Consider the following 57,671-nt stretch of genomic DNA (forward strand, 5'->3'; position numbering starts at 1 on the left):
TTTTCTTGCCGTCAACACCTTGTTGCCGAGGTGATTGACGCCGCTTCGTTTCGACCCGAAGGTTTTCTGCGAAGCGAGCAGGCCATATTAGCAGGCTTTTCATCCTCGTCAACCCCTCGTGAAGAGGAAGTTGCCGCCGCTGCACCTCAATCCGCCGTAGCGTCTTTCCGTGTAGCGAGCCGCCCATCATAGCCGGCTTTTCCGTTTCGTCAACACCATGTGATGTTTCCGATTCGCCGCGCTCGTTATTGCGATGCTTCAAGAAGCGCCGCCGTCCTGAGCGAGGTCGCGCAGTTTATCGAGACTACGCAGAAGTGCAAGTACTTTTTGACAGCGGCATGACATCGACCTGCAGCCGCCTTTGTGCTGCAGGCGATTGCGCGCTCTGGTCACTCCCGCATGCGGGCTGGCACTCTTACAGCGATCGACAGCCGTACACGTATCACCCAGCTATCGATCGCCGGTGGGCTCGGCGAAGATGCATGCATTAGATAGAGCGACTCTCATGCCCGCTTCCCGCAACCTGCTCCGCGATCTGTCCCTGCCTGCGATTGCCGCCGGCTTTGTCACCGTGCTGGTGGGGTTTGCCAGTTCTGCGGTGATCGTGTTCGAGGCCGCGCGTCATCTGGGCGCCGATCAGGCGGAGATTGCGTCGTGGATGTGGGCGCTGGGCATCGGCATGGGCGTGACCTGTATTGGGTTGTCGCTGTGCTACCGGGTGCCTGTGGTCACGGCTTGGTCCACGCCAGGTGCAGCGATGTTGATCGGCAGCGCGGCCGGGGTGCCGTTGCGCGAGGCCATCGGTGCGTTTGTGGTGGCTGCGGTCTTGGGAATGGTGGCCGGGTTTTCGGGATTGTTTGAGCGAGCGATCCGCCGCATTCCGATCTCTCTTGCCTCGGGCATGTTGGCCGGAGTGCTATTGCGCTTCGGCCTGGACATCTTTTGGCGATGCAAAGCCAGGTGCTGCTGGCGCTGGCGATGCTGGCCACCTATCTATGCGGACGGCGCTGGTTTGCGCGCTATGCAGTGATTGCGACCTAGTTGGTGGGCATTGGGATTGCCGCAAGCCGCAGGCTGCTGCAGTTGGGGACAGTGCAATTGGAATTGGCCCACCCGGTGCTGGTGGTGCCTTCGCTGTCGTGGTCGGCGCTGTTTGGTCTGGCGATTCCGTTGTTTGTGGTGACCATGGCTTCGCAGAACGTGCCGGGTGTGGCGGTGATCCGGGCATCCGGCTATGCGGTACCGATCTCGCCAACGATCGGCTGGATCGGCGCGGTCAATACGGTGCTGGCGCCGTTCGGTGGCTTTGCGTTGAACCTGGCAGCGATTACCGCGGCGATCTGCATGGGCCGGGAAGCGCACGAAGATCCGGCACGGCGCTACACCGCGGCGGTGAGCGCAGGCGTGTTCTACGTGCTGATCGGCTTCTTCGGGGCAACCGTGGCGGCGGTGTTTGCGGCCTTCCCGCGCGAACTGGTGATGGCGATCGCCGGGATCGCGCTGTTGGGGACCATTGGCAATAGCCTGGCGGCGGCACTGCGCGAGGACAGCGAACGCGAAGCGGCGTTGATCACTTTTCTGGTCACTGCCTCCGAGCTGACGCTGGGCGGGATCGGCGCGGCGTTCTGGGGTTTGGTCGCCGGAACGATCACGTTGCTGGCCTTGCGACCGAAGACGGCGCCGTAGCACGAGGCATCGCGTCAACACGCCCTGCACGTCGGCTCGAGGCATCCCGTCGACGCGATGCCTCGCCTGCAACAAAGGCAAGGCAGGCAGTGCGCCGGCACCCAGCGTCCTCACCATATAGGAAGCAGCGCTAAGAGCGGCTAACAAAACGTAGCGAGCACCTGTCAGGTGAGCGCGGACGGCGCACTCACAATTGCAGTGTACGCGTGGTACATGCCGAGTCCGAGCACCGGCCGCGCCCGCCTGGCGGCTGCGCAGTCGTCTTTGTCAGCTGCTCTTATTCAGGATCACGTAATTGCAGTAGCCAGTGCGCGGTGACGCCGCTGGGGCTGGGCAAGGGTTCGAGATGGAATTGGCGATATGCCGGCTCACCATCCTGGGTGCTCAGCGGCAGGGTGACGTAGGCAGCGCGGCCCAGGCGCAGCGCATCCTCCAGCAGTTCGACCTTGCCCCGCGCAGCATCGTCGGCCAGCAGGGCGAGGATGTCGCAGCCGATCAAGTCGGCCACTTCGGTCTGACTGAGTTCGGCGAACGCCGGGTTGACGAACATCAGCCGGTGCGCAGCGGCGTTGGCACCGCGTTCGATGATGGCCACCCCGTCGCGCAGTCGCGACAGCGAGGCTTCGAGCAGGGTGAAGTCCTGCTGGAAGCGCTTGCGCTCCATCAGTTCGATCAGCACGCGCAGGCTGCGTGCCGATTCCAGGTGCAGCGGCGACCAGCGCCGCGCGCGGCCGCGCACGGTCTGCTGCCACAGGTCGAAACTCTTGCGCGGCGACAGCCGCGAGTTGGGAATGTCCTGCAGCTTGGCCAGCTGCGGGTTGCCGGCCCATTTGACCTGCTGCACCTGTTCGCGGCGGGTCCACAGCAGAGCGCTGCGCGATTGCGGCATCAGCGGCACGAAGATGAAACCGGCTGCCAGTGGGGCGAGGTCGGCCAAGTCCGGGAACACCTCGCCGATGGCGTCCACATGCAGGGCGCCGACCGCATCCTCGCGCAGGGCGTCGTGGTGTTCGGATTCGAGATGTTCGCGGATGCGGCGCAACGCCTCTGCATCCGGCACGCTGCCATGACGGCTGATCTCATTGCCATGGAAGATTGCCACGCCATCGGCGTCGACCACGTCCATCAGGTCCGGGGCCATGTCGGCGAGCATGTCCACGGTCAGGTGCTCGGCGTCGTTGAAGTCGGTGATCAGTTTTTCGCGGATGGTGAGCAGCACCGATTCCAATCGCGCCCGCCCAACCGCCTGCAGCGCGCCGATGCGCCCGGCCAGCGCGCGGGTCACCGCATCGGTGGCATCGCGCATGGCATGGCTGGTGAAGTGCGGGCTGTAGTGGTGGCAGGAAATCAGCCCCCAGAGCGCATCGTTGACCACGATCGAGGACACCAGGGTGGCGCTGACGCCCATGTTGGCCAGGTATTCCAGATGCACCGGCGAGACGCTGCGCAGGCTGACATCGCTCAGATCCACCGGCGTGCCCAGGCGCGGATGCAGGGTGGGTTGAATTGGCGAGGGCTGATAGCGCACATCGGCGATCTGGCGCACGCGGTTACGCAGGTACAGTGCGCGCGCCTGTGCGGGGATGTCGCTGGCCGGGTAGTGCAGACCGAGATAGGCCTCCAGTTCGGGCTGGCGCGCTTCGGCGATGACATCGCCGTTCCACTCTTCGTCGAAGCGGTACACCATCACCCGGTCGAAGCCGATCATGCTGCGCAGGCCCTTGGCCGCACGCACTGCCGCTTCTTCGATTACCGAATCACGCTCGATGCTGCGCAACAGCGGCAGCGCTTCGCGCAGGGTGACATCCATCAGGCGCGCATCGCGCGGCTCGATCTCGATCAGCCATTGCTCCGGATACAAATGCCAGGCGGCGACCCAGGGGTGATCGGTGGGCGCACTGCGTTGCGGGAAGTGCACATCGGCATGCAGCAGATGCTGCGGTTGATCGTCCACCGCATAAGGTTGTGCGTCCGGCAGTTCCAGCACCCGGGTATAGGCCATGCCCAGCAGCGCGTCCATCGGCACGCCGAGCAACTCGGCGGCGGTGCTGCTGGCCTGCACGATGCGGCCATCGGCCGGTTCGATCACCAGCAACACGCCGTAGGGCTGGATCAGGCCGGGAATATGGATCGGCTCGCGCGCGCAGACATCCATGTCCAGGGGTTCGATGGGCTGATTCACGGGTGCGGCTCCGCTGCGAGGCAGGTATGGAAGTGGGCGAACATGGCCTGCGCGCCGTCGATGGCGGCGTCGCGCGCAGATGGAGTGTCGAGGCGTCGCTCCAGCGCTGCCTGGAAGCGGCGCCAGCCGGCCGGGTCGTCGTCGGCCAGCTCGAAATAGCGCAGGGCGCCAGCCAGCGCGGGCTGCTGCTTGCGCACGCTGCGCGCGATCATCCGCCCGCCCAGTTGCGAGCCTTCGATGACATACAACATGCCCCAGCGCGCGGCATCGTCGGCGACGCTGGGCAATGCCACCGGCAAGTCCGGTTGCTGGCCGAGCGCGCGCAGGTCCTCGCGCAATGCCGGTACGCGGCGGCGGTAATGCCAGCCATTGCCGACCAGGGTGGTGAGCCAGTCGCTGAGTTGCGCTTCGAAGCCGGCCAGCAAGCCATGGTGGCGACGCAGGATCTGCGCATAGGCCGCCGAATCAATCTGCCCCTGCCCCAGCGCCTGCATCAGCGGGACCGCCTCGACCAGGCGATGGGCATCCTGGGTGGCGTGGCGCAGCGCGAGCGCGGCCGATGGCGGAACTGCCAGGGCGTGGGAAGGCATAAGAGCTCAAGGCAGTGCCGCGGCACGAAGAACACCAGCCTAGCAGCGCGCGCGCAAATCAGAAAAAGCGGACGCGAGCGCAAGCTGAATAGGTTGGCGTTATGCCTGCGCGGCGGGCGCGGTGCCAGCGCCCCGCCCTGCCCGTCTCCAGGCCATGGCCCAGCCTGCTGCGAGCAACACACCGGCCAGCAACCACGGTGCGCCGGGCAGATGCAGCGGCGCACCGCTGCCGATAAACCAGGCGAACACATTGGCGAACAGCAACGGTCCAGCGATGCCGGCCAGGCTGACCAGACCGGTGAGCGCGCCTTGCACGCGGCCTTGCGCATCGGCGCCGACCTCGCGGGTGATCAGTGCCTGCGCGGAAGGGGCGGCAAGCGCCCACAACGCGCTGATCGGCACCCCGATCAGGAACGCGGCGCCGCTATCGGCCAACCCATAGATGACAAAGCCGATCACCCCGCAGCCCAGCCCCAGCAACAAGGCGCGGCGCTCGCCCAGCCAACGCACCAGGCGGCCGACCAGCAATACGTTGACGATGATGCTGCACACGCCAACCCCGGCCAGCACCCAGCTCACTTCGCGCGGGCCCCAGTGATATTGGTAGCCGGCAAACAGCACAAAGATGCTGGGATAGACGTAGTGCGCCAGGTTGGCCAGGAACACCACCGAGGCCAGGCCGAACACTTGCGGATAGCGGCGCAGCAGCTTGAGTGCGCCAAGCGGATTGGCGTGCGACCACTCCAACCGTGCGGTGCGGCGTTCAACCGGCAGCGATTCGGGAAGCACGAACCAGCCGTACAGCACATTCAACAAAGCCAGGCCGGCCGCAAACCAGAACGGCCAGCGCAACCCCATGCTGCCCAGCCAACCGCCGATCAACGGGCCAGCGACAAAGCCAATACCGAACGCGGCACCGAGCATGCCGAACGCGCCGGCGCGTTTGTCGGCGGGGGTGACGTCGGCGATGTAGGCGTTGGCGGTGGAGAAGCTGGCCGAGCACACGCCGGAGATCACCCGCGCCAGCAGCAGCATCGGCAGGCTGTGGGCGATGGCCATCAGGATGAAGTCCAGGCCCAGACCCAGGCACGAGAGCAGGATCACCGGGCGGCGGCCGAAGCGGTCGGAGAGCGCGCCTTGCAACGGCGAGCAGACGAACTGGATGGCAGCGAACAGGAAGCCGAACCAGCCGATCCAGCCGGCGGCCACCACATAGTCGCCGCCGGTGAAGTGACGCACCAGATCCGGTAGCACCGGAATGATCACCCCGAAGGACAACACGTCGATCAAGACGGTGATGAAGATGAAGATCAGCGCGGCGCGGCGGCGCCCCGGGATGGGAGCGGAATCAGGAGAGAGAGACATCGCGCGGCGCAGTTGGGCGAAGCGGCGAGTGTAGCGAGGGAAACGCTGGGTCTGTTGGGTGAAGCAGGATCAACGTGATGGAGTTGGAGCTCCTCTAACTTACGTGAGATGCGTTGGCGGTGAGATTCCGCGCAAGGCGTTCGGGTTGGTCAACTGCACGTGGCTACGCCCGTACCCTCATCCGCCCCTGCGGGGCACCTTCTCCCGATGGGAGAAGGATTGGTTTTGTTCCTGCTGCATGAGGCTGCGCCCGTAGCCTCATGCGCCCCTTTGGGCACCTTCTCCCGATGGGAGAAGGGTTGAGGCTGATGTTCGTGCTCTGCTGTGCCGTTCGTGTCGGCGGCCGGTGTTGCGGTTACTCGACGCTGATGGTCTGGCTCAGGGTGTGGCTGGCGCCGGGGGCGAGTTCGATGACGTCCGGGCCGGCGTTGGCTGCTTCCAGGCAGACATAGTCGCGCCAGCCGTCGCCCACGTCGGCCATCTTCTTGCCGGCCTCTTCGCCCGGGTTCCAGACCACCAGGGAGCGGCTGCCTTCGGTGGCGATGACGATGCGGCGGCCAAGCACCGGGTCGGTGAGCGTGTAGCGGCCCCCAGCGTTGGTGTAGATGCGGTCGCTGCGGCCAGGGTCGCGTGGGTCGCGCAGGCTCCAGTCGCCTTGCTGACGGTGAGCGGTAGCGTAGTTCTCGTATTTATCGAGATAGTCCAGGCCGTCCAGGCCCTGCACGCTGACATTGAGCGCGTCGCCGACGTGGAAGTAGTTGTGCAGCGCCTGGGTGAAACGCACCGAGGCGCCGCTAATGTTTTCGGTGATCAGGCGTTGCTCCAGCGTGCGGCCGATGCGCAGTGTCATGCGCAGGCGCAGCGCCAGGTCGTCCAAGCGCGGCGGGGTGAGCGTGAGCACCACGGTGCCGTCGTCTTCGCGGCGGCTTTCGGTGAGCTGCCACGCCACGGTGCGCACGAAGCCGTGTGCGGGCACGTCGCCGGTCTGGTCCTGGCGGCCGAAGTACGGCCAGCACACCGGCGCGCCGCCGCGGATCGGAGTGGGCGGTTGCTGGGCGCTGGGCGACAGCCACATCACGTCCTGCCCGCCCTTGGGAACGAACGACACGAGCTGGCCGCCGAACAGGCTGATGGCGGCGGTGGAGAACGGCGTATCGATCAGCAGCGACGGAAAGCCGTGGAAATCGCCTGTGGTCAGGCCGGTGATGTCGGACATGGGGGATGCCTTGTGGACGATGGGGGATTGGGCGAAGGCGGGGTATGCGGCCGGCAGCTTGAAAGCGGTGGCGCGGATGGCGGCAGCGCCGGCGACCGGCGGGGCGGCGCGCAGGGCGGTGAGGATGCGTTGGCCGGGGCGGCCGTCGGCCGGTTGCAGGCCCAGGCGGGTTTGCTCGACCTGGATGGCGCGGCGGGTGGCGCTGCCGACCATGCCGTCGGCCTCGCCGATCTGGTGGCCACGAGCGAGCAGCAACTGCTGCAATTCGCGCCGTTCGGGCCGGCCCAGGCCGGGGTCGTCGGTGGGCCAGGCCGCCACCAGGCCAGGGCCTCCGCGCAGGCGGTCGGCGAGCAGGGCGATGGACAGCGCGTAACTTTCGGCGGCGTTGTAGGCGTAGATCGCGTCGTAGTTGCGAAACACCAGGAACGCCGGGCCGGTGGCGCCGGCCGGCAGCAGCAAGGCGGCAGGTGTCTCTGCCGGCAACCCGGTGGGCGCCAGCGGTTTACCATCCGTGCCGAGCAGGCCAGCGGTTTGCCAGGCCTGCAGCGGTTGCCGGCGGGTGCGCCCGGCCTTGCTGGCATCGAAGCCGCGCGGCAGGGTGACTTCCATGCCCCACGGGCGGGCGCGTTCCCAGCCGGCTTTGACCAGGTAATTGGCGGTGGAGGCCAGTGCGTCGGGAATGCTGGCAACCAGATCGCGGCGCCCGTCGCCGTCGCCATCCACCGCGATGCGGGCGTAGGTCGAAGGCATGAACTGGGTCTGCCCGAAGGCGCCGGCCCAGGAGCCGGTGAGTCCATCGGCAGACAGATCGCCTTGCTGCAGCAAGCTGAGCAAGGCGAGGAATTCGCCACGAAAGAACGGCTGGCGGCGGCCTGCACACGACAGCGTGGCCAGCGACACCAACAACGGGCGCTTACCGGTGACGCGGCCGTAGTCGCTCTCCACGCCCCACACCGCCACGATGGTGGCCGGGTCCACGCCAGTCTGTTCGGACAGGCGGCTCAGCAGCTCGCGGTGGGTGACCAGCATGGCCTGGCCATCGGTGACGCGCTGGCTGTCGACCAGGCTGGCCAGGTAATCCCAGATCGGCGTGGTGAACTCGGGCTGCGCATCCAGCAGCGGTAACACGCTGGGGTCGGGCACCAGCCCGGCGGTAAAGCGCTGAAAGCTGGCAGCGTCCACGCCCTTGGCAGCTGCCTGGCTCTGCAGGCCAGCCAGGCAGCGGTCGAAGGCCGGATCGGCGCAAGCGGCCAGCGGAAGCAGTCCCAGCACTAACGGCAATGCGCACCGGGGCAGCGTCATGGCGCGGTGGCCGGCGGGTGGACGGACGTCATGCGGTGGAGTGCTCCTGCGCGGCAAGTCGAGCCGCCGAGCATAGCCAACCTGGCTGGCGACAGGGGTGCAGGATGGCGATGGGTAATGCGTCTTCGGGGAGGCCTGCGGCTCAGTGCGGGCGATGTTGCCGCCGGCCTGGTGGCTTAGCTGCTCTCGCCCGCGATCCCGGTCAGCAGCGACAGGGCCGGCGCGGAGGGAGCGCTTTCGGCCAGTCGGCGCGTGCGAGCACGGCGCGGTGCATCGTGGCGCGGGCCGAACCGAATCAATGCGGTGGCCACGCACGCGGGCAGCACGATCGCAAACACGACCGCCGCCAAAATCGCCCATTGCCAGAGATTCAAGGTTGCCATGCTCCGAGTCCCACCGCCCGCGGCGGAGTTCGCCTGCGCGGCAAGCTTCGGGGATCGGCTGCGAACGTGGCGTCGACAAACCGCGGTCCTGGAGACCGTTCGTCGGGCTGAACGGGTTTGCTGGGCTGTGTATTGAACGGGGCGTGTGTTGGTGAGCCGCATGCGGTTGCGGCGGTGGTTGTGTTGCTGGCCGCGGTGACGACTGGTCGGCGTGATGCTCAGCGGGCGTCGAGGTAGTACCAGTGGCCGCCTTCGCGCACGAACCGGCTGTGCTCGGTCATGCGCACCGCGCTGCCGCCACCGATGCGATAGCGCGCCAGAAAGACCACCTCGGCCGTGTCGGGACCAGTGTCTAGCGTGCGCTGCACGGTCAGGCCGAGCCAGGTGGTGCGCCCGCCCTCGTCCAGCGACAGCTCAGCCGGGCGCGTGGACGGATGCCAGCTTGCCAGCAGGTACGCGGCGTCGCGACGCACATAGGCGCTGTAGCGCGCGCGCATCAGGGTTTGGGCATCGGGCGCGGCGGTACCGGAGTGGTACGGACCGCAACAGCGTGCGTAATCGGCGGGGCGGCCGCAGGGACAGGGGTCGGGCGGTGTGGAGGTTGGCATGCGGGGATTGTGCGGGATGGGATTGGGGATTGGGGATTGGGGATTGGGGATTGGGGATGCGAATGCGGAATGCGGAATGCGGAATGCGGAATGCGGATGTGTACGCGTTGCTGAAGAGTTGCGGGAGGTTGAGTGATTGATTGACGAGTTGGTTTGCAAGAACGCTCTCATGCAAGCGGCTTGAGGCTTTGGTTAGGAGAATGCTTCTTGCAGGGTTCAGGGCGACGGATAACAGCCTCTTGCAATCGCACGGCGCGAGGGCTTCGCCCCCTACCCTCACCCCAACCCGTATCCCGCTGGGAGACGGGCTGCTGTCGCGGTGTTGGGGCTCTGACTCTGGGCGGGCCTGCGAGTGCGCTGCGTCTATGCTGGCGGCCCCGTCTTGCGGAGCGTGACCTTGCTGGAATTGATTCCCACCGAATTGCCGTGGCTGCTGTGCATCGCGTTCGTGGCCGGGCTGGTGGATGCGGCGGTCGGCGGCGGTGGGTTGATCCAGTTGCCGGGCTTGTTTGCGACGCTGCCGCAACAGGCGCCATCGCTGATTTTAGGCACCAACAAGTTCAGTGCGATGTTCGGCACCGGTGCGTCGGCGTGGCGGTATGCGCGTAACGTGCGCTTTCCGTGGCGGCCGGTGCTGTATGCAACGGCGGCAGCGTTTACGTTTTCATTCTTGGGCGCGACCGCCGTCAGCCTGATGCCCAAGCAAGCGGTGCGGCCGCTGATTTTGCTGCTGCTGATCGCGATGCTGATCTACACGTTGATCAAGAAGGACTTCGGCGCACTGCATCGGCCACGCGACATCGGCCGGCGCGAGCTGGCGACCGCATTGGCGATGGGCGCGGCGATTGGTTTCTACGACGGGTTCTTCGGCCCAGGCACGGGCAGCTTTCTGATCTTTCTGTTTATCCGCTTTTTCGGGCTGGATTTCCTGCGTGCCTCGGCGGCGGCCAAGGTGGTCAACCTGGCCACCAACCTTGCAGCGTTGTCGTTCTTTTTGCCCAGCGGGCAGGTGATGTTGGCGATCGGTATTCCGATGGCGGCGGCGAACGTGGCCGGCGCGGTGGCCGGCACGCGGATGGCGTTACGCGGTGGCACCCCGTTGATCCGCAAATTGTTCCTGGTACTGGTGATCGTGCTGATCGGCAAGATGGGCTGGGATTTACTGCACTGAACCTGCGCGCTGCTGCGTGGTATCGCGCATGCGCTGGGATGGCATGCGCGCAGCGTCGTGCATGACCGCACACCGCAGGCCGGTAACAGCGTGCGGCGATGGGGCAGCACTCAGTCGGCCAATGCCGCCTGGATGCGCGGCCAGGCATAGTCCCAGGCGATACGCTCCTGCTCCAGGCGCGGCGACGGACCGAACCGGCCGCCACGCAGGTCTGCATAGAGACGCTGCTCCTGGATGCTGAGCGCGTCCAGGTGTTGGGCGCGGTGCTGCCTGCGTTCGTGCCCCCACAACGCGCGCGGGGTGGCATGCAGGGTGGCCTCATCCATCAACACCGCAGTGGTGTGCGGCGCGTGCGTGCGCAGGCGGTGCAGGATCGCTAGGCCGTGGGTGTCGATGTCGCCCCAATAGTACAGCGGCAACCCGCGCAGCCACTCGATACTGCTCACGTATTCGATGGCGTACCCGCGCGCCATCAGCACCAGCGTACCCGGCAGCGATTCGCAGGCCAGGCCGGTTTCGCGGTTTTCCACGATCAGGACGCGGCGCGCAGGCAGACGCAGCGCGGCGATCTGCGTGATCGGTGCATTGATGTCCTCCAGGCCGCCGAGGTGGTGGCGCAGGGCCGGGTCGAGCAATCGCAAACGCACCCGATCCGGCGCGCTGCGCAGGCCGGACAGGCTGGCAAAGCTGCGCGGCTCGGCGATGCCGCGCAGGGCGGCGAGCCAGTCGGCAATGACGCCGCGATGCGGTTCGATCCATTTGCTGTCGATGCCGGCAATGGGAAGCTGGCGCAGGAACAGCCCACTGTCGCGGTGCTGGTGCAGCCACTCCACCACCGCCACCAAGCGCGCGAAGTCGGCCTCCGGCCAGTCGGCCAGCAGATCGAATTGACGGCGTAGCCGCGCCGCCAGCGCGACCGCCTGCGGCCAGCGCGCCTGCAAGGCAGCGCTGCGTTGGCGGGCACGCGCCCAGCGCTCGCCCTCGCCAAGCGCGGCGGCGGCCTGACTTGCATCGTCCAGCATCCAGGCCTGCGGCAGGCGTTGCGGCCCCAATTGCGTCCAGCTCACCGCGCGATACTCCACCCGCCCCGGCAAGCCGGTGCGGCTCCACTGCTGCAACCACGCACCGAAGGCATCGAACCGCGCGATGGCCTGTGCCTGGGTCGGCGCCCGCAACCCAATCGCTTGCGGTGCGCCCTCGCCGATCAGCCACTGCCCGCGTGCGCGCTGCCACTGCCCGCGCAAGGCCCGCAGCGCGGCCTCAGGCAACAGCATGGGCGCGGCGGCGGTCATCAATCAGTGCGGCGCCAAGGCCGCGTGGCGACGAGCGACGCGCATGACGTCTGCACTTCGCGCCTGCTGCGGCACTGCAGCGGTGCGGTGCGTGCGGTCAGTGCAGTCCATCGGCGCTCGCTGCGCCGATAGCATCGGCGGACGGCTCGGTCGCGCGCGCCGCACCGGCGGCCGCCGCCGCGCTGCGCGAGCGCTCGGGCAACTTGAGCCGGCGTGCCTGTTCGTCGTATTCGATCAGCAACACGCCAGAGTCGTGACGGCCGCTGATTTCGACAAAGCAGGCGCCGCCGATAAACGGCTCCAGCGTCATCACCGACTTGAGCGGCGTGGCCACCACCATCTGGAAGCCGAAATTTTCGAAGATGTTCATCGCCAACGCGGTGAATTCGTTGTCAGCCTTGTCGAAGGCTTCGTCCAGCACCACGGCCGCGTAGCGCGGCAGTTCGCCGTCTTCGCCGCCAAGTTGATACCGCAGCGCGGCGGCCAGGCAGGTGGTTGCCAGTTTCTGCCGCTGGCCGCCGGACTTGCCGGCGCCGCTGCGGTAGATCTCCACCTGCTGGCGGGTGGCCGCATCCAGTTCGACGCCGACGAACTCCACATGCAGACGCACATCCAGCACCAGCTCACGCCAGCGCTTGTCATCGCCATCGGCCGAGCCGAGCTTGCGCACCAGTTCGCGCAGCACCGCAAATTGCTGTTCGGCCACGTCGCGCTGTTCGGTCTGGTGGTGACCGAGCACATCCCGCAGACGTTGATGGAAGTCGATCACCTCCGGCAGACGGCGATCGCTGAGTTCGATGGTCAGCAAGGTGCCATGGTTGAACGGCACCTGCTCCAGGCTGGCGTTGACCTCGTCCAGGCGTTGGGCAATCGATTTGCGCGCTTCGGCGGTATGGCGCTGCAAGGCGAGCAGATTGTTCTTGCTCTGGCTTTGCAACAGCTCGAAAAAGCGTGCTTCGTGCTGCGGCAGGCCATCGCGTTCCAGACGCTGCAGGCGGGCGAGAAAATCCTCGGCGCCGGCCAGGCTGATGATGAAGTCGCCACTGTCTTCGGGCCACTGCTGGCTATACCGGCGGAAGCAGCCGAGCAGCAACTGTTCGAGCCGATTGTGCTCGCTGTCGCTGGCGCTGGTCTGCTCGGCGATGGCGTTGCCGATCTGGCGAAAATGCGCTTCGAGATTGTCCAGGCTGAGCGCGCCCAGGTTGGCCAGGCGCTCCTCCAGCCCCTCGCGCTGCAGCGGCGTGACCACACGGGTATCGGCGTCGGCGCATTGCAGGCGCTGCTTTTCCAGACGCGTGCGCTCGACCCCCAGCGCGATCCGTTCCTCGCGCACACCGTCGAACGTGCGCTTGGCCTGTTCCAGATCGCCGCGCGTGCGCTCGATCGCCTCGCCCAGCGCACGCAGGTTGGCATCGCCTTCGCGCAGCTTGCGCAAGGCGCTGGCGATATCGTCGCCGCGCTGCAGTTGCGCGGCGACGTCGATTTCCTCCCAGCCCAGGTTGGCCAGGGTGTGCTGGGCCAGGCGCCGGCTGGCATCGCGTTCGCGGCGGGCACGCAGCGCGGCCACGTCGGCATCGCAGGCGGCGATGCGTTGCGCCAGTTCGATGGCTTCGCGTTCGTACAGCGCCAACTTGTCGCGGTTGTCGAAGCCCAGCAGCCAGCGCCGACGGTCGCCGACCGCATGACGGTCGTCTTTTTCGTAGCGTTCGCCGGGATGCTTGACCTGGCCTTCGCGGGTGATCGCGCGCTCTGCCGTGCGCAAGGCCTTGGCGCTCTCCAGGCAGTCGTAGTCGAAACGCTTGCCCAGTTCGCGCCGCAGCCAGCCAGCAAAGGGATGCTCGCGCAACTGCAGCTTGTGCAGCAGCGAGGCGCTGCCGGGTTCGCGGCCGGCAAACGCTTGTTCGTTGTTGCGCACCCGGTAATAGACCAGGCGCGAGCCGAGATGCGTGCGGTTGACCCACTCGGCCAGCTCGGCGTAATGGCGCTCGTCCACCAGCAGCGATTGCGCAAAGCCATGCAGCACGCGCTCGATGGCACCGCGCCAGGCGACATCTCCCTCACGCACCTGGATCAGTTCGCCGACAAAGGGCAGCGCGGCCTCGGGAATGCCGGTTTCTTCGCTCAGGCGTGCACGCAGGGCCTGCATCGGCGCAGCAATGTTGGAGGGATTGCGGGTGAGCGCCTCGATCTCGGCGCGCACCTGCGCAAAGCGCTGGCTGTCCTCGCGCTTGCCGGCGATACGCTCGCCGATCACCTCGTCCTGTTCGGCGGCCAGCCGCTGCCCGTCCTCGAGCGCGGCACGCGCCTGCGCGGACTGCTCGGCAAATCCATGCGCGTTGTCGGCCAGGCTCTGGTCGAGCTGGCGGCAGGCCTGTTCGGCCCTGACGCGTTTGTCGCTGCGGCGTGCAAGTTCGCCCTGGACCTGGAGCTGCTCGCGTTCCAGCGCGTCGATCCGCTCGCCGCCCTGGCTGCGGCGCTGGGCCTCCAGATCGGACAAGCGTTGTTGGTGGTTATCCACTGCAGCGCGGCGTTGGCCCTCCTCGCCGGCCAGGCCCTGGTCGTTGACGTCCAGTGCGTGCAGTCGCGCATCCAGCAACGCAAGCCGGCGTTGCTCGCGATAGGGGTCCAGGCCGAGCTTGAGTTCCTGCAAGCGGCCGCGCTGGCGCTGCACCGACTGCAAGTCGTCGTAATGCGCACGCGCCGGCAACAGCGTTTCGACCTGCCGCCGTGCGGTGACCACCGCCCGATGCGCTCCATCGAGTTCGGCGAAGTCGCCCACCAGCCGCTCGCTGGCGTCGAAGGTCTTGGGCGCTTCGAGCATGAAGCCGCGCAGAAACACATTGAGATCGCCAAGATTCTTCGCCGACTGGGTTTTGTGCAGCAGCCGTAGCGCCATCTCGTTGGCGATGCCCAGCTGATGGCGGAAGCGCTCGGCATAGCCGGAGAAATTGTCGAAGTGGGCGATGTCGTCGCCCAGGCGCGCCTTCAGCTTGCGCAGATCCAGATCAAAACCGACTAGTTCGCTGGCGATATCGAAACTGCGCTCGGCCACCATGTAATGCTTGCGCACATCGGCTGCCGCCGCACCGCTGCCGGCGATCCAGAACAGCCGTATCAGGCTGATCACCCGTCCCTCGCCGTTGCGGTATTCCAGCACCAGCGCGGTCCAGGTGCTGCCCTTGCGCAAATATTGCGTGGCGATTTCGCCGGAGGCGCTGTCCTGCTGGTCGGCCCAGGCGCCGCGCACATACGACACCAGGTTGCGATCGCGGCCACTGCGCTCGGCCTCGCGCGCGGCGGCATTGAAGTCGACCAGATTGGGCGGGGTCAACAGAGCAGACATGGCATCCAGCAGCGTGGATTTGCCCGAACCGGAGCGGCCGACGAACAAGAAGCCCTTCGCGGCGATCGGCACGTCGGTCAGACCGTTGAACGTGCCCCAGTTGTGGACCTGCAGGCGGCGCATGCGGAACTGCTGCACGCGCGGGTCGGGCAGATCGTCGGCAAACAGGCTGGAGGAAGAAGATTTCATTGCGTCAGTGTAGAGCGTGTCGCGCGGCGCGGCGCGGCCGCGATGGCGGCCGGCTGGGCCGATGCCAGGAAGGGACAGTCAGATGAAGCAGCGCTGTTGCGCCCGCGCGCTGCCGGACAGTGCCAGCGCGCGATGCGCTCAGGCGTGCTCTGCATCGCCGACGGTGCCGGGCTGCTCACGCAGCTGGCGATAGATTTGCGCCAGCGCGGACACATCCTCGGCCGAGAACAGCAGCTTGAGCGTGGGCGAAACCTCATAGCGGTTGTCGTCGCCACGCAGGCGGGTGAGCACGTGGTTGTCCTTCATCTTCTGAATGGCGTTGCCAATCCGCCGCATGAAGCCGGCGCGGTCGGTGGACAGATTCTTCTCGTAGACGGCCAGGGCCTCGCTCAACGGCGCATCTTCGACCACCGCGCGCACGCCGCGCGCATCGGCTTCGGCCAGTTGCTGACGCAGATGCAGCAGCAACACCGAGTCGATGAAGGTCAGCGGCAAGGAGCGCAGCAGCACCGGCGCTTCGAGCTCGCCGGTGTCGGCCTGGCGGGTGAAGGCGACGCCGGCGTCGCGGTCGAGCACCAATTCGAGGAACAGTTCGGCCAGGCGGCTGCGCACGGCCGCTTCATGGCGCAGCAACGCCGGCCACAACTTGCTGTGGCGCTGCACGTCCACGCTGGGGCCGGCGAGCAGTTGGCACAGCACGCGCCGCGCATCCACCGGCAACGCACCGCTATCGCCGGGAAACAGACCTGTCGCGGCATCCGCCTCAGGCGCAGCCGCATCGGCGTGCGCGCTCGGCGCCGGTTCGTCGGTTTCGACGTTGTCAGCCTGCCAATTCATTGCGTTTCTCCTGGCTGAACCAGACTAACGGGATACGTGCGCCGCGCCACTGGCCGTCGCCGCCAAGCCAACGCGCGATCTCGCTGCGTTGTACATCGACCTGCCCATGCCGCGTGCCCAGCGACAGGTAGCCGATCACGCTGCCGAGCCCCTGCTCTGCCTGCCGCTGCGCCAGCACCTGCGCGATCGACAGCTGTGCGTGTTCGCCCAGTAGCTCGTACAGATCGCGGCGCAGGCTACGGAAGTCGATTTCCGACTGCGCGACCAGATCGCCGACGCTGTCCAGCGAGATCGCCGCTGCGTCGTTGCGCTGGATGCTGCTATCGACCTGGGTCTGACGCGGATCGTGCAGACGCCATTGCGACAGCGAGCGTAAGCGGCTGGTGGTCAGGTTGAGGTCGTGCCCGACCGAGCGCTGCGCACGCAGATGCTCGCGCAGCCCCAACGCCTCGGCCTGCGCCTGCTTCAGCAATTGATTGAGCCGGCGTTGTTCCAGATAGCCACGGCTTTGGACGAAGCCGCGCAGGCTGCGGGCGAAATGCTGCATCACATCGTGCACCTGACCGCCGCGTTCGAGCATGGTGCCGGTCAAGCCGCGCAGGAAGCTGCGCTCGCGGCGATCGAGCTTGCGTGCGAACGCCCGCGCCAACACCGTCTCCAGCGCCGCATCCAGCTGCGCGCTTTGTTCGGCATCGTTGAGCAGCGCCCAGAACGCTTGAAAACTGCGTCCGGCCTCGCTGTCGCCGATCACGTCCACGCCCTCGAACAGCCGCGTCAACACCTCGCCACGCTCGCCTTCGTCGTCAATGATGCGCTCACGGAACTGGCGATTGAGCTGCTCGAAATCGTCGCGTACCCGGCGAAAATCCTCGGTCAGCTCGTCGGCCAGCGCGATCACCTGCCGCGCACGTTCCAGCGCGCGTTTGCCATCCAACGAGGCGACCTTGCCGGCAGCCACCCGCGCGATCTCCGCATCGATGCGATCACGCTCGTCGCGCAGCGCCGACAGCCGCGCATCGGGATTGGTTTCGGTCAACGCGGCCAACTGCGACAACTGCTGCATCACCAGCGCAAGCCGGCTTTCGGTAGCGGCACCACGCGCCTGCTCCAGACCATCGGCAAAGCGAATCGCCTGCATCGCCTGGGTAGACAACTCGTACTGCTCCTGCTGCGCGCCCTCGGGCAGGCGCCGTTCCAGCCAGCCCTGCGCCAGCCAGTGCGCTACATAGTCCTGCGCAGTGCGCGGCAGCTCGCGCGAGAGCTGATCGACATTGAGATCGTCAAGCATGCGCTGCAGGCGTTCATGCAGGACCGCCGCAGGCAAACCGCGCTCGCTGTCGAGCAACAACGTCTGCAGCAGGCCGATCACTTCCGGCGACTGATCGGCCGCCAGCAGTTTCCACAGCGGCTGCTCGCGCAGGGCGCGATAGCGGGCGATGCGGGCACGGTGTTTCATGCAGGCGCTTGGTAGCCCAGTTCGTGTGCCAGCCGTCGCACTCCGTTAACGAAGGCGCGAAAACTTGGCGAGCGGCTGTCTTCTTCGCGCAAGTGATCAGCCATCAGGCGCGCTCCACTGCGTTTCTGAAACACGGGGATGAGCCGCTCGAGCTCTGCCGAGGGCTTATTCCAGTTGTCTGGCTGGGCGAATCGCTTACGTAGCGCCGGGGTATCGATCCTGCACTCGGGAAATGCCAATGCCAATGCGTTGAGATCTGCGATGTACCAACTTTCCAGCTCTTGGCAGACGAGGCGCACCAAAGCATCCGGTCGTCCATGCTGGCTGCATAGTTGCAAAAGACGGGCTTTCAGGGACAGGCAATCAGCACTGTCAGTGTCACGCACCACAACAAACCGATCTCCCGGCACACGCCAGGCGTTTAACTTTCTGCGCACGCTGCGCTCAAGATCGCTCTTTCCATCGTGAGGAATACATTGAAAGTCGCGGCTCTCCTGCCATCCAGGAAACAAGCGTGGCAGTAATCCATCCAGCAGAACCTTCATTGATGGCTCTTCCAGCAAGAAAATGATGCGCCCATGCATTAGGCCACCTCCCGGTTCAGACCCTCGAACAGGCCTTGCTTCCAAAGGTATCTGGGCAGATCGCCTGCTTCGAACAATGCTCGTAGATTTTCCGAGTCACTGGCACGCGTGATCGTGGTGAAACCCTTCTCCTTGCGCAAGCAGTAAATCTCCCCCAGCGTCAAAGCGTTGAGGAAATCGGGTGAATGGGTGGAGATGAAAACCTGGCCGCCACGCCTGGCATAGCCGCGGAACTCTTCCGCCAGCTCCGGCAGCAATTCCGGATAGAGCTGATTTTCTGGCTCTTCCACCGCCAGCAACGGGTATGGCTTGGGGTCGTTGAGAAGCACCAGATACGCAAACATCTTGATCGTCCCATCGGAAACGTATCTGGCGATGAACGGGTCCTTGAAGCTGCCATCCTGAAACCGCAGGATCAAACGCCCATCCAGGGTCTGCGTTGGTTGCACAACCGAAACACCGGGCACGCGGCGATTCATCGCCTGCAACACGCGATCGAAACGATCGCGATGGTTTTCGTAAAGGAAATTGGCGACCAGCGGTAGGTTGTCACCGCGCGTGGACAAATGCTCGGCAAAGCCTTCTTCCTGGCTTGGCCTTGCTTCGGAGACATGGAAATCGGAGACGTGCCAATTTTCAATCATCAGGCGAAAGGCGCTGGCCGCCTTGAAGCGTTCGAACTGGCCTAGGCCCTTGATCGCCAGGATATCCGGGGCATCGAGTTCCTGCTCCTCGCGTGTGAGCTCTTCGTCTTTCTTGGAGAACTCTTCTTCGTTGGTGATTGCATAGCCTTTGCCGTGCGCGAAATCCAGGAAGCGGAACGGCGCGCCATAACTGCCGCGCTTGTAGCGCAACAGTTCACGCTCAATCTCCACCCGCGTGCCAGTGGCGGGCGCGATTTTCAGCACGTAGGTCACCAGACGCTCTCTGCCAGTGATCTCCAGTCGAAATTGCAGGGTGAATTCGATGGGTTCGTGCGCGAACCCTCTGCTTGCGACTTCCTTGTAACCGCCGCGCTTTGCGATCGCCTTGCCGACATTCATCGACAAGGCGTCCTTGAGAAAGGAGAACACGTCGAACAGTGTGGATTTGCCGGTTCCGTTCGCTCCAACCAAAACGCAGAGCCTGGGCACGTGGGTTAGCTTGGCGTTGCGGAACAGCCTGAAATTCTTGATTTCTATAGATTCAATCTGCATGCGATTCCTTAGCGACGGTGTCCCGCCAGCTTGTAGCGCATCAATCTACCAGCCATCAACGCCAAGCTCGACCTCAACGCTTGCCGCCCACGTCGATGAATTGCAGGAATTCGGCGCGGGTGCGCGCGTCTTCGCGGAAGCTGCCCAGCATCTTGGAGGTCACCATGCTGACGTCGCGCTTGTGGATGCCGCGGGTGGTCATGCACTCGTGTGCGCCTTCCACCACCACGCCCACGCCGAGCGGTTGCAGCACGTCCTGGATGCACTGGGCGATTTGCGCAGTCATCTTTTCCTGCACCTGGAAGCGGCGCGCGTAGCTTTCCACCACGCGGGCCAGCTTGCTGATGCCGACGACCTTGCCGCGCGGCAGATAGCCCACGTGCACCTTGCCGATGATCGGCGCCATGTGGTGCTCGCAATGGCTTTCATACGAGATGTCGCGCAGCACGATCAGTTCGTCATAGCCGGCCACTTCTTCGAAGGTGCGTTCCAGGTATTCGCGCGGTTCTATGCGGTAGCCGCTGAACCAGTCGCCATAGGCCTCTGCCACCCGGCGTGGGGTGTCCAGCAGGCCTTCGCGCGTCGGATCTTCGCCCGCCCAGCGCAACAAGGTGCGCACGGCCTCTTCGGCCTGGGCTTGGGTCACGGAGGAATCGGGCTGGTCGGACTGGCTCATGCAAGTGCACCCAAAGGGGGCGAGCATGGTACCTGAGGACTGAGCGGCTGCCTCAGGTGCGGGTTTGCCATCTTGCAAATATTCATTGATTGTTGATTCATTTATGAATTGATAGCATACTATCTATTATGAAAGCTCCTCTTTCTCCACGCGCCCAGCTCAGCTCCGGCCTGCTGGTCGCTGCCCGCCAATGGCAACGGCTGGCCGACCAGGCATTTGCCACATTCAGCCTGTCCAGCGCCTGCACCGGCCCGTTGCTGATGATCGGCCGCTCCGGTGGCGGCATCCGCCAGGTGGCGCTGGCCCAGCAACTGGGCATGGAAGGCCCCTCACTGGTGCGTTTGCTGGACAAATTGGCAGGCCAGGGCCTGCTGCGCCGCGAAGCCGACAGCAGCGACCGCCGTGCCAACCAGCTGTGGCTCACCGAGGAAGGCCAGGCGCTGGCCGGCCGTATCGAGATCCGCCTGGATGCGCTGCGCGCCGAGGTGTTCGGCACGCTCAGCGATGCCGACGTGCAGGTGGTGCTGACCTTGTGGGAGCAGATCGCGCAGGCGCATGCGCGGCTGAGCCAGGCCGACTGAGTCGGCTGTCGGCGTCGGGTGCGACGCCCGTTGTGACCTGTTCGATGCCCTGGCGCGCTGCGCCGGGCGTTGCTGTTTCTTTCCCCAGGATGTGCCCGATGTACGGCGAATTCAGTCTCTACGGTGTGTTCGTGCCCACCTTGCTGGCGTTGATGACGCTGGCCTACCTGCTCAACAGCACGGTTGCCGCGCTGCTGACCCGCGCCGGTGCGTATCGCTACATCTGGCACCCGGCGCTGTTCAACCTTGCGCTGTACATCGCGCTGCTGGGCGGCCTTTTTTTCCTTACCCGTTGGATGCAATCGTGAAAAAGCTGATCAAGACCGCGGGGCCGGCACTGCTGACCCTGGCAATGGTGGTGGTGGCCGCGTTGGTGTTGCAGCACCTGTGGCGCTATTACATGCAGGCGCCGTGGACGCGCGATGCGCACGTGGGCGCCGATCTGGTGCAGGTGGCGCCGGATGTCTCCGGGTTGGTGGAGTCGGTGGCGGTGGCAGACAACCAGCCGGTCACGCGCGGGCAGTTGCTGTTCGTGGTGGACCGCGCGCGCTACGCGATTGCCCTGGAACAGGCGCGCGCCGCATTGGCCGAGCGCCAGGCCACGTTGACCCAGTTGCGCCGCGAGATTGCGCGCGATCGCAGCCTGCAGGATCTGGTCGCCGCCGAAGATGCCGAAGTGCGCCGCTCCAATGTGCAAAAGGCGCAGGCGGCGGTGGCCACCGCGCAATCGGCGGTAGACCTGGCCCAGCTCAACCTGGACCGCACTCAAGTGCGCAGCCCAGCCGATGGCCATGTCAGCGACCGCACCGTGCGCGTGGGCGATTACGTCACTGCCGGGCGCCCGGTGGTGGCGGTGTTGGACACCGGTTCGTTCCGTGTCGACGGCTATTTCGAAGAAACCCGCCTGCAGGGCGTGCACCCCGGCCAGCGCGTGGACGTGCAGCTGATGGGCGAGCCGGTCACGCTGCACGGACATGTGCAGAGCATCGCCGCCGGTATCGAAGACCGCTACCGCAGCGGCAGCGCTGGCGCATTGCCCAATGTCACCCCGGCGTTCGATTGGGTGCGGCTGGCGCAGCGCATCCCGGTGCGCATCGCACTGAATCAGGTGCCGGCGCATGTGCACTTGATCGCCGGGCGCACCGCCACGGTAAGCATCCTGCCCGACACGGCCAACGCAACCCCGGCCGCCGCGCCTGCCCGTGCGCAGGCCAAGGCGGCACCATGAACCGCACTGTGCTTCGTCCGCTGGGATTGGCCGCACTGCTGACCACGCTAAGTGCCTGCAGCACGGTCGGCCCTAACTACGCCGTGCCGGCGGAGTCGGCCTACCAGCGGCCGGCCGCTAATGCTGCGTTCCTTGATACCGGCAACGACCAGGTACAACCCGGCGCGGCGCTGCCGGCGCGCTGGTGGGCGCTGTATCAGGATCCGATGCTGGATGGCCTGATCGAGCAAGCACTGCGCGACAACGTTGAGCTCAAGGTCGCTGGCGCCAACCTGCGCCGCGCCGCTGCGGTCTACGAGCAGGCCATGGATGCCGGCGGCTTCGATTACGAGGTGGAGGCCGGCGTCAGCCGCGCACAGGTCTCGGCCGAAGCGTTTTTGCAGGAAGAAAAGCTGCCGGTGTTCAACCTGGCCGATGGCAAGTTCGGTGTGTCGTATCAGTTCGATCTATTCGGCAAGCTGCAACGCGGCGCCGAGGCCGCGCATGCCGATACCCAGGTGGCGCAGGCGGCGATCGATCTGGCGCGCGTCAGCGTGGCCGCGCAGGTGGCCGGCAGTTATGTGGAAATTTGCAACGCCAACCATGAGCTGCAGGTGGCCGAGCATTCGCTGCAATTGCAGCAGCACAGCCGCGAGATCACCCAACGCCTGATCGCTGCCGGCCGCGGCACGCCGCCCGATCTGGCGCGCGCCACCGCGCAGGTGGCGATGCTGGAAGCGTCGCTGCCGCCGTTGCGCGCGCGCCGCCAGGCCGCCGGTTACCAATTGGCCGCGCTGCTGGGCAAGACGCCCGGCGAGGTACCGACCGGTGTGGACAGCTGCGCGCACGCGCCTGCAGTGCAGCAACCGATTCCCATCGGCGATGGCCGCGCGCTGTTGGCGCGCCGCCCGGATGTGCGCCAGGCCGAGCGCCGGCTCGCAGCCGCCACTGCGCGCATCGGCGTGGCCACGGCCGAGTTGTATCCGGATATCCGCCTGGGTGGTTCGATCGGCGCCACCGGCCTGCTGGCGGACTTCGGCGAGCCGGCCACGCATGCGTGGTCGTTCGGCCCGCTGATCTCCTGGACGCTGCCCTCCAGCGGTGCGCATGCACGCGTGCGCGCTACCGAAGCTGGCGCCGATGCTGCGCTGGCGCAATTCGACAACACCGTGCTGCAGGCCCTGCGCGAAGTGCAGACCACGCTGTCGCGCTATGCGCAGGACATGGACCGCCTGCATCTGCTGGAACAGGCGCAGCAGCAGGCCGAGTTGGCGTCATCGCAAAACCGGCGCTTGTATCAAGGCGGGCGCACGCCGTACCTGTCCAGCCTGGATGCCGAGCGCACCCTGGCCACCGCTGACATGACGCTGGCCAATGCACAGGCGCAGGTGTCGCAGGATCAGATCCAGCTATTTCTGGCGCTGGGCGGCGGCTGGGAAGGCACGGCTGCCACGGCTGCGCGATGAGCACGTTACTGCGTGATCGCCAGGCCTGGCTGTTTTCAGTCAAGACCTTCGCCGCCTCGATCGCGGCGTTGTATGTCGCGCTGGCGGGCAATCTGTCGCGGCCGTACTGGGCGATGGCCACGGTCTACATCGTGTCGCAACCGCTGCTCGGCCCCACCCGCGCCAAGGGCGTGTACCGCGTGCTCGGCACCTTGCTGGCCGGCGTGGCGACCTTGGTGATGCTGCCGAATCTGTTGGAAGCGCCCTTGCTGCTGAGCGCGGCGATGGCGTTGTGGCTTTCGGTATGCCTGTTCCTGGCCTTGCTCAATCGCGGCCCGCGTGGCTATGCGTTTCTGCTGGCCGGCTACACCACCGCCTTCATCGGCTTTCCGGCGGTGAACACACCCGAAGGCATCTTCGATACGGTGGTGGCACGTAGCGAAGAGATCATCCTGGGCACGGTGATGGCAGTGCTGTTTGCGTCGCTGTTGTTTCCGGCTTCAGTCAAGCCGATGCTCACCGCGCGGATCGGCAACTGGATGCAGGACGCCGCGCAGTGGTGCCGCCAGGTGCTGCAGCGCGGCCCATCGCAGGCGCCACGCAATCGGCTGGCGGCCGATCTGGTGCAGTTCGAAGCCTTGATCGCCTTCGTGCGCCACGACGACCCACGCCATGCCGGCGCCGCTCCCACGCTGGAGCAATTACGCACGCGCATGCTGATGCTGCTGCCAGTGCTGTCGTCGATTGCCGACCGCCTGGATGCCTTGCAGCGCGATGGTGCGGCGCATGCGTCGGCGCTTGCGGCATTGCTGGAGGATGTTGCTGCGTGGGTGGATCAGGAAGACGACGCCAGTGATGCTGATGCTGATGCCAAGGCTGATGCAGTGCGTGCCCGCATCGACGGCTTGCGCCCGGTGGTGGACCAGGCGATTGATCATCTGCTGCTGAATAGTCTGCTGCTGCGCCTGCAAGAGCTGCTCGACCTGTGGCAAGACTGCCGCGCGCTGCAACAGGCGCTGGTGCAGGGCACCGCCCCGGTTGAGCTGCGTGCAATGCCGTCTACGACAGGTGCGGCATCCATGCAGACCGAGGACACATCGGACAATGCACCTCCGCGTTCTGCAATCGCTGTGTCGCTGCTGCAGCGCCTGGGTTGGTGGCGCGGCAAAGCTGCGCCTGCACGCTCGCCTGTGCAGTTGGACGCAACGCAGCACGATGTTGAGCTGCCTTCCTCAACGTCCGACGCGTCGCCGCAGCAATCGCGTTGGCCCTGGCCACAGGTGTCTGATGTATCTGCGCCTGCACGCACACTGCGCCACACTGATTTCGGCATGGCCGCGTTTTCCGCACTGAGCGCCGGTTTCGCGCTGATGGCGTATTGCGTGTTGTGGATCGGCATCGGTTGGGAGGGCGGTGGCAACGGCGCGATGATGGCCGCAGTCACTGCTGCGTTTTTCGCCGCGCAGGACGACCCCGCGCCCAGCATGCTGTCGTTCCTGATCTGGGCAGTGGTGGCCAGCGTCGTCGCCGGCATCTATCTGTTCGGCATCTTCCCGGCCATCCACGATTTCCCGATGCTGGTGTTGGTGCTGGCGGCGGGGTTCCTGCCATTGGGCGCGCTGCTGCATCGGCCCAAGAGCATGCTGATCGCACTGCCGCTGGTGGTGAACCTCACTGCGCTGCTGAGCCTGCAGAACACCTATAGCGCCAACCTGCAGAGCTTCGTCAATGCCGCGATAGCGATGGTGCTGGGGATTGGGTTTGCAGTGGTGTTGACGCGTCTGTTCCGCTCGGTGGGTGCCGAATGGAGCGCACGCCGCCTTGTGCGACAGGGCTGGCGCACGCTGGCAGATGCCGCCGATGGACACGGCGCGCAGGATCGCCAGCAATTTGCCGCACGCATGCTGGATCTGCTCGGCTTGCTTGCACCACGGCTGGCGTTGACACCGGAAGGCAGCGACCTGGCGCCGGTAGATATGCTCAACGAAGTCCGCGTGGGCTTGAACATTCTGCAGCTACGCAGCGCGCGGCACGGTTTGCCTTTGTCGAGCCGCGATGCGGTAGACGCGATTCTGCGCGAGGTGGCTGCGCACTACCGGCAGCAGGTTGCGCAGAAGCGGCCATTGCCTGGGCCGGATGCGCTACGTGATCGACTGGATGCGTCACTGACGCGTGTGGGTAACGTGCCGGCGGGCGCGCATCGTGATGAGGCGTTGTTGGGTTTGATTGGGCTGCGTTACAGCGTGTTTGCGCAAAAGGCGCCGTATCCCCATGGGAACGCCGATACACGGCCGCCGTTAGCCCCTCTCCCCTCGGGAGATGGGTTGGGGTGAGGGTATGGGGCGAAGCCACTACACGACTCAACTACACGAGGCTTCGCGCATACCCTCATCCGCCCCTACGGGGCACCTTCTCCCGATGGGAGAAGAGCAAAAGTTCACCGCTTGCGCTGATGCATCGCCGCTTCGTCGTCCAGCCAATTGCTGCCCTTGTTGGTCAGGAAGAACATGTAGACCACCAACGACACTGCAATCACCGCAGTTGCATAGATCACGAACTCGGTCACGTGGCCGGTCTTCAACGAGGCCTGATACAGCAACGGCGCGGTTCCGCCAAATGCCGAATTGGCCAACGCATAGCCAAGACCAACGCCCAGCGCGCGCACATGGATGGGGAACAATTCCGCCTTCACCACCGCATTGATCGAGGTGTAGCCGGTCAGGATCACAAAGCCCACGGTGAGGATCGCGAATGCGGTCAGCCAATCGGTCTGCTTGGGCAGTTCCATCACCAGGAACCAGGTGTAGAGCACGCCGCCGATGCCGAAGAACACCAGCAAGGTCTTGCGCCCCACGATGTCGGACAACCATCCACCGATGGGCTGCATCAACATCAGCACGGTCAGCGCCACCAGATTGATGATGGTGCCGGCCATCACGTCGCCACCGGCGAACGCGGTCTGGATCATCTTCGGCCCGGTCACCGAATAGGTGTAGAACGCAATCGTGCCGCCGGCGGTAATCAGGAAGCACAGCAGCAACGGGCGCCACTGATTGACGAACAATTCGCGCATCGAGCCGGACGCCTTGGCCTTGCCGGTACGCGAATCAGCGATGGATTCGGAGCTCAGCGACTCGTCCATCGTGCGGCGCAACCAGAACACCACCAACGCGCCAATGCCGCCCAGACCGAACGCCACGCGCCAGCCCCATTCGGAGACCTGCGGCGCATCGAAGAAATGCAACATGATCAGCAAGGTGGTCTGCGCCAGCACATGGCCGCCTACCAGCGTTACGTAATGGAACGACGACAGGAAGCCGCGCCGGCCGGGAATCGCCGCTTCAGACATGTACGTGGCGCTGGTGCCGTATTCGCCACCGGTGGCAAAGCCCTGCAGCAGGCGCGCCATCAACAAAATGATCGGCGCAGCGATGCCGATCGTCGCCACGGTCGGCGTGATGGCAATGACGAACGAGCACAGCGCCATCATCGACACCGAAATGGTCAACGCCAGGCGGCGGCCGTAACGGTCGGCGAAGCGGCCGAAATACCACGCACCAATCGGCCGCATCAAGAACGTCATCGCAAAGATCGCCCACACGAACATGGTGGCGTTCTTGTCTTCCTTGGAAAAGAACTGCGACTCGAAGTAGGTGGCGAACACCGAATAGACGTAAACGTCGTACCACTCGACCAGGTTACCGGCCGAGCCCTTGAGCGTGTTGGACACCGAGCGGCGAAGGCTACCGGAAGCTGTGCCAGAACCGGCGGCGATCGGAGACGATGGGGGTGCGCTCATGCGGTCAGAACCTCTGCGGTGGGACAGCCCGGAGTATAGGTGCGCGCTTGTGTGACGCATGTAAGCATTTCGGCGCATATACAGCGGCAAATCAAACACCACGCCGGTCGCTTCAGCCCGCTTTCGGCGTGGGTGCCGCAAGCGATTTACGGTACATCCCGGAACGATCGAAGCAGCACGCACGGCGTTTGCCGGACGCCAGCATGTCGCACGCAGTGGCGATGCGTTGGCCACGCGTCTGTGCTTTTTTGCCAGACACAACTCAGAAGATCCAGTCGCGCCGCGCCATGGCAGTGATGTCGTCCCAGCTCGCACGCGCGGCCGGATGCGCTGCCAGCGCCGCATGCAGATCGTCCGGCACCAGCGGCTCGGGCTCTTCGGCAACTGGCTCAATCTCCAGCGCCACCGTCTGGTCGGCGGACACGCCGGCAGCCTGCCGCAGCGCTTTGTCGACCTTGAGCCAATGCCCACCCTGCCCGTCTGGCTGCAAGGTTGTCTGCAGCCGATGCCCGGCAAACATGCCGGTGACGCTCACCATGCTGCGGTTCGGCAACTTAGCGCTCGCGGCTGCAGGCAATGACAGCAACAGCCAATCCGCACCGGCAGGCGCTGCCGGCTCCAGCAACGTGGCCTTGCAGCGAATCGCGGCGGGCTTGCTCATGCCGTGAACAATAGCAGCGCACTGCAGCGCGCCTCGCCGTTCGACCTTTCACAACCCCCATGCCGTCACCCTTGCCAGAATGCCGGCCGCTTGAGGCCGCGGTGGCACGGGAACGGGAGTTGGATGCATGACATGGATCATCGTGGCCACGGTCATCAGCACGTTGGTGGTGGGTCTGCTGGCGCTCAACTTCGCCACGCCCGAGAAGAAGTTGCAGCACATTCCGAGTCATTGCTACGACGTCGCCGACCCGCAGTTCAAACGCGAGATGTCGGTGTTGCTGGGCCCGACCATTCTGCCCGGCAACAAGATCGAGGTGCTGCATAACGGGCGCGAGATCTTTCCGGCGATGCTGGCGGCCATCCGCGGCGCGCAGCGCACCATTACGTTCGAAACCTATATTTATTGGTCCGGCGAGATCGGCCGCGAGGTCAGTGAGGCGCTGTCCGAGCGTGCGCGTGCCGGGGTCAAGGTGCGCGTTACCATCGATTGGGGCGGCAGCCTGAAGATGGACCCGGCGCTGGTCGAGGCCATGACCGAGGCTGGCGTGGAAGTGCATCGCTACCGTCCGCTGACCTGGTACAACCTGCACCGCGTCAACAACCGCACCCACCGCAAGCTGCTGGTGATCGATGGCCGCGTTGGCTTCACCGGCGGTGTGGGTGTGGCCGACCAATGGATGGGCAATGCGCAGGACCCGGAGCACTGGCGCGATTCGCATTACCGCATCGAAGGCCCGGTGGTGGCGCAGGTGCAAACCGCCTTCAACGACAACTGGATCAAGACCACCGGCCGCGTGCTCAATGGCACCGACTACTACCCCGAACTGGCACCGGCAGGCGACAGCGACGCGCAGCTGTTCGTGGCCTCACCCTCGGGCGGCAGCGAAAGCATGCATTTGATGTATTTGATCGCCATTGCCGCCGCGCGTACCTCGATCGACCTGGCAGCGGCGTATTTCGTTCCCGATGCGTTGATCACCCGCTCGCTGCTGGAAGCCCGCAGCCGCGGCGTCAACATTCGCGTGCTGCTACCGGGCAAGCATATCGATGCGATTTCGGTGCGGCTGGCGTCCAAAGCCAGTTGGGAGCCGCTGCTGCAGGCCGGCATCGACATCCACGAATACCTGCCCACCATGCTGCACACCAAGTTGCTGATCATCGATGGCTTGCTGGTGTCGGTGGGCTCCACCAACTTCGACATCCGCTCGTTCCGGCTCAACGACGAAGCCAGTTTGAATGTTTACGACCGCGCGCTGGCCGCACAGATGACCGCGGCCTTCGAGCGCGATCTGCAGCAGGCCGAGCGTTACACGCTGGAGCGTTGGCGCGCACGGCCGCTGCGGCAGAAGCTGGGCGAGATGCTGGTGCGCCCGTTTCGCTCGCAGGTCTAAAGCGCCCGGTATGGGTTAGGCCTGCAGGCGCAACTGGCGCAGGCGCCACCACAGCCCACCCACGTGCACCAACGAATACAGCACCAGTGCCGCAGCAATTCCCAGGGTCAATGGGCTGGCCTGCGAACCGGCCCCCGCTGCGCCCGCATTGAACGCGCCGTCGGCCCAGCGCCAGGCCAGACGCCCTAGCAACACCAGCATCAGGCCGCCGCCGATCCACGGATTGGGCGTGTACCAGCCCTGGCCATCCACCCGTTCGGCATGCGTATAGCGCAGCGACAGCGCGCCCAGCCCGATGCCGACCAGTGTGCCGGCGGCAATGCCCACCCGCACCTGTGGCAACCCGTAGACCGCGAACGCCAGCGCTGCCACCGCGATCAGCAGCACCACGCTGCGCACCGCCGTAGGCACCGGCTTCCACTGCTGCCGGCCGAAGCTGCGCCGGATGCGCCGTAGTAGAAGTAGCCGATGGCAGCCATTGAGAGATACGGCGTTAGTGGTGCGAGGGCAGCAGCTGGCATGGCGAGTCCTTTGCGGGTGAGGTGAAGCGACAGACGCAGAATGAAACCAGCCACGGACGCGAACAAGGTGCCAAGTGTCACTTTCTGCAGGCGGCAGCGTTGCAGGCGGTCGCATGGCACCGACCCTGCGAAATGGCGATGCGCCACCGAGACCGCGGCAGCGGATGCGCTCGCCGCCCGCCCGGTGAACGCCGCGAGCGCACGGCGGCGGTTGCCACACGCGAACAGCAGCTGCGCGGGTAGACTTGCGCGCAGTGCTCCCCACCGCAGTGCCATGTCCGCCATCAAGCAATACGCCCATACGCTGATCGACACGCTGCCCGAGACGGCCGGATGGGGCGACATGGTTCGCGTGGTGGCCGATGCCAGCTTCCAGGCCGCGGTGCAGGACGGCATTGCCGCGGCAGATCAGGGCGCGTTGACGGCGCCGGCACAGGTGAGCGCACTGTTCGCCAGATGGGGCGTTGATGTTACGGCGTGACTGGACCGTCCCGGCCGCCACGCAGCTTGCACACGCCCAGGATCACTACCACGCGCTCAACCCAACCGCTGCCGCCGCGATGGCGCGGCAGGTGCTGGACGCAACCCGCACCTTGGCCGAACAACCCGGCCGCGGCCGCGCTGGACGCGTAGCCGGTACCCGCGAGTGGGTGGTCAAGCAAACTCCGTACGTGCTGGTCTACCGCGTGCGCGACGACGCCCTGCAGGTGCTGCACGTCCATCTGGATGCCAGCGACTGGCTGCCACGCACCGAACCGCTGATCGAACGCATCGAACCGTGGATTGCCGCGCTGACCAGCGCGCTGCTGCACGTGCTGATGGCGCTGATTTTGCTGTCGGCCTCCACTCCCACCATGACTCCGCCGCAAGGCTCGGCCAGCGGTGGACGCATCAAGGTGGATTTCGTCGGCGACACCTCGCAGCCCGATCAGCCGGTGCCCTCGCCCACCCCTGTGCCACCGACGCCGACACCCACGCCGGTGCAGCCGCCACCGGCTGCCTCGCCGGTGCAGTCCACGTTGGTGCAGCAAGCCAAGAACCCGGTGCCGCCGCAAGGCAGCACTGCGCCCGGCAGCCTGGCCGAGCGCCGCCAGCTCCGTCGCCAGCAACGGCCCACCCCGCCGCAACCGCCGGCCCCGCCTGCGGCATCTACCCAGAGCCGCCCGGAAACCTGGACCGGTCGCCCACCGGGCATGCTCGAAGAACCTGCCGACGGCGCCGAAGACGGCATGGCCAATACCCCCACCATCAGCCAGGGCCGCCGCAACGACCGCAATAACGCCCAGCCCAGCATGGATATCGGCGGCTTCCAGGTCTATTACGAGGTGCGCAGCGAAACCCAGCTGCGTGCCTGGAAAGAACAGGGCATGCAGGAAATCGCCATCATCCTGCCCGGCACCCAGCAACGCATGATCTGCCCGCTGGATGTTGCCCTCAAACGCGGCTCCAGCAAATGCCGCCTGCTGCCGCCGGATTCGCCGGAGTTGAAGTCCATCGGCGATGCCCGCGAGGTCATCAACATGATGGAGGTCTACCGCCAGGGCGAACCGGTCTGGCGCGGGCCGGGACCGTATCGGTGAGTGGTGGGGCTAGGTCGGGCCCGGATTCCACTTAACCTGCTCCGCGCGTGGCCGCACAGTGGCCCACACTCAAGCCGGATCTGGACGGCAAGATCCATGTGATCGTCGGCACCGCCGACACGTTCTACCTGGATGGTGCGGCGCATGAATTACAGGCGGTGCTGGATGGCCTGGGCGCCAAGAGCGACTTCCGCTACCTGGAAGGCCGCAGCCACTTCGGTCTCTACGTCTAGGGCGATGACAACGACGCGCTGATGAAAAAGATCGCCGCAGACATGTACGCAGTGGCGCGACCGAAGCGGTAGGCGCCTGGAATCATCGCGTTGCACGTAGCACTAAGCACGTGCAACGCATATCGAGACCTACGCACTTCACTGACACGCCACATGGCCAAGGTTGGCGTTCTCGGTCGGTCATCAGACAGAGCGCGGCAGTTCCCATTCCAGTTGTTGCCGCAACACCAACAGCAACACCTGGAGACTGCCGCTGCGCACCATCGCGGAAGGGGTCTGGCCATCGAGGGCATTCATGGGTTTGCGGAACCAGCCGATCAGCGCCTCGTTGTTGCCGCCGTTCAACGCCCACGCGTGGCAGACGATTTCGCCCAGGTTTTCGATACCTGCAGTGCCCAGCAATTTGAGGTGCTCGGGAGTGAACGCAAATAGCGACAGCAACAGCTCGGCATCGGCGGCCTTGCCGTGGTCGACCTCCATCTGCTGGCTGTGCGCGGTGCTGTAGATCAAGGCCTGCGCGCGGAAATCTTCGGCGCGCCGCATGCCGGTAAGCACTGCTGCGATGAGGTCGGCGCGTTCCATGGAGTATTCCAGCTGAGTACGTGCGCGCACGCTAACCGGGGCACTGCTGCCGCTCAATCGGGAGACTCCTGACAGCCGCTGAAGGCGTTAGCGGCCATTGTGTTACGCACCACGGCACAGCACGCCCGGCAGCGGGATGTATGCGGCGGGCCAGAGCGTGACTTGCATGCTTTTGCGCCGCCCGCACGCCTTCGCAGCGTTAACGCAACGGTTGCCAGGATCCCGGGCGCGTCACTGCCAGCAGTCTGGGTACCAATGGGCTGCAGCGTTGGAGTCTCACCTCATGAGGAGTTGTCAGATGCCCCGGAAATCCGCTCTCGCCGTGTTTGCCCTGTCCGCCGCGGCGCTGCCGGCGCTGGCGCAGTCCGACCGCCAAGTGGTCGAAGACATGCTCACTCGCTCGGCCACTGTCTGCCCCCGGCCATAGCACCGAACGCACCACACCCACCGTTAGGGCCGTACCGGTTGGCGCGCTGCGCGTGATGCTGGAACGCGGCCTGGTGATGTGCCCCGACCGCCGCCTGGATGCCGCAGCGCCGACCGTGTTCTACGGCCGCCTGTGCGTGCTCGCCTGGACCCCGGAAGTGAAAGCCGGATCCACCGTCATCGCCAAACAGATCGACACGATGAGCCGCAAGGACGACCACCCCACCGAAACCCTGGTGTGGGACGCCAAGGGCACCGCGGCCACGCAGCAGACCGTGCCGATGTTCGAACCACAGCCGAGTGCGGCGGTATTGTCTAAGGTGCGCTGACGCTGTTGCACGCGGCGCCCAGTCAGGCGATGCGGCCGCGCTGCACGCACGCTTCGGCCGCATCGGCCGGACCGTCGCCGCCGAGCCGCTGTTCGTAAATCTCATCGACCACACCGCGCACCGCGCGGGCGGCATTGAAGATGCTCTCGCCCAGGACTGACAGACTGTTGGCGTCCAGCGGCTTGCCGCTGCACACCGCCACCATGTCGCTCTGCGCGGTGATCGTGCGCAACAGCGTGTGGAACTGGTCGATCTGCTCGACGGTGACCCCAAAGGTGAAGTGTTCTTCCTGCGTTTGCAGCGTGGCCTCTGGCGTAGGCGTCTTGCGTGTTTTCGAAGTCGTCATGCCCCCCATCCTCGACGGAAACGGACGGGATATCCGCAGCCTGAATTTATCCCTTTTTCAGATATTTGAAAAGGGGATATAGCTTCAGTGCGGCCTACCAACCTCGCCGCCATGCCAATCAAGTCGATCCACAAAGATCATTACGACATCCTGCTGCAACAATTGCGCGAACTTCGCCTTTCCGCCGGTTTAACGCAGGTCGCCTTGAGCAATGCGTTGGAGCGCCCGCAGTCGTATGTAAGTGACGTTGAGCGAGGCAGTCGCCGGATGGATCTGCTTCAGTTGCGAGACTTCTGTAATGCATGCGGAACCTCACTGACCAAATTCGTTGCCGAGTTCGAGAAAGAACTGAAGTAATCCACAGGGGCAGTGCTGGTTGCTCTGTTCCTAAGGATGGTCTGATCAACGCGACCGGAAAACGAAGCAACCGCATCCGCCGCGCTGAGGGCGCTCAAATCGCCGATTTTTTGCCGGTTTCGGCACGTTTGCGGGGTGTTGCCTGGATTACAGGCACAGCTTCCCCGCAGCAGGCATTAACGCTTTGCGCGTCAGCCACAGATTCGATAGTGCAAACAGCGTCAGCACCTGTGCGGTGTTCTTCGCCAAACCGCGATAGCGCACCTTGACGTAACCAAACTGACGCTTGATCACCCGAAACGGGTGTTCCACCTTCGCACGCAGGCTGGCTTTGGTGTGCTCCCAGCGCTTGGCCAACTTCAGTTCGCGCTTATTCTTGATCTGCTTCAGCTTCGAGGGCTTCTCCGCGATCAGGTAGCGCAGCGTGCGCTTGCCCTTCATCTCATCGCGCTTGTCCAGCCCGGTGTAGCCGCTGTCGCCGCTCACAGTGTCTTCCTTGCCGTGCAGCAGCTTGTGCGCCTGCGTGATGTCCGCTGCGTTGGCCGCCGTGCATTCCACGTGGTGCACCAGGCCCGACTCATCGTCCACCCCGATGTGCGCCTTCATCCCGAAGAAGTACTGGTTGCCCTTCTTGGTCTGGTGCATGTCCGGATCGCGCTCGCCATCCTTGTTCTTGGTCGAACTTGGCGCCGCAATGATCGTGGCATCCACGATCGTCCCGCCCCGCAGACTCTGCCCTTTACGCGACAGGTGCGCGTTGACCCGGTTGAACAGCTTGCGCGCCAAATCATGCCGCTCCAGCAAATGCCGGAAGTTGAGAATCGTCGTTTCATCCGGCACCTCATCCAGCCCGCCGATCTTCGCAAAACGGCGCATCGACACCGTGTCGTACAGTGCTTCTTCCGCCGATGGATCGCTCAGTGCGTACCACTGCTGCAAAAAGTGGATGCGCAGCATCGTCTCCAGCCGATACGGCTGTCGCCCCGGCTGCCCCGACTTCGGGTAGTGCGGTTCGATCAGTGCCAGCAGATCCTTCCACGGCACGACCTGGTCCATCTCGGCCAAGAACACCTCACGCCGCGTCCGCTTGCGCTTGCCGTTGTACTCCGCATCGCCGAAGGTCAGTTGCATCGTCGTTGTCCCGTTGCGTCTGTGTGATTGTCGCAGGATCAAGGGGAGTTGTTCAGAGTTTCCCTAACTGTTCGGCCCGACCTTCGCTCTAAAACTCCGTGGCTCACCGGTCAGCGGGTCATCGAACGCCAATGTATGCGCGAACAGCTGCAGCGGGCGTTCCGGGTCATCGGGCCGCTGGGCTTCCAGCTCGGGATAAAACCGCTCGTGCAGGATCGGCGCGCCCAGCGCGGCCATGTGCACACGCAGTTGATGCTTGCGCCCGGTCACCGGCTCCAGCCGATACGTCCAGGTGTCTGCGTTGCGTGCGACCACCTCGATCACCGTCTCGCTGTTCGGCTCGCCCACGCCCTCGCGCATGCGGAAGAACGGCTCGCCCGGCTCCAACAGGCTGCGGTGCACATGCGGAAATCTCAGCTGTGGCAGCGGTGGTGCCACCGCCAGGTAGTGCTTGCGGATGCGGCGTTGCCGAAACAAGGCCTGATAGATCCCGCGCGTGGCAGGGTTGGCCGAGAACAGCACCAGCCCCGCGGTTTCGCGATCGATGCGGTGCAATGGCACCAGCGCCGGATTGTCCAGCCGCCGCACCAGTCGCGTCAGCAGCGTCTCGCGCACGTATGCACCGGCGGGTGCCACCGGCAAGAAGTGCGGCTTGCAGGCCACCACCAACTGCGCGTCGGCATACACCACGGTCTCGACATAAGGAATCACCGGCTCATCGGCGACCTCGCGGAAATAGCGGATGTCCGCACCCACGCGATACGGTGCCGACAACGCCAGGGCCTGGTCGTTGGCATCGCGCACCAGGCCGCGTGCGAAGCGGTCGCGCCAACGCTCGGCCGCGATCGCCGGAAAACACGCGCACAGCGCCTCGAAGACCGAGACCCACGGGCCGGCAGGCAGCTGGAAGCGGCTGGCCGGCGTGCCATCGTAGGTACGGGGTGCATCGGGCATCGCCGGGATCGCAACGGGATCGAGAGTGCAGCATGGTAACGCGCGATGCGGCGACGCACTGCATGCAGCGTGGCAGTTGCATGCAGCAGTGCAGCATCGGTCGATCGCTGCAGTGGCCGTAGTCGGCATGCGCGAAGCGATGTGCGCCCGCGCGATGGCGCCGCATCGACGCGTGGTGTGATGGAACTTAGGTTGGAAGCGCGATGCGTGTGATCGCGCCGCATGCCACGCCTCGATCGCGACGCTGCGGCTTGCAATACATCTGTCATCAAATCCGTTGACGTTGCGTACGTGCAACCGGCTCTCCTTCGATCCCTTTCTCAAGCAGGAACATCACCATGCGTTCAACACTTCACGCCACCGTCGTGACGGCGGGGCTTCTTGCGCTGGTCACCACCAGTGCGGCCATCGCCGCCGTGCCATCGGTGGCGCAATGCACCACGCCGCAGCCGTGGGCGCACTCCAATGCCGGCGTGGTGGTCGGCAACGGCACGGCCGCCAGTTGTACCGCCAGCGCTCTCGCCACTGCGGTGGCGCAAGGTGGCTATGTCACCTTCAACTGCGGCACCCGTGCAGCCAGCATCGCCGTCAACCAGACCATCAACATCAGCGCCAGCACGCCAACGGTGATCGATGGTCAGGGCAAGATCACCCTGGATGGCCGCCAGGCCGCGCGCATCTTCCAGGTGCAGAACGGCAATGCGCTGTCGGTGCGCAATCTCAAACTGCAGAACGGCAGCTCCGTGCAGCCGGCGTCCAATACACAGTACGCGCCCGGCACCTGGGGCGGTGGCGCGATCAAGGTCAGCTACCGCGGCAAGCTGGAAGTGATCAACAGCCAGTTCCTGGGCAACCGCAGCAGCATCGGTGGCGGTGCCATCTTTGCCGGCAGCGATACCGACGTGACCATCGTCAAGAGCGCGTTTTCCAAGAACACCTCCTGGCTGGGCGGCGCGCTCTACACTCAGCTCAGCCGTCTGACCATCGTCAATTCCGAATTTGTCGGTAACCAGGCCATCAATGCGCCGGCCGGCTTCCCGGATGCCGACCAGTTCGGCAACAGCGGCGCGATCGACACCGACGGCGCCTCGCTCGCCGGCTACCTCAACGCCGCTGCCGGTGGCGCAACGCTCTCGGTGTGCGGCACGGTGGTGCTGCGCAACAACACCGCGGCCAACAGCGGCGGCGGCGCCACATTGTGGGCGTATGCGCCCGACACCATCGACGTGCGCTACTCCACCTTCGCCAACAACATCGCCTATGGCGGCCCGGCCGGCGGTGCGCGCATCAGCCTGGGCTTCGGCGACACCACGCACTCCGGCACCACCATCACCACGCCGGGCATCATCAACATCGAAGAAACCAGCTTCATTTCCAACCGCGCCGAAAAGAGCAATGCCGGTGCCTTGTACATGGACTGCTACGGCCCGTCCTGCAATGTCAGCAACAGCACCTTCTACGGCAACTACGCAAAAGGTGTGGGCGCGGCGATCCAGCATGTAGGCTGGCAGCCGTCCAATGGCGACCAGGGCAAGACCACGGTGCGCTTCAACAACGTCACCTTCGCCGAGAACACTCCCGGGTCCACGTTGTTCGGCAGCGGCTTCGACATCCGCAACAGCGTCTTCTACTCCAAGACCGAGCGTACCTTCTGCAGCGACCAGAGCAGCACCGGCAACAACCTGATCGAGTACTCCGCTGCGGGCGGCTTGTTCCATAGCTGCCTCACCACCGGCCTGGCACGCGCCACCGACCCGCTGCTGGGCGCACCCGCCGCCAATGGCGGACCCACGCTTACCCAATTGCCGGCGGCCAATAGCCCGGTGCGCAATCTCGGCAGCAACTGCCGCACGATCGACCAGCGTGGTGTTGCGCGTGATACCGCGGTGTGCGATGTGGGGGCGGTGGAAATCAAGTAAGTGGAATTGCGTGTCCCCGTCCCCTGGCGAGGACGCGCGTTGTGTGGCCGAGTGGCTTAAGCCTGCTCGGTCATGCGATCAAGGATCCCCAGGGTCAGCCTCTTTGTGACGGCGACTGCGTCATCGAATCTGGTCTTGTTGTGATGCACGGCTTGCTCAACCGCTGAAGCCGATCAAGCTGCATGTTGAAATCTTGCGCAGTTCCGGATTTGGTCAATGCGCAGCTGCACGCAAAAGCGCGGCAGCGATCTACTTCGTTTGCTGCGGTGGCGCTTCGTCCCTAAAAAAATAGTTAATTGCCGAGGAATTACGATGTCTTGAGTTGTTTCACCATAACCTCGTAGGAAAAGATGATTAATATTTACTTCGCGCGTCCAGATACGTCTCAAAAGAAAATGGGACGTGCACGTCGCGGCTCTTTGATCGCCGTTGGTGTCCTGGCGTTCCTTGCCTCTGCCTCGGCGCTTGCTATCGATCAGGCCAGACTCCGGCAGCCAGTGGTCGGCGGTACGGTGCTGACGATGAGCCTGGGTAACCGCTGCACTGCCGGTCTTGTGCTCAAGCAGACAGGCGTTCTTGCTAACTTGACGCCCTATCGGAGAGCGGTCCGGTTCGTTCTGACTGCAGGTCACTGTGGTGACTACAACAGCACAGTGTCCGTAGATGGGGCAGATCTTGGCTATGTCTCATGGAAATCGAGCGTTTCAGATCTCGAATTGATTCGCGTGGAACCGGTGCTGCATAACTACCGGCACTGCGAAGCGCCATCAACGGGAATTCACTGCACAATCGTTTCGACCTACGAGCCGCGTGCGGTAGGCAAGGTCCTGCTCTCGCGGGCAATCCTTTATCGGTCGCGCGCTGGCGGGCTCGATACGATTGCGGTCAATGGCCACACGCCCGCTCCTCCGACTGACCGCTTCTGCACAAGCGGCATGAGCACCGACGTGTTGTGCGACTGGACCGATGCGCGCATTCCTGCAAATTTTCCCGACCCAGGACTCCAAGGACTGCATGCCGCCACCCCGGACTTCGGCGGCCTGACAGGCCCAGGCGATTCCGGCGGACCGGTGGTGAGCCCATCGGGAGTGATGCATGGGATCGTTAAAGGTCAATACGATAATCTGAACATGATGTTTTATACATCTACAGCTCAGTTCTTCCGCGAGCAGCCTGATTATACGATTGCACCACCAAACTGATTTCGGCAGTGAGATGATTTGGCGAAGTATTCGCCTATCACTCCAGGCCGGCAACCCCTTCCCCTTCAAGGGAAGGGGTTGGATGGAACGAATTGCCGCAACTGAATGTTGCCCGCTTGATCTCAAGGCAGAAAACCTTCAAGCCTGCCTCCACCGACGATCCAAAGACTCCGCTCGTCGTAGCAATGGCCAAGTTGGCGACAACTAGCCCGCATTGCATCTGGTCATGTTGATCGCCGTATCCGAAAACAATCCGCGCGCAACCCTCACCCGTTCAAGAGTCGGCTTGCGGCTGCCGACGTGGCGCTAGCGAACTCAAACGTTGAAGCTCGTGCAAGCCTTCTGTGCTGAACTGCCCGATCCTCAACATTTGATGGGGTGCCGGTCGCAATGGCATCGTCCCCTTGCTGACAACGCGCGTTTAAGCGGTTATGTTCGAACCTGGAACGGGGGTTCTTGCATGGGACGCAGAAAGAAGCAAAGTGGGTTTGAAGCGTTGGCTGCGTTGCCGTGGCCGCTCGGCCTTGTTGCGGGAATCGTTGGGTACCTTGGGGTGCGCTACGGCATCGGCTGGTGGTTCTCCCACCATGGCGGGATGCTGTCCCAAGGGTTTGCCCAACAGGCGAGTGGGGCGTTCGCGCCATTGGCGTGGATGCTGCTCGGCATCTGCTGGCTCGCCGCGCTGTGCTCCTATCTGGGCTCACGCAGCCGGCAACGCTTTCTGGACACACGTACCACCCTGGAGAGCCTGGCCGCTGGCGGCTGGCGCCAATTCGAACGATTGGTAGGCGAAGCATTTCGCCGCCAAGGCTATAGCGTCGAAGAAACCGGCCTGGGCGGTGCAGACGGCGGCATCGACCTGATTCTGCGCAAGGACGGCCGCCGCACACTGGTGCAATGCAAACAATGGAAGCGTCAGCAGGTTGGCGTCAGCGTCGTGCGCGAAATGTACGGCCTGCTGGCCCATCACCAGGCCCACGCGGTCAAGATCGCCTGCATCGGCACTTACACGAAAGACGCCGAGCGCTTTGCCGAAGGCAAGCCAATCGAATTGATCGGCGGCGAACAGTTGTTGAACATGATCCAAGTAGTACAGCAGCAAGCCACAGCGCAGCCGATGGCGATATCCGCGCGCATTGAGCCCGTCTTTGCTTCACCTGATTCTTCTACTTCTGCAAATCTCGTCAATCCAGGCTGCCCACGCTGCGGCAGCGGGCTTGTGCAGAGGACAAACCGGCGCACCGGCCAGAACTTCCTAGGTTGCAGCCAGTTCCCTGGGTGCAGAGGAACTTCGTAAGTGAATCTGACCTCATTTTTTTGAAATTCCCTTTGAACTAACAATAACCTGAATATTTTTTAGAAAGACCGCAGTAGCTCATGTTGTCTCAAACTCAGTTTTGAAATCAGGGGTATTAAAAGCATGAAGCTTGAATCAATTAAGGTGGAAAAGTTCAAACGCATCGATGCAATCGAGCTGCCTATTACAGATCTCAACATCTTGGTGGGGTCCAACGGCAGCGGAAAATCATCAATCTTGCAAGCGCTTCATCTTGCTTCATGCCTGATGCGCCAGGTAGATCGAATTCGTGCCGGATCGACGGCAATGGTCAGTATCAATGATTTAGACTATCTCCCCAGTGATCAGTATTGGAAGTTAGGCCACGGCGCAGATTGGGGAAATAAAGGTAACAGCCCGTCCTCCAAGGTGGAGTTTCGGTTCCTCGACGACGTTGCTGGAGTCGTCCCTCCTAACATTGTGACTGCGAAACTCGTCATGCGCTCTGCTAGGAACGCGGGAATCTCCGTCCAGGGTGAACTACCTGAGTCAGCTCGCCCCTTATTCCGTGGTCAGAATGTCTTTTTTAGCGGATTCATCCCTGGGATTTCAGGCATCCCGAACGTCGAACAAAAAAACTCTAAGCGTGTGGTGCTCAAGGCATGCTCCTTCGGCGATTCAAACGTGTATCTGCGCAATGCGCTGAACCTGCTGTCAGCCGCTGACATCGCCAAGATCGAAGAGTGGTTGGAGCCGCTTCTTGGTCCAATCAAAATAAAAATCGTGTTCGACGAGTCCAAGGATTTCGACATACATGCACATGCAGAGCTAAACGGCCGTTCAACGCCCTTGGAGCTGCTTGGGACAGGCTTTCTGCAACTGATCCAGATCTTTTGCTACATCTTGCTCTTCAAGCCTAAAATTCTGCTCATTGACGAACCGGATATCCATCTTCATCCAACGATCCAAGAGAAGCTGGCAGGTAGTCTGTTGGAAATTGCACGAGCGCAGGAGATTAAGATCGTCATGTCAACGCACTCTCCCTTCATTGTGAGAGGCGCACCGGTTGATGCGAATGTGGTCTGGCTCGCTGACGGAGAGATCAAATCCGACGAGCGTTCCGTTGTCGAACTGGCGCTTGGCTGGGGTGCGTTTGGAAAGCAGGTGATCATCGTCAGCGAAGACGCTAAGAACGAGTTGTTGAAAAAACTCATTCAGCAGTGGCCCGAGATCGAGCGGTCTGTGACTGTCCTTCCAGGTCGGGGCTACAAACATCTGCTGACTAGGTCTGAGGCGGAAGAGTTGAGGACATCCCTCGGTGGCAAGTTCAAAGTCCTGGTTCACCGCGACCGCGATTCCTTGACTGATGTCGAGGCGACCCAGTTGGTGGACAGCTATGGAGTGGAGGGCGTTGGCCTATGGCTCACCGACCAGTCTGACCTTGAGTCTGAGTTCTGCAACCCCAGTTTCCTGTCATCGCTTACGGGAGAGTCGCTGGCCGTGTGCGACGACTGGATCGTTCAGATAGTCACTGCCAATGCGATACCCATCAGTGATCAATTCTCAAAACAACGAGCAGCCCACAACGAAGAGTTGCACGCCGCCGGCGGTAGTCCAACAAATGCCGAAGTATGGGCAGAGCTTCAACATCGTCCATTACGCGGAGCAAAAGGCAAATACGTGATGGGCCAGTTAAAAAACAAGGTTCCTGGCAGGGCCTATTCGGAAGCGAGTGTAGAGTGTCACAAGGGCTTCCCAGAACTGGCACCAAGCCTCAAGAACGCCATTGAGCTGCTACTCGATCAATGATGGCGCGTTACCGCTGCGGAAATGGGGTCAGGTTGACTTATCGAGTGCACTGACCCAATTTTCCCTTCAACCTTCCCTTGCGTGCAAATGACGCAGGCCGGGGACAGACAAAAAGCACCGTGCGGCACCACTGCCTGGAGCTTTCTCCCCTTCGTTTGGGACCATACATACCAGATCAGACCACAGGAAACTGGGTCAGGTTGAATTCTAAATGGACCTGATTCCGTTCTTGCGACTTCGTCGAAAGCGCGTGCGTTTCGGCGCGCGATGAGGCGCGGCGATGTTTCGATGAGAAAATTGGTCTCGACTATCCGACGTCCCCCCGCCCTGAGTAGCGGCCGCGTTTAGAGTCCGGGGTTGATGATATCGGTGTTTGCCAGATGTTGGGCATAAGCGGACGGCGTCATGCCGCCAATTGCGTTCTTGGGTCGGTCCTCGTTGTATTCGCGTCGCCAGCGTTCGATCTCATTGCGTGCATGCAGCAGCGTTGGGAACCAGTGTTCGTTGAGGCATTCGTCGCGCAGCCGGCCGTTGAACGATTCGACGTAGGCGTTCTGGTTTGGTTTGCCCGGCTGGATGAGCCGTAGCTGCACACCCCGGTCATGCGCCCAGGCAACCATCGCTTTGCCGCAAAACTCCTTGCCGTTGTCGGTGCGGATCACCTGCGGCAGGCCGCGACTGTGTGCCAACCGATCCAGCACGCGCGCAACGCCGTGCCCGGAGATCGCGCGTTCCACCTCGATGGCGACCGCTTCGTGCGTTGCGTCGTCCACGATCACCAGACACTTGATCACTCGGCCGTCGGCGGAGCGGTCGAACACGAAGTCCATCGACCACACCTGGTTGGCCTGCGCTGGCCGCAGCAGCGGCTGACGCTCGCCAACCGGTACCTTCTTGCGCTTGCGGTGCCGCACTTGTAGCTGCTGCTCGCGATACAACCGCTCCACGCGCTTGTAGTTCACCAGGCGTCCTTCCTGTCGCAGCTTGAGATAGATCATCCCCACGCCGTAGCGGCGATGGCGATGCGCCAACGCAAGAATGCGCTCGCGCAGTTCGCCATTGCGGTCTTGGCGTGGGCAATAGCGCAGCGCGCTGGCGCTCATGCCAATCGCCGCCAAGGCACGACGCTCGCTAGCACCACGCCCGATCCACTCGCGCACCAGCGCACGACGCGCCGGTGCGCTCACCACTTTTTTCGCAACGCATCCTTGATCAGGTCATTCTCGAACAACTGCTCGGCCAGCAACCTCTTTAGCCGCGCGTTCTCGGCCTCAAGGTCCTTGAGCCGCTTGGCGTCGGGCACGCTCATGCCGCCGAACTTGCTGCGCCACAGATAGTACGAGGCCTCACTGAAGCCATGCCGCCGGCATAAGTCCTTGATCGCTATGCCCGCTTCGGCTTCGCGCAGGAAGCCGATGATCTGCTCTTCGGAAAAACGCTTCTTCACGTCCAATCTCCTTGGGGTAGGGAATTGGACTCCAAACTGAGGTGCTACTCAAAATTGGGGGGACGTCGTATCCATGGTGAGGTGTCTCATGCATCCCGCAGTGTTACCGTCCTTGTCGCCGATGGCGAGAAGAGAAGAGATCGATCTGGAAAGAGGTCGTGCCGAGATCGAACTCGGCGCCACAGAGCCGCGACATGCCGATGCACGGATAGATGCACAGTTGCAAGGCCTACCACAACAGCCGGTGCACAGAGCGTCGACCAGAACGACGGGGCAACGGATTGCCGGCCACGTTTCGACCGCCGCCGGCATCGGCGCCGCTCTCACTGGTATCGCTTCGATTCCTCCACCCATGGTCGCATTCATGGGCTATATCAGCGAGAAAGACCAACTTGCAAAGTACAGCGGAATTGCCGCGCTGGCCGGTGTTGCCACTACCTGCGCGCTCAGTGCCGTCCAGCGCCTGGCACACGCTTATGCGTATGGAAACAACATCAGTTCCAGGGCCCGCGCAATGGGAATGACAGACGGCTGCATGAACCGCGCGGTCGACATTATCACGATGCCCGAGGAGCACGATCGCGCCGCGCATCCGATGAACGAGCATGAGACCCAGATGCTCGCCGACGATCTGCTGCGGTTGGCGACGTGGGAGCCTTCCAGATTGGAGCCGGGCCTGTGGGAGGCGGCCAGCGGCGTTGGCGATGACGCGGACGCGCTGGTCGATCGCCTGCTTGCCTTTAGAAGGTCGGTGACGGCGGCCGCCACAGCGTCGTCCTCCGAATAAGGTACAACTTACGGAAACGGGGCGGAAACGGAGTCAGGTTTACTTTCTGAGTGAACTTGACCCTGTTTCCTTGCCCGCCTCCCCCTGCATGCCAATGACGCAGCCGGGGCCAGACAAAAGCCCCCGTGCAGAAGCACCGCCGAGGGCTTGCATCTCAGTCGCGTAGACCCCTCACATACCCAGATCAGACAGCCCCGGATGATCGTCCGGGCGACGGCCCAGCGGCCAGTGGAACTTGCGGTCGCTTTCCTTGATCGGCATGTCGTTGATGCACGAGAAGCGGCGCTCCATCAGGCCATCGGCGCCGAATTCCCAGTTCTCGTTGCCGTAGGAGCGGAACCAGTTGCCTGAATCGTCGCGCCATTCGTAGGCGTAGCGCACGGCAATGCGGTTTTCGGTAAACGCCCACAGTTCCTTGATCAGGCGGTACTCAAGCTCCTTGTTCCATTTGCGCGCAAGAAACTGCCGCGCTTCTTCCCGACCGTTGGTGAACTCGGCACGGTTTCGCCATTGGGTATCGAGCGAATAGGCAAGCGACACTTTGTCGGCATCGCGGGAATTCCAACCGTCTTCGGCAAGTCGTACCTTTTCAATCGCCGATTCGCGGGTGAATGGGGGAAAGCGGTGGGCGAGTGTGAGCGTTGGACATGGCAAAGCCTCCAATCAAAGTGGATACATCGGTGTTTTGAGATTGCGACGGAGCGTCAGGCCGCTAGCCGCAGCTTGCGCTTGCCCAGGCCCTCAGCGTCACCGAACGTCATTTGCATAGATGATCCTCTACATGAGGCGGGTAGTGTCGCATATCTGTGGTGCGTTGTTCAGAGTTTCCCTAGGTCATCAGCACGCGTCGGTCGCATGCAGAAGTTGTTTGCAGTGACATGCGCTGGATGCACGGCCCAATTGATGAACTTCATCAAAGCATCTTCCACGGCCTCCTCCATGGAACCTCCCGTCCCGCATAGCCAAAAAGTGCTGCCATCTTCTTCGATCAAGCCAAGGCTGCTTTCGACTTCTTTGTAGCCGGGCCAAACTTCTGCTGCGGGACACAATTCGAAGACACGGAATTCTGCAGGGAAGGCATCGCTCAAGGTAACTTCAAACCCTTTGCCGCAGCGGACGACGCGGACCAGAGAGGGGTGCGAGATCTGGATATGGTCTACAAGAGACACGTTGGTACTCGTCGGTCGGAGAATCGCCAGGTGTCTGTTCCATTGCGTCGTCCCTTCAGACGCAGCACTACTAGAGCGGTCAACCCAGCCAGAGGCGTTGTTATCTCGCTCGAAAGTACATCAGGGCTGCGCGCCATGCATCATGGCTGCTCCTTGACCTCCCATACATACCCAACCCGCCATGCTCGCTGCAGCCTCAACTGGAGAACGCACGATGATGAAGTGGATGGGCACCGCGCTGGCCGCGGCACTGTTGATGAGTGGTTGCGCCAAGGTGGAGGGCGAGAAGTTCGTTGGTCACTGGGTCAACCTGCAGTCGCAGGACGAGACGATGGATATCGAGCGCAATGGCGAGACCTTCATGGTCCGCAGCACCACGCCGAAGTTCTTCAGCCGCCAGCCCAAGACCGAGAGCTACCCGGCGGTGTACAAGGACGGCGCGCTGCAGGTCACCAACGATGGCGAGACGGTGAACTTCGCCATCGACGAGAGCAACGGCCACCTCAATACCGGTGGTGAGCAGTACGAGCGCGTGCCAGCTAAGAGCAACTAACAAAGCGACTGCGCTCACCGCCAGGTGGGCGCGGCCGGTGCCCGGTGCGGCATGTACCACTCGTACACTGCGATTGCTGCGCGTCGTCCACGCCCACCTGACGAGTGCTGGCTACGTTTAGTAACTGCTCTCAATAGGCCCGCGGTTGTCACCAGCGCCCGCGTGCAGACCCTGACGGTCGCACGCGGGCGTTTGCTTTATGCGCACGTGCGCGTGGTCGTCGTTGTGGGTGAATGTGCCGCGGCGAGCTGGACTTTCACGCTGTGGTGCCTGTGGCTGCGCCTTATTGAAGGCGTATAGAGGGGGCGCCCAACCTGCCACTGCCTGTCGCCACTCACCTCACTTCGCTAACCCCTCTGCCATTCCATCGCGCACCGCCTTACAGTGCGCAGGCACGCCGGGTGCGGCGCTGCCAGACCGATCAATTCAGCAACTACGAGGGTGTCATGAGCAAGGAGATGGACCAGAAGAAAAACCAGAAAAAAGAGCCGGCGAAAACGCTGAAAGAAAAGCGCGCGGCCAAGCAGGAAAAGAAGGGCAAGTAAGCCGCCCGGCCTGTTAGCAGGCGGACGCGTTGGAGGGGATGCCAACCTCGCGCTTCGCGGATGACGCTGGAAGGCGCCACTCCGCGAATGCTGCGGAGCGCTCAGCGCGCGGGTTGCCGCTCATCCTCGGGGGCGAGCGCGGCCTTGGCCAGCGCCGACAGCAACAGCTTGGCTTTTTCCGGGCGCACAACCTCGGCGTGGCCCACCTGCTCCACCGTGCTGGCTCCCTCACGGTGGATGGGCGTTGGCTGGAACAGCAGGTTGGCGGTGCCGGGTAGCGCCGCCAGCAGCGTCAGCGGATCGTAGAGATTGAGCTTGGTCACCTGCGGCCAGATGGCGTCGAAGGCAATGGCATTTTGCTGACCCGCTGCCGCTGGATCCTGCGGTTCTGCAGCAACGAACGTGCGGAAGAACCATGCCATATCCAGACCGGGGATCAGGTTGGCCTGGATGCCTTCCCACAGGCCCTTCAATGCATTTTTCTGAACATTGTGCAGGTACTCGCCCACGGGGTGTCCACTGCGCGCGATGCCTTCGTAGAACGCTGGCGGTACGGCGGCCTTGTAGGCGGCCTCCTTGGTCAGGATGCGCAGAGGAATGCCGAGTTGCTGCGCGCCCCGGTAGAGCGCACGGGCGGCGTGGATGTCGGTGGCATTGTTATAGGCGCGCGTATCCGGTTGCACGAAACCGTCGGCATCCTTGGTCGGGTCGATGCCTCCCATGATGGTGATGGACGCGACCTTTTCCCGCACCAGATCGCCCGCCTCGGCAAGCAGGGCGTTGGCATCGGTCATTCCGGCAATGACCACCATGCCGAGCTTGTGGGGCGAGGTCGCCAGGCGCTCGCGCATCGCACGGACGCCATCGGTGTGGACGGCGTCCGGCGCTGCACGCAGTGGGGCTCCCTCGGCGAGGAACTTGGAATGCTCCCGGGCCTGGGCGGACGTCATGGGATAGTCCTGGCCGCGCGCGACGCGGACATCCGGCAGTGCCAGTCGATCGAAGACACCCTTTGCCAGCTGCGCCCGTTGCGATCGCATGTCGGCATCGCCCAAGGTGACGACGACGTCGGTCAGACGCAAAAAGCCTTCGCCCTGCAGCTGCTTGGCGATGGTGTAGGTCACGACATCGTCGGGGTCCTTGTTCGGGTCGGTGAACAGCAGCGTGTCGAGCGGCAACTGCGGCCGGTGCAGACGCAACTCCCGCAGGACGGCCGCCTCTGTCGGCGTCAGCACGGGCGTATCGGCAAGGCCGAGTTCTGCCAGCATGCTGTGCTGGGCAGGCGTCAATGTTGCGGGCAAGCTCTGCGTGCGTCGGTGCCGTGGCGCGTCCGGGCGGGGAGGACGGCCAATGATGGCCTGCAAGGCGCCTGGCGGCGGCGCGGCCGCGTCTGCGGCGGAATGTGCCGGCACGCAGACGGGTGAGGGATCGCGCAGGTCAGCCGTCATGTCTGCGCTGGGCAAGCCAGCGGGGGATCGGATTCCGGTGGGCTGCATGATAAGGACCTCTGGCAGTGAATGGCGGTGCTGGCAGCCCTTCTTGGCAGCACGACAGAACCGGTGCTGACGGTTACGCGTGCGCAACGCTGCACGAAGCGGTCGCGTGTCAGCGCTCACGCATGCGTCAGCGGCGATGGCCCCGGGTGCGATCACGCGGTAGAGCAGATGACCAGGCTCGCAACGTTACCCTCCTCCAGCACAAGGACATGGCGGCGCGGTGAACTCCTGTGTGCGCTGACGAAGAGGCACCCGACCGGCTGGGCCGGACGAGCACACCGCATATCGGAGCAAGCGATGCAGCGACATCGCGCAACGTTCAGATCAGACTGGATCGCCTGCTCTAATTGCTTGGTCGGCAACATGTGCTGCAAGCCGTCCGGATCATGCCGCCAGCCGCTTGATCCGCGCCGGCAAATCGGCCAGCGCGCGATGCGCCTCTTCCAGTTCGTAGTCGGCCTGCAGGCCCAACCAGAAGCGCTCAGTCGTTCCTAACGCGGCGGCCAAGCGCACGGCGGTGTCGGCGGTGATGCCGCGCTTGCCCAGCACGATTTCGTTGATGCGGCGCGGTGGTACGCCGGTAGCCCGCGCCAGCGCGTTCTGGCTGATACCGAGAGGTTCGAGAAACTCCTCAAACAGAATTTCGCCAGGGTGGATGTTGGGTAGGACGGCCATCGACAGATGCCTTGTGCTCATGGGTAATCGACGATTTCGACCTCAGCCACATCGCCCTCCATCCATCGGAAGCAGATGCGCCATTGGTCGTTGATCCGGATGCTGTACTGGCCGCGCCGCTCGCCCTTCAATGCTTCTAGCCGGTTGGCAGGCGGAATGCGTAAATCATCCAGGTGTGCGGCGGCGTTGAGCATGCGCAACTTGCGGCGCGCGACCGTCTGCATATCGGCCGGCAATCGCCGGGAACGCTCACCCAGCCAGTTCTTTTCGGCTTCCTTGTCGATAACGCTCCTGATCATGGGACAAGCCATAACGGGACGCGTTATATAACGCAACCCGTTCTAGATCTTTAATCTGTTTTTGTACTGCGCCGCCGAGCACCGATGTGGGCAGGCGTCGGTCAGAACAATGCGCCCTGCACCGGCACGCCGGCTGGCGGCTGGGGTAGCGGCGCTTTGGTCGATATTGCACTTGCTTGGGGTGTATCACTGCTACCACCCAACCGCCACGCCAAGCCCGAGATACGCGCGGCATGGCGTGCCAGTGCGCTGCGGATGACTGCTTCGCTGCCGGCCAAATGCAGGGCGCGGCGGGCGCGGGTAATGCCGGTGTAGAGCAGTTCGCGGCTGAGGACGCGGGCGTCGCGGGTGGGCAGTTGCAGCCAGACGTCGTCGAATTCGCTGCCTTGCGCCTTGTGCACGGTCATGGCGAAGGCGCTTTCGTGCGCGGGCAGTGCGGCGGGGTGGAAGCCGCGCACCTGGCCGTCGCCGTCGCCTTCGAACCAGGCGACCAAGGCGCCCTGCCCGACTTGGCCAGCGTGGGGATCGGCTTCGCTGCGTGCTGCACCAGCAGTCGCGCCGCTGCGGCCGTGGGTGTGCGCACGTTCACCGGGCGCTGCCGAGGCGCCCGGGTCGCTGCGCAAACAGATGCCGACGTCGCCGTTGAACAGGCCGTGGCGGTAGCTGTTTTCGGTGATCAGCAGCAGGCGGCCCTGGAACCAGGGCGAGGCGCCGCCGAGGCGACGGGCGCCGGAGCCTGTTTCGGCCAGCAGTTGTTCGATGCGGGCGTTGAGCCCGCGTGCGCCTTGCGGGCCGGCGCGAACCGCGGTGAGCAGGCGCAGGCGGCTTGCAGCGCGCAGCGCGACGGCCGGGTCTTGGGCAGCGGCCAGCGCGCGCCAGTGGGCGAGCAGCGCGTCGCGGCCGAGGGCCAACGGGTCTTCGCCGTCTTCGTGGAAGTGCACGCCGGCCAGTTGGCCGCTGCGCAGCAGGGCCAGGACGGTGTCGGCATCGCCGGCGCGGATGGCGTCGGCCAATGGAGCAAGCGCAAAGTCGTCCGCCTGGCGATAGCCGCGCAGCAGGTGCACGCGGTGACCAGCCAGGCCGCCGGTGTGGGTGGTGGAGATAACCGCGGATGGAGTGCCACCGGGTGCGCTGCCGAACAGCGGCTGCAGCGCCTGGGCGTCGTCGGGCTGCAACGCGTCGCCGGGGCCGGCGGCCTGCAGGATGGCGGCGAGCACGTCGCCGGCTTCCACCGAAGGCAGTTGGTCGGCATCGCCGAGCAGGATCAGCTGGGTGCCATCGGCGACGGCTTCGACCAGTTTGCACATCAGCGGCAGGTCGACCATGGAGGCTTCGTCGACGACGATCAGGTTGAACGGCAGCGGGTTGTCGGCGTTATGGCGGAAGTGCGGAGAGTCCGGAATGACGCCGAGCAAACGGTGCAGGGTGCTGGCGCCGATGGGCAGTGCGTCGGCCAGGGTGGTGTCGATACCGACGGCGATGGCGCGCGCGACGGCGGCGCGCAGGCTTTCGGCCATGCGCTCGGCGGCGCGTCCGGTGGGCGCGGCCAGGGCGATGCGTGGAGCCGGCGTGTTGGATGCATGTGCCTGGGCGATGCGCAGCAACAGCAGGCGGGCGATGGTGGTGGTCTTGCCGGTGCCGGGGCCGCCGGTGACCAGCAGTAATGCGCGGCGCAGCGCGAGGGCTGCGGCCTGGGCTTGGCGGTCTTGGGTGTGGGGTGGGGCTTGGTTCGACCCTTGGCTGGATGGTTCGGGTGGATGTGTGCCCTCTTGCTGGAGGGATGGCTCGGGCAGGCCCGTACCCTCACCCGCCCTGCGGCGGGCACCCTCTCCCGGGGGGAGAGCGGTTCGGTCCACGACGCGAGGGGTGGGGGTCGCGTTGGGGAATAGTTGCGCGAATAGCGGCGCCAGGGTGGGGGCGTCGAAGGCTGGCGGTGTTTGCGCGGCGATGCGCTGCAGGCCCAGGGCCAGGCGGCATTCGTACTCGCGGTAGCGGCGCAGGTAGAGCAGGCCGTGTTCGAGGACGAGCGGGCAATCGGCAGCGGCCGGGGCTTCGGGCTGCGGTTGGTCGACCCAGCGCGAAGCGGCCAGGGTGCGTTGCCAGTCGGCGGGGTCCGGGAAGGTGGGCGATGGGCCATCGCGCGCGTCCAGCAACATGGCCGCGCGGGCGGGGTCGAGTCCTGCGTGGCCGCTGGTGACCGCCAAGGAGGCGAGTGCGGCGGCGGCCAGCACCTGTGGATCGGTGTCCGGGGCCAGGCGTTGCAGGCTGTGTGCGAAGGCCAGATCCAACGTGCGCAGGGCGCCGCTTTGGTTGAGGGCGGTGAGGAGATTTGGGTGGTTCATGGGGTGGGCGTTCCCTTGGCGAACGCGCGCTCACGCCACGTCGTGCTCCGCGCATTTGTCCTGGCTTGCGGTGCGCTGGCTTGCGGTGCGAGCGCTCCGTCGCGTTGGCGCCAGTGGCAGGCAGGCGGTGCCTGGTCGGCATGATCCCTGAGAGGCTTGGATGGGGTGCCGGTCAGCCATGCGAGTGGCGTGGTGCGGTGGTTCATGGGGTGGGCGTTCCTGGTGCGGATGTACCCTCACCCCAACCCCTCTCCCGGGGGGAGAGGGGCTCGACTCCGTTGGCGGAAGGTTGATCTAGCACTTCGTTGGACAGCGCATCGGAAGGCTTGCCAGCGAACAAGGCGTCCAGTGCTTGCACCAGCGCTGGTTCGAAGCGCCAGGCGTGGATGCCGGGTGCCGGATCGCCCAAGGGCGCTGATGGGACGCCAGCGGTCGTGGCCCGGGAGTTCCGGGCGGCGTCGGGTCTGTCCAGCGTGGAATCGCGAGCGGGTTGGGGCGTGCGCTGGTCCGCTATGGACGTGCCGACGGTTTCGACAACGAATTCAGACGCGGCAGCCACCACCGCATTACGCCCCGCATCCACGCCGCGACAGAACAGATAACGCACGCCGCCGAAGTCGCGGGCGTAGTCGTAGGCCGCGCCCAGGCGGAAGCGCAGCCAGCGGTGCAGGGCCACGGTGTAGATCAGCGCCTGCAGCTCGTACTCGCTGTGCGCCATGGCGCGGGCCAGGGCGTCGGCGTCGTAGCTGGGCAGGCGGTTGGATTTGTAGTCGAGCACGTACCAACGGCCGTCGACGGTGTAGGTGAGGTCGATCAGGCCGGTCATCAGCCCTTCCAGCCGCTGGCGCGCGCCGAAGGCTTGGCGGTCGCCGACCACGCCGAAGCGATGCAGCAAGGCGAGCAACGCATCGACGCGGGTGGGCCGCATGGCGAAGTGGAATTCCATTTCGTTGCGGCGCTGCGGTTCGGGCACATCGGCCAGGCGGGTGCCTTCGGGCAATGCCACGGTGAGGGTGTGGCCGATCAGCGCGGTGAGCATGCGCAGGCCGTCGTCGAGTTCGTCCTGGGCGTAGCCGCCGCGTTGCAGGGCCTCGAGGATGGGTGCGGCCTGGCCGTCGGGTGCGGCTTGGCCCGGCCGCCAGGCATGCCAGGCGGCGAAGTCGCAACGCTCGAACACGTCGTGCATCACCACCCCGAAGCGGTTGCCGGCGAAGCGTGGATCGAACGGCTCGGCTTCGTTGGCCACGGCCACGGCGACCGCCTCGCTGCCGGACGGTTCGTCGCTGCCGCCGCTGCCGACGACGGTGGCGCTGGCCATTGGGTCGGTGGCCGCACCGGCGTCTGCATTGGCCAGCTGGGTGAAGCTATAGACCCACCACTCGGGGGCGATATGTCGCTGCGGATTGCGCGCGGGCGGCACCTGCGCCTCGATCGGTGGGGGCAGCCGCGGCAGGTTGGCGGGCGGCGTGGACGTGTCGATCACCACCGCGCCCTCGCCCGCGGCGCCCTGCAACGCATCGAGCGCACGCAACATGCCGGCCAGTGCGGTGCGTTCGTGCTGATGGAACGGGCCGCTGGCGATCCACAACGCGTGCTCGGCGCGGGTGAGGCCAACGTAGAGCAGGCGTGCGTCTTCGGCACGTTGTTCCTGCTTCCAGGCGGCTTCGGCGGCGCTCCAGCTCGGGTCGTCCCGCTCTGTCTTCCAATGCAGCTGACGGCCGATCTCCGGCGCATGCACCACGCAATGGCGGCCGGCACCCTTGTCGCCGCGGCCAATGCCGATATACGGCAGAAATACCAGCGGATATTCCAGGCCCTTGCTCTTGTGCAGGGTGACGATCTGCACGCGACGCGCGTCCGATTCCAGCCGCAATTGCTGGGCTTCGTCGTTGTCGTCGGCGTTGGCAATACGCCGCGACAGCCAGTCGACCAAACCATGCGGGCCGAGCGCGCGGGCGTCGGCTTCCTGCAGCAGCTCGGCCAGTTGCAAATAGTTGGTGAGGCGGCGTTCGCCATCGATCAAGGCAAGCAGACGTTGCCCGTGCGTGGCGCCCAGATCGCCGACCAGGGCGAGCGGACCACCGCGCTGCCAGCGTTCGCGCCAGTCCAACGCTTGTTGTTGCCAGCGGCGGTGATGCTCGCCGTCGCGTTCAAGTGCGGCGATGGCGATGGCGTCTTCGCCGATCAGCACCGTGGCCAAGGCGGCGCGCAGGCGGCTGTCGTCGCCCGGGTCGAGCAAGGCTTGCAGCAAGGCGAGCAATTCCAGCGCTTCGTCGGTGGCGAACAGGCTTTGCTTGCCGGCTGCGACGGCCGGAATGCCCACCGCGCCGAGCGCCTGCTGGATGCGCGTGGCCTCGCCGTGGCTGCGCACCAGCACGGCGATATCGCCGGCCTGCACCGGGCGCGCGTTGATGGTGGCAGTGCCGTCGCGGCCACCGGCCAGCCAACCGCGGATCGCCGCAACGCAGGCGGCAGTGGCCAGCGCGCGCGCGCGGCCGGCGCTCCAGGGTTTGGGCTTGCCTCTGGCAGGCGGCGGCGGTTCCGGTGCGCGCCACAGCGTCAACGCCGGAGCAGTGACGCCATCGCGTTGCAGGTCTTCATCAACGCGTTTGGTGCCGGCGTGCACTGGGTGAAAGGCGATGCCGTCGGTGAGGAAGGCATCGCTGTAGCCGGCCTGCGCATACAGCGCGTCAATGGCGGCCAGCACGCCAGGGCGCGAGCGGAAGTTGTGGCTCAACGGTGGCGCCAGTTCGGCGGTGACTGCGGCGGCCAGATAGGTGCGCACATCGCCGCCACGGAAGCCGTAGATGGCCTGCTTGGGGTCGCCGATCAGAAACAGCGCCGGCTCCAGTCCTGCGGCGTGTGCCAGCGGACCTTCGCCAAACACGTTGGAAAAAATCGACCACTGGCGGTCGTCGGTATCCTGGAATTCGTCCACCAGCGCAATGGCGTATTGCGTGCGCAGGCGTGCGACCAACGCGTCAGCCTGCGCGCCTTGCAACGCATGCGCGACACCATCGACCAGGTCGTCGTAGGTCTGCACGCGGCGTTGCCGTTTGAGCAGCGCCAGCCGTGCGATGGCGTCGTCGCGCAATGCATGCAGCAGCGCGATCCGGCGACGGCTGCGCCATGCTTCGACACGCGCCAGCGCAGTGAGATAGCCATCGATCTCGTGGCTCATCGGCGAAGCCGGCGTGCGGTCGGCAAACTTCTTGTTGGTGCCGGCGGCCAGTTCCGCAGCGGTCAACTTGGGCAACTTGGCATGCGGCGCCGTGTTGAACGATGGCGCGGCGGCAAAGTTTTCGAACCAGTGCCACAGCGATGCCAACCACTCGGGTTTGTAGCTGACCTTGCTCAGGATGCCGCCATCGATGGCCGACATGATGGCGTCGAAAAACGCGGTGCCGTGCGCCTGGAATGCAGCGGCCAATGCGTTGGCTGCGGCATGCACGGCCTGCAGCAACTCGGCTGAATCGTCGGTGGTCGCTGCGACTGCCGGCAACAGCGTTGGATGCCGCACCAGCGCGCGCAGATCGCTGGCCAATGCCTCGGGGCCGCCCGACCACAGCGCGATGAGGTCTTCGGCCATTGCAGCATCGGCGGCGCGTTGCCGCCACAGATCGGCCGCCACTTCGCCGAGCAATTCGCGGTCGTTGGCCAGCAGTTCCGGCGCGGCAAAGGCCTGGCCGCTTTCCAACGCGTGTTCGCGCAGCACGCGCGCGCAGAAACCATGGATGGTGAACACCGCGGCCAGGTCGATTTCTTCCACCGCCTGCTGCAGGCGGCGGCGCAAGGCGGCGGGCGTTTCGTTGCCGCCGGCCAGATGCGTGGCGAGGATGGCGCGCGTAAGCAGTGCGTCGGGCGCTTCGTGTAGGAGCGGCCTTGGCTGCGATGGGTCGTCGGCGAGTTCAGCCGCGGCCGGGGCCGCTCCTACAGAAGCTGATGGGGCGTCGGGCGGCTGGGTTGCGGACCACTCGGTCGCGGCCAAGGCCGCTCCTACAGGTGCATCCGGCACCAGGCTTGCGGCGAGCACCAGGCGTTCGCGGATACGGCGGCGCAGTTCCTGCGTGGCCGATTCGGTAAACGTCACTGCGAGAATCTGGCCGATGCGCAAGCCGCGTTCGACCACCAGCCGGGTGAACAACGTGGCTAGCGTAAAGGTCTTGCCGGTGCCGGCGCTGGCTTCGATCAGGCGCACGCCGTGCAGCGGCAACTGCAGGTAGGGGTCGGTGACGGGGCTGATGCTCATTCGGCCTCTTCCTGCGCACCGTGCCAATGCCGCCAGCTGTCGATCAAGCGCTCGGCATCCAGCCGTGCGCCGGTGGTGCCCTGTTCGAGCAGTGCGTAGACGCGATGGCTGGTGGTGGCGAAATCGGCGAAGCGTTGCGCATCGGCAAACGGGTCGCGGCCGCGGTTGACCAGGCGCAGCTCCGGGCTGTGCGATTCGCTCCAGCCGAAGCTGGAGTGCCACTGCCCGGCCGCGTCCTTGATGGCCTTGTCCAAGTCGTCGCCGCGCGCAGCCTGGTGGTATTTCCAGCTGCTGTAGGGCGCGAACGCCAGCGGCGCCTGCAAGCCATGGCGATACAGCTGCAGCAGCTCGGCCAACGCGGTCTGCGCCTGCGGCTGCGACAGCTGCTGCGCATCGATGGGATGCGGGCCCAGGCCATCGTCGTGTTCGAAGAAACGCACGTACGGCGCGTGCTCGCCGGCGGCGCGCAACAGCAGCCATTCCAAACCATGACGAATGGCGCTACGGCCGCTGAGCGCGCCGACCTGCACGCGCCCCACGCCGCTGGCATACCAGCCCGGCACACGGCCGTGCAGCTCGATATCGCCGATCTGCACCTGCAGCCGGCGTGACTCGGCCGGCGACTCGCCGCGCCACTGCCGGAATGCGTCGGCATACGGGCGCAATTGCGCCACGCGTTCGTCGAGCTGGCGCCGCCCCAACGGGCCGGATGGCAGCAGCGCGCGCGCGCGCAGACGCTCGTACAGGCGCTCGGTGTCGCCGGCCAATGCGGCCTCGAAGACCTGCTGCTGCAAACCGTATTGATCCAGCCCGCGCGTGGGTGCAAGCAACGGTTCCAGATCGCTGTCTTCGCCGGCCGGGTCGGGCAAGCGCATGCCCAGGCGATGGCGCAGGAACTGCCCGGCCGGATCAGCAAATAGCCGGCGCAGTTCGTCGATGGACACGCTGGCCGGCACCGCAACGTCGTCGGCCGGCAATGCACCGGCCACCCAAGGCGCAAGCGGCTGCCGCTGACCAACCAAGCTGTCCACCGCCGGGCGCCATTGCCGGCGATAACTGAAACGGCGCGGGTCGGCGCCGTCGCCGCTCTCATCGCCCAGCGCACCGAACGCAGCAGCGGCGAACGGCTGCAACGGATGCCGCACCACCAGCGTGTCGAGCGCGTTATTGGCAACGTGATACTGCGCGGCGCTTGCCAGCAATTCGCTGACCAGCACCGACGGCTCGCGCACGCTGCCATCGCGCGCATCGGCGCCGAGATAGCTGAGATAGAACACTTCCTGTGCAGAAGCGAACAACTGCAGAAACAGAAAGCGGTCGTCCTCACGCGTGGAACGGTCGCCATGCCGGCGACGGTCGGTGCCCAGCTCTGCGGTCAGGCGATTGAGCCCGGCGGCCGGGTCGCGGCGCGGGAAGTCGCCATCGTTCATGCCAAGCAGGCAGATCACGCGGAACGGCAGCAAGCGCATCGGCACCATGCGGCCGAAACTGATGCCGCCGGTGAGCAGCGGCGCGCGCGTGTCCGACTCGCCCAGCACCGCAGCGAAATGCGCACGCACTACCTCGGCCGGCACCTTGCCGGCGTACTCAGCGCGCACTGCATCGCGGGCGAATTGGTCGATCAAGGCGCGCAAGCGATCCAGCGCGCGCTGTGCGCGCGGCGCGGTGGGCGTGGTCGGAATCAATGCTTCCAGCAGGCCCAGCAAACGCTCGCGCCACTCCACCGGCGTCATCGCTTCGGCCAGCAGCGCTTGATGGCGTTCGAGCACGCGCAGCAGCCGCAACAAGGTATCGAGCGCGGCCAGCGCGCTGCCTTCCAGCTGCGGCCACGGCGCCACGCCATCGATATCGACGTCGGCGCCGCTGGCATGGCCAAGCAACAGGCGGTCCAGCGCGAAGCGCCAGGTGTAGGCATCGTCGCCCGGTGCCTGGTGCTGGCGCCGATGTGCGGCATCCAGGCCCCAGCGCGCACCGGCGGCGTGCAGCCAGCTGCGCAGGCGTTCCAGCCCGGCTTCATCCAGCCCGGCGGCTTCGGCGATCGGCGCGCTGGCCAGCAGGTCGAGAATTTCATGCAGGCCAAAACGCGCAATCGGCAAACCGAGCAAGGTCAAAAACACTTCGGCCAGTGGCTCGCTCGCCAATGGGCTGGCATCGGCCAATGCATAGGGCAGCGCGTCGTCGTTGCCATGGCTGCCGAACACCGCGTCCAGATATGGCACGTACGGGTCGATGTTGGGCGATAGCACCGCAATCTCGCGCGGCTGCAGTGGCGGATCGAAGCG

Annotated in this window: 42 protein-coding genes, 2 other RNA genes and 6 pseudogenes (1 of these 50 running past the window's edge); 20 read left to right on the forward strand and 30 right to left on the reverse strand. The window is 64.6% G+C overall.

The genetic code is table 11. The features are described 5' to 3' along the window. Window positions 1-505 precede the first annotated feature (505 nt). A pseudogene (locus tag KWO_RS21585) lies at window positions 506-1,686 on the forward strand (benzoate/H(+) symporter BenE family transporter). Between the two features lie 138 nt (window positions 1,687-1,824). Here KWO_RS21585 and KWO_RS21590 read toward each other — a convergent pair. The 7 genes from KWO_RS21590 to KWO_RS21620 all read right to left on the reverse strand — a co-directional run bounded on the left by KWO_RS21590 (window position 1,825) and on the right by KWO_RS21620 (window position 9,332). Continuing rightward, window positions 1,825-1,901: non-coding RNA, sX9 sRNA (locus KWO_RS21590), on the reverse strand. A 62-nt stretch (window positions 1,902-1,963) separates the two neighbouring features. Continuing rightward, window positions 1,964-3,868, reverse strand: a complete 1,905-nt coding sequence (bphP, locus tag KWO_RS21595) for a bacteriophytochrome BphP (RefSeq protein WP_017112616.1) — start codon at window positions 3,866-3,868, stop codon at window positions 1,964-1,966. Next, window positions 3,865-4,458: a biliverdin-producing heme oxygenase gene (locus KWO_RS21600; RefSeq protein WP_010380086.1), complete on the reverse strand. Its 594-nt coding sequence runs from the start codon at window positions 4,456-4,458 to the stop codon at window positions 3,865-3,867. Before KWO_RS21600 ends, bphP begins: the two co-directional genes overlap by 4 nt. Before the next feature lie 99 nt (window positions 4,459-4,557). Continuing rightward, a complete protein-coding gene (locus KWO_RS21605) occupies window positions 4,558-5,823 on the reverse strand; it encodes a TCR/Tet family MFS transporter (RefSeq protein ID WP_010380087.1) in 1,266 nt (421 codons plus the stop codon). Between the two features lie 355 nt (window positions 5,824-6,178). Next, complete coding sequence (locus KWO_RS21610; protein WP_017113431.1) at window positions 6,179-8,341, reverse strand: lytic murein transglycosylase; 2,163 nt, start codon at window positions 8,339-8,341, stop codon at window positions 6,179-6,181. A 176-nt stretch (window positions 8,342-8,517) separates the two neighbouring features. Continuing rightward, entirely contained in the window at window positions 8,518-8,724 is a 207-nt protein-coding gene (locus tag KWO_RS21615) for a hypothetical protein (protein WP_010364255.1), read from the reverse strand. 218 nt (window positions 8,725-8,942) lie between these two features. Continuing rightward, window positions 8,943-9,332, reverse strand: a complete 390-nt coding sequence (locus KWO_RS21620) for a YchJ family protein (protein WP_082320597.1) — start codon at window positions 9,330-9,332, stop codon at window positions 8,943-8,945. A 391-nt stretch (window positions 9,333-9,723) separates the two neighbouring features. Here KWO_RS21620 and KWO_RS21625 point away from each other — a divergent pair, with 391 nt between their 5' ends. Next, on the forward strand, window positions 9,724-10,503 hold the full coding sequence (locus tag KWO_RS21625; RefSeq protein ID WP_017112488.1) for a sulfite exporter TauE/SafE family protein: 780 nt from the start codon (window positions 9,724-9,726) through the stop codon (window positions 10,501-10,503). A 110-nt stretch (window positions 10,504-10,613) separates the two neighbouring features. Here KWO_RS21625 and KWO_RS21630 read toward each other — a convergent pair whose 3' ends face one another. The 7 genes from KWO_RS21630 to folE all read right to left on the reverse strand — a co-directional run bounded on the left by KWO_RS21630 (window position 10,614) and on the right by folE (window position 20,076). Then, the gene (locus tag KWO_RS21630; protein WP_017112489.1) at window positions 10,614-11,795 is read right to left on the reverse strand and encodes a Wadjet anti-phage system protein JetD domain-containing protein; all 1,182 of its coding nucleotides are present in this window, start codon (window positions 11,793-11,795) and stop codon (window positions 10,614-10,616) included. A gap of 97 nt (window positions 11,796-11,892) precedes the next feature. Then, the gene (locus KWO_RS21635; protein WP_017113432.1) at window positions 11,893-15,327 is read right to left on the reverse strand and encodes an ATP-binding protein; all 3,435 of its coding nucleotides are present in this window, start codon (window positions 15,325-15,327) and stop codon (window positions 11,893-11,895) included. A 138-nt stretch (window positions 15,328-15,465) separates the two neighbouring features. Further along, window positions 15,466-16,164, reverse strand: coding sequence for a DUF4194 domain-containing protein (locus KWO_RS21640; RefSeq protein ID WP_010381249.1), 699 nt, complete (start codon window positions 16,162-16,164; stop codon window positions 15,466-15,468). Continuing rightward, a complete protein-coding gene (locus tag KWO_RS21645; RefSeq protein WP_010381251.1) occupies window positions 16,148-17,620 on the reverse strand; it encodes a DUF3375 domain-containing protein in 1,473 nt (490 codons plus the stop codon). The genes KWO_RS21640 and KWO_RS21645 overlap by 17 nt, the downstream gene beginning before the upstream one ends. Beyond that, window positions 17,617-18,204 (reverse strand): DUF4276 family protein, encoded by a 588-nt coding sequence (locus KWO_RS21650; protein ID WP_010381254.1) that lies wholly within the window; start codon window positions 18,202-18,204, stop codon window positions 17,617-17,619. Before KWO_RS21650 ends, KWO_RS21645 begins: the two co-directional genes overlap by 4 nt. Then, window positions 18,204-19,400: an AAA family ATPase gene (locus tag KWO_RS21655; RefSeq protein ID WP_010381256.1), complete on the reverse strand. Its 1,197-nt coding sequence runs from the start codon at window positions 19,398-19,400 to the stop codon at window positions 18,204-18,206. The genes KWO_RS21650 and KWO_RS21655 overlap by 1 nt, the downstream gene beginning before the upstream one ends. 73 nt (window positions 19,401-19,473) lie before the next feature. Further along, complete coding sequence (gene folE / locus KWO_RS21660) at window positions 19,474-20,076, reverse strand: GTP cyclohydrolase I FolE (protein WP_010381258.1); 603 nt, start codon at window positions 20,074-20,076, stop codon at window positions 19,474-19,476. 128 nt (window positions 20,077-20,204) lie between these two features. Between folE and KWO_RS21665 the strand changes: the two genes are divergently transcribed. From KWO_RS21665 to KWO_RS21685, 5 genes are all read left to right on the forward strand, one after another. Then, entirely contained in the window at window positions 20,205-20,657 is a 453-nt protein-coding gene (locus KWO_RS21665) for a MarR family winged helix-turn-helix transcriptional regulator (protein ID WP_010381260.1), read from the forward strand. Between the two features lie 89 nt (window positions 20,658-20,746). Then, a complete protein-coding gene (locus tag KWO_RS21670; RefSeq protein ID WP_017114550.1) occupies window positions 20,747-20,965 on the forward strand; it encodes a DUF1656 domain-containing protein in 219 nt (72 codons plus the stop codon). Beyond that, window positions 20,962-21,885: an efflux RND transporter periplasmic adaptor subunit gene (locus tag KWO_RS21675; RefSeq protein ID WP_010381263.1), complete on the forward strand. Its 924-nt coding sequence runs from the start codon at window positions 20,962-20,964 to the stop codon at window positions 21,883-21,885. The genes KWO_RS21670 and KWO_RS21675 overlap by 4 nt, the downstream gene beginning before the upstream one ends. Beyond that, a complete protein-coding gene (locus tag KWO_RS21680) occupies window positions 21,882-23,330 on the forward strand; it encodes an efflux transporter outer membrane subunit (RefSeq protein WP_017113433.1) in 1,449 nt (482 codons plus the stop codon). The genes KWO_RS21675 and KWO_RS21680 overlap by 4 nt, the downstream gene beginning before the upstream one ends. After that, window positions 23,327-25,642: an FUSC family protein gene (locus tag KWO_RS21685; RefSeq protein ID WP_010381268.1), complete on the forward strand. Its 2,316-nt coding sequence runs from the start codon at window positions 23,327-23,329 to the stop codon at window positions 25,640-25,642. The genes KWO_RS21680 and KWO_RS21685 overlap by 4 nt, the downstream gene beginning before the upstream one ends. A gap of 104 nt (window positions 25,643-25,746) precedes the next feature. Here KWO_RS21685 and KWO_RS21690 read toward each other — a convergent pair whose 3' ends face one another. Then, on the reverse strand, window positions 25,747-27,108 hold the full coding sequence (locus KWO_RS21690) for an MFS transporter (RefSeq protein WP_010364289.1): 1,362 nt from the start codon (window positions 27,106-27,108) through the stop codon (window positions 25,747-25,749). Window positions 27,109-27,220: 112 nt separating this feature from the next. Beyond that, window positions 27,221-27,769: pseudogene (locus KWO_RS21695) on the reverse strand (YdeI/OmpD-associated family protein). 127 nt (window positions 27,770-27,896) lie between these two features. On the opposite strand from KWO_RS21695, the gene KWO_RS21700 reads away from it, so the two are divergent. Continuing rightward, window positions 27,897-29,162 (forward strand): phospholipase D-like domain-containing protein, encoded by a 1,266-nt coding sequence (locus KWO_RS21700; RefSeq protein WP_010364293.1) that lies wholly within the window; start codon window positions 27,897-27,899, stop codon window positions 29,160-29,162. Window positions 29,163-29,177: 15 nt separating this feature from the next. Here KWO_RS21700 and KWO_RS21705 read toward each other — a convergent pair. Next, window positions 29,178-29,683: pseudogene (locus KWO_RS21705) on the reverse strand (CcdC protein domain-containing protein). Window positions 29,684-29,957: 274 nt separating this feature from the next. On the opposite strand from KWO_RS21705, the gene KWO_RS21710 reads away from it, so the two are divergent. The 3 genes and pseudogenes from KWO_RS21710 to KWO_RS21720 form a co-directional block, all read left to right on the forward strand. Continuing rightward, window positions 29,958-30,164: a hypothetical protein gene (locus tag KWO_RS21710; RefSeq protein ID WP_010381276.1), complete on the forward strand. Its 207-nt coding sequence runs from the start codon at window positions 29,958-29,960 to the stop codon at window positions 30,162-30,164. Beyond that, window positions 30,151-31,263, forward strand: a complete 1,113-nt coding sequence (locus KWO_RS21715) for a type II toxin-antitoxin system RelE/ParE family toxin (RefSeq protein WP_010381281.1) — start codon at window positions 30,151-30,153, stop codon at window positions 31,261-31,263. Before KWO_RS21710 ends, KWO_RS21715 begins: the two co-directional genes overlap by 14 nt. 44 nt (window positions 31,264-31,307) lie before the next feature. Next, window positions 31,308-31,568 (forward strand): annotated as a pseudogene (locus KWO_RS21720) (enterochelin esterase); the annotation flags it as partial. Between the two features lie 111 nt (window positions 31,569-31,679). On the opposite strand, the gene KWO_RS21725 reads toward KWO_RS21720, so the two are convergent. Then, entirely contained in the window at window positions 31,680-32,078 is a 399-nt protein-coding gene (locus tag KWO_RS21725; RefSeq protein WP_026112240.1) for a DUF2384 domain-containing protein, read from the reverse strand. A gap of 322 nt (window positions 32,079-32,400) precedes the next feature. Between KWO_RS21725 and KWO_RS21730 the strand changes: the two are divergent. Beyond that, window positions 32,401-32,833 (forward strand): annotated as a pseudogene (locus tag KWO_RS21730) (hypothetical protein). 22 nt (window positions 32,834-32,855) lie between these two features. Here the strand turns inward: KWO_RS21730 and KWO_RS21735 are convergent. Next, window positions 32,856-33,179 (reverse strand): hypothetical protein, encoded by a 324-nt coding sequence (locus tag KWO_RS21735; protein WP_010381297.1) that lies wholly within the window; start codon window positions 33,177-33,179, stop codon window positions 32,856-32,858. A 111-nt stretch (window positions 33,180-33,290) separates the two neighbouring features. On the opposite strand from KWO_RS21735, the gene KWO_RS21740 reads away from it, so the two are divergent. Further along, the gene (locus KWO_RS21740; RefSeq protein WP_017112444.1) at window positions 33,291-33,536 is read left to right on the forward strand and encodes a helix-turn-helix domain-containing protein; all 246 of its coding nucleotides are present in this window, start codon (window positions 33,291-33,293) and stop codon (window positions 33,534-33,536) included. A 147-nt stretch (window positions 33,537-33,683) separates the two neighbouring features. Here KWO_RS21740 and KWO_RS21745 read toward each other — a convergent pair whose 3' ends face one another. Together KWO_RS21745 and KWO_RS21750 are read right to left on the reverse strand one after the other, a co-directional pair. Beyond that, window positions 33,684-34,667, reverse strand: a complete 984-nt coding sequence (locus KWO_RS21745; RefSeq protein WP_017113471.1) for an IS5 family transposase — start codon at window positions 34,665-34,667, stop codon at window positions 33,684-33,686. Window positions 34,668-34,730: 63 nt separating this feature from the next. Beyond that, window positions 34,731-35,621 carry a pseudouridine synthase gene (locus KWO_RS21750; protein ID WP_010375104.1) on the reverse strand — a complete coding sequence of 297 codons (891 nt, stop codon included), beginning with the start codon at window positions 35,619-35,621 and terminating at the stop codon, window positions 34,731-34,733. Window positions 35,622-35,986: 365 nt separating this feature from the next. Between KWO_RS21750 and KWO_RS21755 the strand changes: the two genes are divergently transcribed. The 4 genes from KWO_RS21755 (at window position 35,987) to KWO_RS21770 (ending at window position 41,827) form a co-directional block, all read left to right on the forward strand. Further along, the gene (locus KWO_RS21755) at window positions 35,987-37,540 is read left to right on the forward strand and encodes a choice-of-anchor Q domain-containing protein (RefSeq protein WP_017112443.1); all 1,554 of its coding nucleotides are present in this window, start codon (window positions 35,987-35,989) and stop codon (window positions 37,538-37,540) included. 350 nt (window positions 37,541-37,890) lie between these two features. Next, window positions 37,891-38,742 (forward strand): chymotrypsin family serine protease, encoded by an 852-nt coding sequence (locus tag KWO_RS21760; RefSeq protein WP_010375100.1) that lies wholly within the window; start codon window positions 37,891-37,893, stop codon window positions 38,740-38,742. Window positions 38,743-39,202: 460 nt separating this feature from the next. After that, window positions 39,203-40,039, forward strand: a complete 837-nt coding sequence (locus KWO_RS21765) for a restriction endonuclease (protein ID WP_017112441.1) — start codon at window positions 39,203-39,205, stop codon at window positions 40,037-40,039. Between the two features lie 123 nt (window positions 40,040-40,162). After that, on the forward strand, window positions 40,163-41,827 hold the full coding sequence (locus KWO_RS21770; protein WP_010375098.1) for an ATP-dependent nuclease: 1,665 nt from the start codon (window positions 40,163-40,165) through the stop codon (window positions 41,825-41,827). A gap of 344 nt (window positions 41,828-42,171) precedes the next feature. On the opposite strand, the gene KWO_RS21775 is transcribed toward KWO_RS21770, so the two are convergent. Continuing rightward, a protein-coding gene (locus KWO_RS21775; RefSeq protein ID WP_100243780.1) for an IS3 family transposase occupies window positions 42,172-43,274 on the reverse strand; the annotation gives its coding sequence in 2 pieces (ribosomal slippage) (window positions 42,172-43,016 and window positions 43,016-43,274; 1,104 coding nt in all). An 88-nt stretch (window positions 43,275-43,362) separates the two neighbouring features. Here KWO_RS21775 and xopAV point away from each other — a divergent pair. Continuing rightward, window positions 43,363-44,061: a type III secretion system effector XopAV gene (gene xopAV, locus KWO_RS23220; RefSeq protein WP_227479785.1), complete on the forward strand. Its 699-nt coding sequence runs from the start codon at window positions 43,363-43,365 to the stop codon at window positions 44,059-44,061. Between the two features lie 171 nt (window positions 44,062-44,232). Here xopAV and KWO_RS21785 read toward each other — a convergent pair. Both KWO_RS21785 and KWO_RS21790 read right to left on the reverse strand, forming a co-directional pair. Next, a pseudogene (locus KWO_RS21785) lies at window positions 44,233-44,710 on the reverse strand (nuclear transport factor 2 family protein). 169 nt (window positions 44,711-44,879) lie between these two features. After that, window positions 44,880-45,230, reverse strand: coding sequence for a hypothetical protein (locus tag KWO_RS21790; RefSeq protein WP_010376500.1), 351 nt, complete (start codon window positions 45,228-45,230; stop codon window positions 44,880-44,882). 214 nt (window positions 45,231-45,444) lie between these two features. On the opposite strand from KWO_RS21790, the gene KWO_RS21795 reads away from it, so the two are divergent. Together KWO_RS21795 and KWO_RS21800 are read left to right on the forward strand one after the other, a co-directional pair. Further along, the gene (locus tag KWO_RS21795) at window positions 45,445-45,783 is read left to right on the forward strand and encodes a hypothetical protein (protein ID WP_010376497.1); all 339 of its coding nucleotides are present in this window, start codon (window positions 45,445-45,447) and stop codon (window positions 45,781-45,783) included. Between the two features lie 51 nt (window positions 45,784-45,834). After that, window positions 45,835-45,909: non-coding RNA, sX9 sRNA (locus tag KWO_RS21800), on the forward strand. A 520-nt stretch (window positions 45,910-46,429) separates the two neighbouring features. Here KWO_RS21800 and xopQ read toward each other — a convergent pair. The 6 genes from xopQ to recC form a co-directional block, all read right to left on the reverse strand. Then, the gene (xopQ, locus tag KWO_RS21810; RefSeq protein ID WP_026112228.1) at window positions 46,430-47,824 is read right to left on the reverse strand and encodes a type III secretion system effector XopQ; all 1,395 of its coding nucleotides are present in this window, start codon (window positions 47,822-47,824) and stop codon (window positions 46,430-46,432) included. A gap of 384 nt (window positions 47,825-48,208) precedes the next feature. Further along, complete coding sequence (locus KWO_RS21815; protein WP_010376491.1) at window positions 48,209-48,499, reverse strand: HigA family addiction module antitoxin; 291 nt, start codon at window positions 48,497-48,499, stop codon at window positions 48,209-48,211. A 17-nt stretch (window positions 48,500-48,516) separates the two neighbouring features. Then, complete coding sequence (locus KWO_RS21820; RefSeq protein ID WP_010364341.1) at window positions 48,517-48,798, reverse strand: type II toxin-antitoxin system RelE/ParE family toxin; 282 nt, start codon at window positions 48,796-48,798, stop codon at window positions 48,517-48,519. 101 nt (window positions 48,799-48,899) lie between these two features. Then, entirely contained in the window at window positions 48,900-51,140 is a 2,241-nt protein-coding gene (gene recD / locus KWO_RS21825) for an exodeoxyribonuclease V subunit alpha (protein WP_017113522.1), read from the reverse strand. A 202-nt stretch (window positions 51,141-51,342) separates the two neighbouring features. Continuing rightward, window positions 51,343-55,389: an exodeoxyribonuclease V subunit beta gene (gene recB, locus KWO_RS21830; protein ID WP_017112939.1), complete on the reverse strand. Its 4,047-nt coding sequence runs from the start codon at window positions 55,387-55,389 to the stop codon at window positions 51,343-51,345. Then, window positions 55,386-57,671 carry the 3' portion of an exodeoxyribonuclease V subunit gamma gene (gene recC, locus KWO_RS21835; RefSeq protein ID WP_010376479.1) on the reverse strand. 1,128 nt of this gene lie beyond the right edge of the window, so 2,286 of the gene's 3,414 nt are visible here — the last part of the coding sequence; its start codon lies beyond the right edge, outside the window; its stop codon occupies window positions 55,386-55,388. The genes recB and recC overlap by 4 nt, the downstream gene beginning before the upstream one ends.

The organism is Xanthomonas vasicola pv. musacearum NCPPB 4379, from assembly GCF_000277895.2.
In the GTDB taxonomy this organism is placed as follows: domain Bacteria; phylum Pseudomonadota; class Gammaproteobacteria; order Xanthomonadales; family Xanthomonadaceae; genus Xanthomonas; species Xanthomonas vasicola.

Excerpts from the sequence above, each read along its gene's own strand:
- folE (WP_010381258.1), bottom strand. The coding sequence starts at position 20,076 with ATGAGCCAGTCCGACCAGCCCGATTCCTCCGTGACCCAAGCCCAGGCC.
- KWO_RS21795 (WP_010376497.1), top strand. The coding sequence starts at position 45,445 with ATGATGAAGTGGATGGGCACCGCGCTGGCCGCGGCACTGTTGATGAGT.
- KWO_RS21760 (WP_010375100.1), top strand. The coding sequence starts at position 37,891 with ATGATTAATATTTACTTCGCGCGTCCAGATACGTCTCAAAAGAAAATG.
- KWO_RS21635 (WP_017113432.1), bottom strand. The coding sequence starts at position 15,327 with ATGAAATCTTCTTCCTCCAGCCTGTTTGCCGACGATCTGCCCGACCCG.
- KWO_RS21645 (WP_010381251.1), bottom strand. The coding sequence starts at position 17,620 with ATGAAACACCGTGCCCGCATCGCCCGCTATCGCGCCCTGCGCGAGCAG.
- KWO_RS21655 (WP_010381256.1), bottom strand. The coding sequence starts at position 19,400 with ATGCAGATTGAATCTATAGAAATCAAGAATTTCAGGCTGTTCCGCAAC.
- xopQ (WP_026112228.1), bottom strand. The coding sequence starts at position 47,824 with ATGCAGCCCACCGGAATCCGATCCCCCGCTGGCTTGCCCAGCGCAGAC.
- KWO_RS21700 (WP_010364293.1), top strand. The coding sequence starts at position 27,897 with ATGACATGGATCATCGTGGCCACGGTCATCAGCACGTTGGTGGTGGGT.
- KWO_RS21650 (WP_010381254.1), bottom strand. The coding sequence starts at position 18,204 with ATGCATGGGCGCATCATTTTCTTGCTGGAAGAGCCATCAATGAAGGTT.
- KWO_RS21765 (WP_017112441.1), top strand. The coding sequence starts at position 39,203 with ATGGGACGCAGAAAGAAGCAAAGTGGGTTTGAAGCGTTGGCTGCGTTG.
- KWO_RS21610 (WP_017113431.1), bottom strand. The coding sequence starts at position 8,341 with ATGACGCTGCCCCGGTGCGCATTGCCGTTAGTGCTGGGACTGCTTCCG.
- recD (WP_017113522.1), bottom strand. The coding sequence starts at position 51,140 with ATGAACCACCCAAATCTCCTCACCGCCCTCAACCAAAGCGGCGCCCTG.
- KWO_RS21820 (WP_010364341.1), bottom strand. The coding sequence starts at position 48,798 with ATGATCAGGAGCGTTATCGACAAGGAAGCCGAAAAGAACTGGCTGGGT.
- KWO_RS21750 (WP_010375104.1), bottom strand. The coding sequence starts at position 35,621 with ATGCCCGATGCACCCCGTACCTACGATGGCACGCCGGCCAGCCGCTTC.
- KWO_RS21670 (WP_017114550.1), top strand. The coding sequence starts at position 20,747 with ATGTGCCCGATGTACGGCGAATTCAGTCTCTACGGTGTGTTCGTGCCC.
- KWO_RS21640 (WP_010381249.1), bottom strand. The coding sequence starts at position 16,164 with ATGAATTGGCAGGCTGACAACGTCGAAACCGACGAACCGGCGCCGAGC.
- KWO_RS21620 (WP_082320597.1), bottom strand. The coding sequence starts at position 9,332 with ATGCCAACCTCCACACCGCCCGACCCCTGTCCCTGCGGCCGCCCCGCC.
- KWO_RS21815 (WP_010376491.1), bottom strand. The coding sequence starts at position 48,499 with ATGGCCGTCCTACCCAACATCCACCCTGGCGAAATTCTGTTTGAGGAG.
- KWO_RS21725 (WP_026112240.1), bottom strand. The coding sequence starts at position 32,078 with ATGGAACGCGCCGACCTCATCGCAGCAGTGCTTACCGGCATGCGGCGC.
- KWO_RS21600 (WP_010380086.1), bottom strand. The coding sequence starts at position 4,458 with ATGCCTTCCCACGCCCTGGCAGTTCCGCCATCGGCCGCGCTCGCGCTG.
- KWO_RS21630 (WP_017112489.1), bottom strand. The coding sequence starts at position 11,795 with ATGACCGCCGCCGCGCCCATGCTGTTGCCTGAGGCCGCGCTGCGGGCC.
- KWO_RS21615 (WP_010364255.1), bottom strand. The coding sequence starts at position 8,724 with ATGGCAACCTTGAATCTCTGGCAATGGGCGATTTTGGCGGCGGTCGTG.
- KWO_RS21690 (WP_010364289.1), bottom strand. The coding sequence starts at position 27,108 with ATGAGCGCACCCCCATCGTCTCCGATCGCCGCCGGTTCTGGCACAGCT.
- KWO_RS21665 (WP_010381260.1), top strand. The coding sequence starts at position 20,205 with ATGAAAGCTCCTCTTTCTCCACGCGCCCAGCTCAGCTCCGGCCTGCTG.
- KWO_RS21740 (WP_017112444.1), top strand. The coding sequence starts at position 33,291 with ATGCCAATCAAGTCGATCCACAAAGATCATTACGACATCCTGCTGCAA.
- xopAV (WP_227479785.1), top strand. The coding sequence starts at position 43,363 with ATGCATCCCGCAGTGTTACCGTCCTTGTCGCCGATGGCGAGAAGAGAA.
- KWO_RS21605 (WP_010380087.1), bottom strand. The coding sequence starts at position 5,823 with ATGTCTCTCTCTCCTGATTCCGCTCCCATCCCGGGGCGCCGCCGCGCC.
- KWO_RS21715 (WP_010381281.1), top strand. The coding sequence starts at position 30,151 with ATGTTACGGCGTGACTGGACCGTCCCGGCCGCCACGCAGCTTGCACAC.
- KWO_RS21770 (WP_010375098.1), top strand. The coding sequence starts at position 40,163 with ATGAAGCTTGAATCAATTAAGGTGGAAAAGTTCAAACGCATCGATGCA.
- KWO_RS21685 (WP_010381268.1), top strand. The coding sequence starts at position 23,327 with ATGAGCACGTTACTGCGTGATCGCCAGGCCTGGCTGTTTTCAGTCAAG.
- KWO_RS21745 (WP_017113471.1), bottom strand. The coding sequence starts at position 34,667 with ATGCAACTGACCTTCGGCGATGCGGAGTACAACGGCAAGCGCAAGCGG.
- recB (WP_017112939.1), bottom strand. The coding sequence starts at position 55,389 with ATGAGCATCAGCCCCGTCACCGACCCCTACCTGCAGTTGCCGCTGCAC.
- KWO_RS21735 (WP_010381297.1), bottom strand. The coding sequence starts at position 33,179 with ATGACGACTTCGAAAACACGCAAGACGCCTACGCCAGAGGCCACGCTG.
- KWO_RS21710 (WP_010381276.1), top strand. The coding sequence starts at position 29,958 with ATGTCCGCCATCAAGCAATACGCCCATACGCTGATCGACACGCTGCCC.
- KWO_RS21680 (WP_017113433.1), top strand. The coding sequence starts at position 21,882 with ATGAACCGCACTGTGCTTCGTCCGCTGGGATTGGCCGCACTGCTGACC.